55 protein-coding genes (2 of these 55 running past the window's edge) are annotated in these 57131 nt (G+C 67.6%); 10 read left to right on the top strand and 45 right to left on the bottom strand.

Annotated elements, in window-relative coordinates; translation table 11 throughout:
• The 8 genes from ACI2JZ_RS00540 to ACI2JZ_RS00505 form a co-directional block, all read right to left on the bottom strand.
• Positions 1-285, bottom strand: partial view of a phosphoglycerate kinase gene (locus ACI2JZ_RS00540; RefSeq protein ID WP_247622130.1) — the 5' end (the start) only. Its footprint begins 930 nt before the window's first position; 285 of the gene's 1215 nt are visible here — the first part of the coding sequence; it begins with the start codon at positions 283-285; the stop codon falls past the left edge of the window.
• A gap of 10 nt (positions 286-295) precedes the next feature.
• Positions 296-1300: a type I glyceraldehyde-3-phosphate dehydrogenase gene (gap, locus tag ACI2JZ_RS00535; RefSeq protein WP_247622129.1), complete on the bottom strand. Its 1005-nt coding sequence runs from the start codon at positions 1298-1300 to the stop codon at positions 296-298.
• A gap of 103 nt (positions 1301-1403) precedes the next feature.
• A complete protein-coding gene (locus ACI2JZ_RS00530) occupies positions 1404-2030 on the bottom strand; it encodes a superoxide dismutase (RefSeq protein ID WP_247622128.1) in 627 nt (208 codons plus the stop codon).
• A gap of 185 nt (positions 2031-2215) precedes the next feature.
• On the bottom strand, positions 2216-3193 hold the full coding sequence (gene whiA, locus ACI2JZ_RS00525; protein WP_247622127.1) for a DNA-binding protein WhiA: 978 nt from the start codon (positions 3191-3193) through the stop codon (positions 2216-2218).
• Positions 3194-3260: 67 nt separating this feature from the next.
• Positions 3261-4133 carry an RNase adapter RapZ gene (gene rapZ / locus ACI2JZ_RS00520; protein WP_247622126.1) on the bottom strand — a complete coding sequence of 291 codons (873 nt, stop codon included), beginning with the start codon at positions 4131-4133 and terminating at the stop codon, positions 3261-3263.
• Positions 4134-4166: 33 nt separating this feature from the next.
• Complete coding sequence (uvrC, locus tag ACI2JZ_RS00515; protein ID WP_336640129.1) at positions 4167-6068, bottom strand: excinuclease ABC subunit UvrC; 1902 nt, start codon at positions 6066-6068, stop codon at positions 4167-4169.
• Positions 6068-8956 (bottom strand): excinuclease ABC subunit UvrA, encoded by a 2889-nt coding sequence (gene uvrA / locus ACI2JZ_RS00510; RefSeq protein ID WP_336640128.1) that lies wholly within the window; start codon positions 8954-8956, stop codon positions 6068-6070. Before uvrA ends, uvrC begins: the two co-directional genes overlap by 1 nt.
• Positions 8957-9007: 51 nt before the next feature.
• Entirely contained in the window at positions 9008-9451 is a 444-nt protein-coding gene (locus ACI2JZ_RS00505) for a MarR family transcriptional regulator (RefSeq protein ID WP_336640127.1), read from the bottom strand.
• A gap of 45 nt (positions 9452-9496) precedes the next feature.
• Between ACI2JZ_RS00505 and ACI2JZ_RS00500 the strand changes: the two genes are divergently transcribed.
• Entirely contained in the window at positions 9497-9739 is a 243-nt protein-coding gene (locus ACI2JZ_RS00500) for a hypothetical protein (RefSeq protein WP_247622122.1), read from the top strand.
• A gap of 42 nt (positions 9740-9781) precedes the next feature.
• Here ACI2JZ_RS00500 and ACI2JZ_RS00495 read toward each other — a convergent pair whose 3' ends face one another.
• The 5 genes from ACI2JZ_RS00495 to rpsA form a co-directional block, all read right to left on the bottom strand.
• Complete coding sequence (locus ACI2JZ_RS00495; RefSeq protein WP_247622121.1) at positions 9782-10105, bottom strand: TfoX/Sxy family protein; 324 nt, start codon at positions 10103-10105, stop codon at positions 9782-9784.
• A 28-nt stretch (positions 10106-10133) separates the two neighbouring features.
• Positions 10134-12206 carry an excinuclease ABC subunit UvrB gene (uvrB, locus tag ACI2JZ_RS00490; protein ID WP_247622120.1) on the bottom strand — a complete coding sequence of 691 codons (2073 nt, stop codon included), beginning with the start codon at positions 12204-12206 and terminating at the stop codon, positions 10134-10136.
• A gap of 61 nt (positions 12207-12267) precedes the next feature.
• Positions 12268-13479: an MFS transporter gene (locus ACI2JZ_RS00485; protein WP_404596198.1), complete on the bottom strand. Its 1212-nt coding sequence runs from the start codon at positions 13477-13479 to the stop codon at positions 12268-12270.
• Positions 13476-14075 carry a dephospho-CoA kinase gene (gene coaE / locus ACI2JZ_RS00480; protein WP_404596197.1) on the bottom strand — a complete coding sequence of 200 codons (600 nt, stop codon included), beginning with the start codon at positions 14073-14075 and terminating at the stop codon, positions 13476-13478. Before coaE ends, ACI2JZ_RS00485 begins: the two co-directional genes overlap by 4 nt.
• A 79-nt stretch (positions 14076-14154) precedes the next feature.
• A complete protein-coding gene (gene rpsA / locus ACI2JZ_RS00475) occupies positions 14155-15609 on the bottom strand; it encodes a 30S ribosomal protein S1 (RefSeq protein WP_247622117.1) in 1455 nt (484 codons plus the stop codon).
• A 198-nt stretch (positions 15610-15807) separates the two neighbouring features.
• On the opposite strand from rpsA, the gene ACI2JZ_RS00470 reads away from it, so the two are divergent.
• A complete protein-coding gene (locus tag ACI2JZ_RS00470; protein WP_404596196.1) occupies positions 15808-16743 on the top strand; it encodes a 5'-3' exonuclease H3TH domain-containing protein in 936 nt (311 codons plus the stop codon).
• Between the two features lie 3 nt (positions 16744-16746).
• Here ACI2JZ_RS00470 and ACI2JZ_RS00465 read toward each other — a convergent pair whose 3' ends face one another.
• Both ACI2JZ_RS00465 and trpD read right to left on the bottom strand, forming a co-directional pair.
• Positions 16747-17733, bottom strand: a complete 987-nt coding sequence (locus ACI2JZ_RS00465; protein WP_247622115.1) for a PHP domain-containing protein — start codon at positions 17731-17733, stop codon at positions 16747-16749.
• Between the two features lie 8 nt (positions 17734-17741).
• Positions 17742-18806, bottom strand: a complete 1065-nt coding sequence (gene trpD, locus ACI2JZ_RS00460; RefSeq protein ID WP_247622114.1) for an anthranilate phosphoribosyltransferase — start codon at positions 18804-18806, stop codon at positions 17742-17744.
• A gap of 288 nt (positions 18807-19094) precedes the next feature.
• Between trpD and ACI2JZ_RS00455 the strand changes: the two genes are divergently transcribed.
• From ACI2JZ_RS00455 to ACI2JZ_RS00425, 7 genes are all read left to right on the top strand, one after another.
• Positions 19095-19652 carry a heme-copper oxidase subunit III gene (locus tag ACI2JZ_RS00455; RefSeq protein ID WP_247624676.1) on the top strand — a complete coding sequence of 186 codons (558 nt, stop codon included), beginning with the start codon at positions 19095-19097 and terminating at the stop codon, positions 19650-19652.
• Between the two features lie 20 nt (positions 19653-19672).
• Positions 19673-20473 (top strand): c-type cytochrome, encoded by an 801-nt coding sequence (locus tag ACI2JZ_RS00450; protein WP_247622113.1) that lies wholly within the window; start codon positions 19673-19675, stop codon positions 20471-20473.
• Positions 20474-20509: 36 nt separating this feature from the next.
• On the top strand, positions 20510-21586 hold the full coding sequence (locus ACI2JZ_RS00445; RefSeq protein ID WP_247631967.1) for a ubiquinol-cytochrome c reductase iron-sulfur subunit: 1077 nt from the start codon (positions 20510-20512) through the stop codon (positions 21584-21586).
• Positions 21583-23397, top strand: coding sequence for a cytochrome bc complex cytochrome b subunit (locus ACI2JZ_RS00440; protein ID WP_247631966.1), 1815 nt, complete (start codon positions 21583-21585; stop codon positions 23395-23397). Before ACI2JZ_RS00445 ends, ACI2JZ_RS00440 begins: the two co-directional genes overlap by 4 nt.
• Before the next feature lie 78 nt (positions 23398-23475).
• Positions 23476-23883 carry a Rid family hydrolase gene (locus ACI2JZ_RS00435; RefSeq protein WP_336640120.1) on the top strand — a complete coding sequence of 136 codons (408 nt, stop codon included), beginning with the start codon at positions 23476-23478 and terminating at the stop codon, positions 23881-23883.
• Between the two features lie 2 nt (positions 23884-23885).
• Positions 23886-24434, top strand: coding sequence for a GNAT family N-acetyltransferase (locus ACI2JZ_RS00430; RefSeq protein ID WP_404596195.1), 549 nt, complete (start codon positions 23886-23888; stop codon positions 24432-24434).
• A 40-nt stretch (positions 24435-24474) separates the two neighbouring features.
• On the top strand, positions 24475-24894 hold the full coding sequence (locus ACI2JZ_RS00425) for a rhodanese-like domain-containing protein (protein WP_404596194.1): 420 nt from the start codon (positions 24475-24477) through the stop codon (positions 24892-24894).
• Positions 24895-24945: 51 nt separating this feature from the next.
• On the opposite strand, the gene ACI2JZ_RS00420 is transcribed toward ACI2JZ_RS00425, so the two are convergent.
• The 5 genes from ACI2JZ_RS00420 to ACI2JZ_RS00400 form a co-directional block, all read right to left on the bottom strand.
• Positions 24946-25380, bottom strand: a complete 435-nt coding sequence (locus tag ACI2JZ_RS00420; protein ID WP_404596193.1) for a cytochrome c oxidase subunit 4 — start codon at positions 25378-25380, stop codon at positions 24946-24948.
• A gap of 3 nt (positions 25381-25383) precedes the next feature.
• On the bottom strand, positions 25384-27117 hold the full coding sequence (ctaD, locus tag ACI2JZ_RS00415) for a cytochrome c oxidase subunit I (RefSeq protein ID WP_247622106.1): 1734 nt from the start codon (positions 27115-27117) through the stop codon (positions 25384-25386).
• A gap of 3 nt (positions 27118-27120) precedes the next feature.
• The gene (gene coxB, locus ACI2JZ_RS00410) at positions 27121-28020 is read right to left on the bottom strand and encodes a cytochrome c oxidase subunit II (RefSeq protein WP_247622105.1); all 900 of its coding nucleotides are present in this window, start codon (positions 28018-28020) and stop codon (positions 27121-27123) included.
• Between the two features lie 96 nt (positions 28021-28116).
• A complete protein-coding gene (gene erpA, locus ACI2JZ_RS00405; protein WP_247622104.1) occupies positions 28117-28479 on the bottom strand; it encodes an iron-sulfur cluster insertion protein ErpA in 363 nt (120 codons plus the stop codon).
• Positions 28480-28581: 102 nt separating this feature from the next.
• The gene (locus tag ACI2JZ_RS00400; protein ID WP_404596192.1) at positions 28582-29991 is read right to left on the bottom strand and encodes a dipeptidase; all 1410 of its coding nucleotides are present in this window, start codon (positions 29989-29991) and stop codon (positions 28582-28584) included.
• A gap of 46 nt (positions 29992-30037) precedes the next feature.
• Between ACI2JZ_RS00400 and ACI2JZ_RS00395 the strand changes: the two genes are divergently transcribed.
• Positions 30038-30610 (top strand): DUF3043 domain-containing protein, encoded by a 573-nt coding sequence (locus ACI2JZ_RS00395; protein WP_247622102.1) that lies wholly within the window; start codon positions 30038-30040, stop codon positions 30608-30610.
• A gap of 65 nt (positions 30611-30675) precedes the next feature.
• Here the strand turns inward: ACI2JZ_RS00395 and ACI2JZ_RS00390 are convergent, their stop codons facing one another.
• The 25 genes from ACI2JZ_RS00390 to ACI2JZ_RS00270 form a co-directional block, all read right to left on the bottom strand.
• A complete protein-coding gene (locus ACI2JZ_RS00390; RefSeq protein ID WP_404596191.1) occupies positions 30676-31716 on the bottom strand; it encodes a quinone-dependent dihydroorotate dehydrogenase in 1041 nt (346 codons plus the stop codon).
• 10 nt (positions 31717-31726) lie between these two features.
• A complete protein-coding gene (gene nrdR / locus ACI2JZ_RS00385) occupies positions 31727-32197 on the bottom strand; it encodes a transcriptional regulator NrdR (RefSeq protein WP_247622100.1) in 471 nt (156 codons plus the stop codon).
• A gap of 9 nt (positions 32198-32206) precedes the next feature.
• Positions 32207-33511, bottom strand: a complete 1305-nt coding sequence (hisD, locus tag ACI2JZ_RS00380; protein ID WP_404596190.1) for a histidinol dehydrogenase — start codon at positions 33509-33511, stop codon at positions 32207-32209.
• A 1-nt stretch (position 33512) separates the two neighbouring features.
• The gene (locus tag ACI2JZ_RS00375; protein WP_404596189.1) at positions 33513-34796 is read right to left on the bottom strand and encodes a hypothetical protein; all 1284 of its coding nucleotides are present in this window, start codon (positions 34794-34796) and stop codon (positions 33513-33515) included.
• Positions 34797-34862: 66 nt separating this feature from the next.
• Positions 34863-38381 (bottom strand): DNA polymerase III subunit alpha, encoded by a 3519-nt coding sequence (gene dnaE / locus ACI2JZ_RS00370; RefSeq protein ID WP_404596188.1) that lies wholly within the window; start codon positions 38379-38381, stop codon positions 34863-34865.
• A gap of 56 nt (positions 38382-38437) precedes the next feature.
• The gene (locus ACI2JZ_RS00365) at positions 38438-39013 is read right to left on the bottom strand and encodes a GNAT family N-acetyltransferase (RefSeq protein WP_404596187.1); all 576 of its coding nucleotides are present in this window, start codon (positions 39011-39013) and stop codon (positions 38438-38440) included.
• Positions 39014-39061: 48 nt separating this feature from the next.
• Positions 39062-39982, bottom strand: coding sequence for an RluA family pseudouridine synthase (locus ACI2JZ_RS00360; RefSeq protein WP_404596186.1), 921 nt, complete (start codon positions 39980-39982; stop codon positions 39062-39064).
• Between the two features lie 2 nt (positions 39983-39984).
• Positions 39985-40521 carry a signal peptidase II gene (gene lspA / locus ACI2JZ_RS00355; protein WP_247622094.1) on the bottom strand — a complete coding sequence of 179 codons (537 nt, stop codon included), beginning with the start codon at positions 40519-40521 and terminating at the stop codon, positions 39985-39987.
• A 97-nt stretch (positions 40522-40618) separates the two neighbouring features.
• The gene (locus ACI2JZ_RS00350; RefSeq protein ID WP_247631954.1) at positions 40619-41230 is read right to left on the bottom strand and encodes a DivIVA domain-containing protein; all 612 of its coding nucleotides are present in this window, start codon (positions 41228-41230) and stop codon (positions 40619-40621) included.
• Between the two features lie 152 nt (positions 41231-41382).
• Positions 41383-41679: a YggT family protein gene (locus ACI2JZ_RS00345; protein WP_247622092.1), complete on the bottom strand. Its 297-nt coding sequence runs from the start codon at positions 41677-41679 to the stop codon at positions 41383-41385.
• Between the two features lie 6 nt (positions 41680-41685).
• Complete coding sequence (locus tag ACI2JZ_RS00340) at positions 41686-42168, bottom strand: cell division protein SepF (protein ID WP_402784515.1); 483 nt, start codon at positions 42166-42168, stop codon at positions 41686-41688.
• A gap of 43 nt (positions 42169-42211) precedes the next feature.
• Positions 42212-42892: a YggS family pyridoxal phosphate-dependent enzyme gene (locus tag ACI2JZ_RS00335; protein ID WP_404596185.1), complete on the bottom strand. Its 681-nt coding sequence runs from the start codon at positions 42890-42892 to the stop codon at positions 42212-42214.
• Entirely contained in the window at positions 42889-44043 is a 1155-nt protein-coding gene (gene ftsZ / locus ACI2JZ_RS00330) for a cell division protein FtsZ (protein WP_404596184.1), read from the bottom strand. The genes ACI2JZ_RS00335 and ftsZ overlap by 4 nt, the downstream gene beginning before the upstream one ends.
• 164 nt (positions 44044-44207) lie before the next feature.
• Entirely contained in the window at positions 44208-45161 is a 954-nt protein-coding gene (locus ACI2JZ_RS00325) for an FtsQ-type POTRA domain-containing protein (RefSeq protein WP_404596183.1), read from the bottom strand.
• Positions 45162-45164: 3 nt separating this feature from the next.
• A complete protein-coding gene (murC, locus tag ACI2JZ_RS00320; protein ID WP_404596182.1) occupies positions 45165-46565 on the bottom strand; it encodes a UDP-N-acetylmuramate--L-alanine ligase in 1401 nt (466 codons plus the stop codon).
• 12 nt (positions 46566-46577) lie between these two features.
• Positions 46578-47657, bottom strand: a complete 1080-nt coding sequence (locus ACI2JZ_RS00315) for a UDP-N-acetylglucosamine--N-acetylmuramyl-(pentapeptide) pyrophosphoryl-undecaprenol N-acetylglucosamine transferase (RefSeq protein ID WP_404596181.1) — start codon at positions 47655-47657, stop codon at positions 46578-46580.
• Positions 47654-48895: a putative lipid II flippase FtsW gene (gene ftsW, locus ACI2JZ_RS00310; protein WP_404596180.1), complete on the bottom strand. Its 1242-nt coding sequence runs from the start codon at positions 48893-48895 to the stop codon at positions 47654-47656. Before ftsW ends, ACI2JZ_RS00315 begins: the two co-directional genes overlap by 4 nt.
• The gene (murD, locus tag ACI2JZ_RS00305; protein WP_404596179.1) at positions 48864-50402 is read right to left on the bottom strand and encodes a UDP-N-acetylmuramoyl-L-alanine--D-glutamate ligase; all 1539 of its coding nucleotides are present in this window, start codon (positions 50400-50402) and stop codon (positions 48864-48866) included. The genes ftsW and murD overlap by 32 nt, the downstream gene beginning before the upstream one ends.
• Positions 50392-51504 carry a phospho-N-acetylmuramoyl-pentapeptide-transferase gene (gene mraY / locus ACI2JZ_RS00300; RefSeq protein WP_247622084.1) on the bottom strand — a complete coding sequence of 371 codons (1113 nt, stop codon included), beginning with the start codon at positions 51502-51504 and terminating at the stop codon, positions 50392-50394. Before mraY ends, murD begins: the two co-directional genes overlap by 11 nt.
• Entirely contained in the window at positions 51501-52913 is a 1413-nt protein-coding gene (gene murF / locus ACI2JZ_RS00295; protein ID WP_404596178.1) for a UDP-N-acetylmuramoyl-tripeptide--D-alanyl-D-alanine ligase, read from the bottom strand. Before murF ends, mraY begins: the two co-directional genes overlap by 4 nt.
• 27 nt (positions 52914-52940) lie before the next feature.
• Positions 52941-54707 (bottom strand): peptidoglycan D,D-transpeptidase FtsI family protein, encoded by a 1767-nt coding sequence (locus ACI2JZ_RS00290; RefSeq protein ID WP_404596177.1) that lies wholly within the window; start codon positions 54705-54707, stop codon positions 52941-52943.
• Positions 54708-54730: 23 nt separating this feature from the next.
• The gene (locus ACI2JZ_RS00285) at positions 54731-55297 is read right to left on the bottom strand and encodes a hypothetical protein (protein WP_247622081.1); all 567 of its coding nucleotides are present in this window, start codon (positions 55295-55297) and stop codon (positions 54731-54733) included.
• Positions 55294-56232: a 16S rRNA (cytosine(1402)-N(4))-methyltransferase RsmH gene (gene rsmH / locus ACI2JZ_RS00280; protein ID WP_247622080.1), complete on the bottom strand. Its 939-nt coding sequence runs from the start codon at positions 56230-56232 to the stop codon at positions 55294-55296. Before rsmH ends, ACI2JZ_RS00285 begins: the two co-directional genes overlap by 4 nt.
• 101 nt (positions 56233-56333) lie before the next feature.
• Positions 56334-56765, bottom strand: coding sequence for a division/cell wall cluster transcriptional repressor MraZ (gene mraZ, locus ACI2JZ_RS00275; RefSeq protein WP_247622079.1), 432 nt, complete (start codon positions 56763-56765; stop codon positions 56334-56336).
• A 259-nt stretch (positions 56766-57024) separates the two neighbouring features.
• Positions 57025-57131, bottom strand: partial view of a DUF3040 domain-containing protein gene (locus tag ACI2JZ_RS00270; RefSeq protein ID WP_247631943.1) — the final stretch only. Its footprint extends 271 nt past the window's final position; only the last 107 of its 378 coding nucleotides appear in the window; the start codon falls outside the window, past its right edge — the gene reads right to left on this strand; the stop codon is at positions 57025-57027.

Here is a 57131-nt window from a genome sequence, read left to right as displayed (position 1 = left end):
CGTGTCACGCGCGAAGGCGACCGGCTTGCCGAGCAGCTCGGACAGTCGCTGAGCGACCGGCTCGAGGCTGTACTGGGGGTCGGGCGCGCCGTCGGGGCGTCCGAGGTGCGAGCACACGACGACGCGGGCGCCGGCGTTGATGAGGGCGTTGAGGGTCGGCAACGAGGCGCGTACACGGCCATCGTCCGTTATGACCCCGTCCCGCAGGGGGACGTTCAGGTCACAACGGACGATGACGCGCTTGCCCTCGAGCGAACCCAGTGAGTCCAGGGTGCGCAGAGTCATGGGGCGATGCTCAGAGACGCTCTGCCACGTACTCGGTCAGGTCGACGAGACGGTTGGAGTAGCCCCACTCGTTGTCGTACCAGCTGGAGAGCTTGACCTGGTTGCCGATGACGCGGAGCAGGCCGGCGTCGAAGATCGACGAGTGCGGGTCGGTGACGATGTCGCTCGAGACGATCTCGTCCTCCGTGTACTTCAGGATGCCCTTGAGGGGGCCCTCGGCGGCAGCCTTGTACGCGGCCTTGATCTCGTCGACCGTGACCGGGGTCTTGGTCGTGATCGTGAGGTCGGTGATCGAGCCGGTCGGCACCGGCACGCGCAGCGCGAAGCCGTCGAGCTTGCCCTTGAGCTCCGGGAGGACCAGGCCGATGGCCTTCGCCGCACCCGTGGAGGTCGGGACGATGTTGATCGCTGCCGCGCGAGCACGGCGCAGGTCGCTGTGCGGGCCGTCCTGCAGGTTCTGGTCGGCCGTGTAGGCGTGGACCGTCGTCATGAGGCCGGTCTCGATTCCGAACGCGTCGTTGAACACCTTGGCGAGCGGCGCGAGGCAGTTCGTGGTGCAGGAGGCGTTCGAGATGATGTGGTCGGTCGCCGGGTTGTAGGTGTCCTCGTTCACGCCCATCACGATGGTCGCGTCGTCGCCCGTGGCGGGAGCCGAGATGAGAACCTTCTTGGCGCCGGCGTCGATGTGCTTCTTCGCGAGCTCCGCCTTGGTGAAGAAGCCGGTCGACTCGATGACGATGTCGACACCCAGCTCGCCCCACGGGAGGTTGGCGGGGTCGCGCTCGGCGAAAGCCTTGATGACGTTGCCGTTGACGGTGATGCTGTTCTCGTCGTAGCTCACCTCGGCGTCGAGGCGACCGGTGATCGAGTCGTACTTCAGCAGGTGCGCCAGGGTCTTGTTGTCGGTGAGGTCGTTGACCGCGACGATTTCGATGTCTGCTCCCTGCGCGAGAGCCGCGCGGAAGTAGTTGCGTCCGATACGGCCGAAGCCGTTGATACCGATCTTGACAGACACTCAGGTCTCCTGATTTCTCGTGCGCTTGCGCGCGGTTTCTACTAGAGAAGCGTGGACAACGGCGTCCCGACGGGCGAATCGTCCGTCGGGACGCCCGTCTTGTTTACGACAGTACCAGCAGGCCAGCGGTCTTCTCGCGGGCCACCTCGAAGCGCTGGGCGACGTTCTCCCAGTTGGCGATGTTCCACGCGGCCTTGACGTAGTCGGCCTTCACGTTGAGGTAGTCGAGGTAGAAGGCGTGCTCCCACATGTCGAGCTGGAACAGCGGCACGGTGCCCTGCGCGGTGTTCGCCTGCTGGTCGAACAGCTGCTGGATGATCAGGCGGGCGCCGATCGGGTCCCAGCTCAGCACGGCCCAGCCGGAACCCTGGATGCCGGTGGCCGCCGCCGTGAAGTGAGCCTGGAACTTCTCGAACGAACCGAAGTACTCGTCGATCGCAGCCTTCAGCTCGCCCTCGGGCTGGCCGCCACCGTTCGGCGAGAGGTTGGTCCAGAAGATCGAGTGGTTGACGTGCCCACCGAGGTTGAACGCGAGGTCCTTCTCGAGCTTGTTGACGTTAGCGAGGTTTCCGCTGTCGCGCGCCTCGGCGAGCTGCTCGAGAGCGGTGTTCGCACCGGTCACGTACGCCTGGTGGTGCTTGTCATGGTGCAGCTCCATGATCTTTCCACTGATGTGCGGCTCGAGAGCTGCGAAGTCGTAGGGGAGGTCGGGGAGCGTGTAGGTCGCCATATCGCTTTCATCCAATCCGCGCCGCGCCGCGGCGCTTGCCGATCCTCCGCGCCGCCGAGATGCGGCGAGGAGCGGACGTAACTCATCCTACTGACGCCAACGCCCGACGGCATCGGATCCTTCCGCTGAATGACGAAGAGAGCCGACCCTTGACAGGGCCGGCTCTCTTGTGTGCGAGGAACGGGTCAGACGTCGAGCCCGGCGGGCACCGCCGCCTCGGTCCCGGGGATCCCGTCGTGCTGCGCCTTCTTGTCGGCCATCGCCAGAAGACGACGGATGCGACCGGCGACGGCATCCTTCGTCAGCGGCGGATCGGCATGGTGTCCGAGTTCGTCGAGACTCGCATCGCGGTGTGCGAGACGCAGCTCCCCCGCCACGCGGAGGTGGTCGGGGACCTCGTCGGCGAGGATCTGGAGCGCGCGCTCGACGCGCGCGCAGGCGGCGACGGCGGCCTGCGCCGAACGACGCAGGTTCGCGTCGTCGAAGTTGACGAGACGGTTGACGCCGGCGCGCACCTCGCGGCGCTGGCGCAGTTCCTCCCAGGCCACGGCGGTGCGGTGGGCACCCATCTCGCTGAGGATGGCACGGATCGCTTCACCCTCGCGCACGACCACGCGCGGCATTCCGCGGACTTCACGGGCCTTCGCGGCGACGCCCAGGCGATGCGCGGCACCGACGAGCGCCATCGCGGCCTCCGACGACGGGCAGACGACTTCGAGCATGGCGGAGCGACCGGGTTCGCTGAGCGAGCCGGCGGCGAGGAACGCCCCGCGCCAGAGACCGGCGAGCTCCGAGCGCGAACCGGTGGTCAGGCGGTTCGGGAGTCCACGCACCGGACGACGACGCTGGTCCAGGAGACCGGTCTGACGGGCGAGGGTCTCCCCCGAGTCGATGACGCGCACGGCCCATCGAGCGCCCTCATTGGCGGTGCTGGACTGCACCTGGGCGATCTCGGGACGAACACCGTAGATCTCAGCGAGATCCCGGGCCACGCGACGCGCGAGGGTCTCGGCATCCACTTCCGCTTCGACGGCCACCCGGCCGGCGATCGAGTGCAGGCCGCCGGCGAACCGCAGGATGGCGGTCACCTCCGCGACTCGCACCGTCGGGGGTGCATTTCGGATGCTGACCAGCTCGGCCTTGACGTCGGTGGTGAGTGCCACGGGGCTCCTTCTACGTTCACGCGTCGGGTCGCGACGCAAACGTCCAGCTTACCGGCTGGGCGCTCCCCTACTCGCGCCCGAGGTCGCGATGACGGACGTTGACGGCCACCCCGGGGATCGCCGCGAGACGCCGAGCGAGCTCCTCCGACATGGCGACGGAGCGGTGCTTGCCTCCGGTGCAGCCGATCGCGATGGTGGAGTGGCTCTTGTTCTCACGCTGATACCCCTCGAGCACCGGAGTGAGAGCCGCAGCGTAGGCCTCGAGGAACTCCCCCGCCCCCTCGCGAGACAGCACGTACTCGCGCACGGGCTCGTCCTGCCCGGTGAGACCGCGCAACTCCTCGTTCCAGAACGGGTTCGGCAGGAATCGCATATCGGCCACGAGATCGACGTCGGTCGGCAGGCCGTACTTGAACCCGAAACTGAGCAGCGTCACGCGATGACGAGCCTGCCCCTCTTCGGAGAACAGCTCCGAGACCTGTGTCGCCAACTGGTGGATGTTCAGTGTCGAGGTATCGATCACCATGTCGGCGGACTCGTGGATCGGCGCGAGTCGGGCGCGTTCGCGCCGGATGCCGTCGAGGAGCGTGCCGTCGTTCTGGAGCGGGTGCGGCCGGCGGACGGCTTCGAAGCGCCGGACGAGCACGTCATCGGACGCTTCGAGGAACAGCACCCGCACGGAGCCGCGCGAGCGGAGCAAGCGCGCGACCTCCGGGAAGTCGTCGAAGAGGCTGCGTCCGCGCACGTCGACGACGGCTGCGACCTTGGGTAGGGCATCCCCGCCCATGTCGGTGAGGTCGATCAGCGGTCGGAGGATCTGCGGCGGGAGATTGTCGACGACATACCAGCCGAGGTCTTCGAGGGCGTTCGCCACCGTCGTCCGGCCTGCACCGGACATACCTGTGACGATGAGGAACTCGCCCTTCTCGGACTCGGTCATCTCTCGCTCATCCCTTTCGCCTGGGACACCAGCCTATCGAGTGGCGAGGTGCGTGTGGATGTTCTGCGCCAGCACCGGTCCGATGCCCTGCACCTCCTCGATCTGTCCCGGCTCGGCCGCCCGCAGGGCCGTCACGGATCCGAAGTGCTTGAGCAGCACCTTGATGCGGGCGGCGCCGAGCCCGGGGACCTCGGCGAGCACCGTGGTGATGTCGTTGCGGCGCTTCTTGCGCTGATGGACGATCGCGAACCGATGCGCCTCGTCGCGCAGGCGCTGGAGCAGGTAGAGCGCCTCGCTCGTGCGCGGGAGGATCACGGGGAAATCCTCGCCGGGAAGCCAGACCTCCTCGAGGCGCTTCGCGATGCCGCACACGCTGATCTCCGGGTGCCCCGCGTCGCGCAGGGCACGCGCGGCCGCTTCGACCTGGGGTTTGCCGCCGTCGACGAGGAGCAACTGCGGCCGATAGGCGAAGCGCGGCTTCTTGCGACCGGGCTCGCCCTCGACCTCTCCCTCGACGCCGTCGAGCAGCGGGTCGCTCACGACGACCGGGTCCGGGCGGTCGAGATACGCCAGCCGACGGCGCAGGACCTGGTACATCGAGTCGGTGTCATCCGTGGTCTCGGCGATGCCGAAGGAGCGGTACTGGTCCTTGCGCGGGAGGCCGTCTTCGAAGACCACCATCGAAGCGACGACGTTCGTCCCGCCCAGATGCGAGATGTCGAAGCACTCGATGCGCAGCGGAGCCTCGTCCATGCCGAGAGCTTCCTGCAGGTCGGTGAGCGCCTGCGTTCGAGCCACGTAGTCGCTGGTGCGCCGCGTCTTGTAACGGATGAGCGCTTGCTGCGCGTTCAGCGTGGCGGTGCGCATGAGATCCGCGCGCTGGCCACGCTGGGCGACGGCGATCTCGACCTTCTTGCCGCGACGCTCGCGGAGCCACTCCTCCATCTCGGGAGCGTCGTCCGGCAGCGAGGGCACTAGGATCCGCCGTGGCACGTCGGCGGCATCGCCGTAGGCACGCTGGAGCACCTGATCGACCAACTCGGCACCCGAGATGTCGATCTCCTTCTCGATCGTCATCGCCCGGACGCCGCGCACACGACCCCCACGGATCACGAAGTGCTGAACCGCCGCGGCGAGCTCGTCCTCGGCGATGCCGAAGAGGTCGGCGTCCTCATCGGATGCCAGCACGAGGGCGCTCTTCCCGAGCACCGCCTCGATCGCGGAGAGCTTGTCGCGGTACTTGGCCGCCGCTTCGTAGTCCATGGCCGCGGAGGCATCGAGCATCCGCTTGCGGAGGTCGCGAGTGAATCGCTCGTCGCCTCCGGCCATGAACGCCACGAAGTCGTTCACCATCGCGCGGTGCTCCTCGATGGTCACCGTCATCGAGCACGGCCCGCCGCACTTGCCGATCTGCCCGGGGAAACAGGGGCGTCCCGTCTGCATGGCGCGCTTGTAACTCGCGTCGCTGCAGGTTCGGATCGGAAACGCCTTGATCATCAGGTCGATCGTCTCGTGCACCGCCCAGACCTTCGGGTACGGGCCGAAGTACCGCGCCCCCGGAATCCTGCGATTTCGGGTGACGAGCACGCGTGGCGCCTCGTCGCCGAGGGTCACCGCCATGAACGGGTAGGACTTGTCGTCCTTGTAGCGGACGTTGAACGGCGGATCGAACTCCTTGATCCACATGTACTCGAGCTGCAGTGAGTCCACATCGGTCGAGACGACCGTCCATTCGACCGAGGAGGCGGTCGTGACCATGCGCCGTGTGCGCTCATGGAGCGTGCGCAACGGCGCGAAGTAGTTCGAGAGCCGCTGGCGGAGGTTCTTCGCCTTCCCGACGTAGAGCACCCGCCCATCGGCGTCACGAAAACGGTACACACCGGGATCGGTCGGGATCTCTCCCGGCCGCGGCTTGTACGGAAGCACATCGGCCATCAGCTGGCCTTGCGCGCGGCGCGCCCATCCCCGAGGATCTCGGCGAGGAACTGCCCGGTGTGACTCTCCTCCACCCGGGCGATCTGCTCCGGGGTGCCCGTCGCCAGGATCTCGCCACCGCCGGAACCACCCTCGGGACCGAGGTCGATGACCCAGTCGGCGGACTTGATGACGTCGAGGTTGTGCTCGATGACGATCACGGTGTTGCCCTTGTCGACGAGTCCGTTCAGCACCTCGAGGAGCTTGCGCACGTCTTCGAAGTGCAGACCGGTGGTCGGCTCGTCGAGCACGTAGATGCTTCGACCGTTGCTGCGGCGCTGGAGCTCGGTGGCGAGTTTCACGCGCTGCGCCTCTCCGCCCGAGAGCGTCGTGGCCGACTGGCCCAGGCGCACGTATCCGAGTCCCACGTCGACCAAGGTCTTCATGTAGCGGTGGATCGCCTGGATGGGCTCGAAGAACTCCGCGGCCTCTTCGATCGGCATCTCGAGGACCTCGGCGATGTTCTTCCCCTTGTAGTGCACGGCGAGCGTGTCGCGGTTGTACCGCTTGCCGTGGCACACCTCGCAGTCCACGTACACGTCGGGGAGGAAGTTCATCTCGATCTTGATCGTGCCGTCACCCGAGCACGCCTCGCAGCGGCCGCCCTTGACGTTGAAGCTGAAGCGACCCGGCTGGTAACCGCGCACCTTGGCCTCGGGGGTCTCGCTGAAGAGCGAACGGATGCGGTCGAACACACCGGTGTAGGTCGCCGGGTTCGAGCGCGGCGTGCGTCCGATCGGTGCCTGATCGACATGCACCACCTTGTCGAGATTGTCGAGACCGGTCACGCGGGTGTGCTTGCCGGGCACGGTGCGGGCACCGTTCAGCCGGGACGCGAGCACCTGGTAGAGGATGTCGTTGACCAGCGACGACTTGCCCGAGCCGCTGACGCCGGTGACAGCCGTGAGTACACCCAGCGGGAAGCTCGCATCGACGTTCTTGAGGTTGTTCTCGCGAGCCCCGATCACGTTGAGCATGCGCTTGCGGTCGAGTTTGCGCCGCTTGGTCGGTGTCGGGATCTCACGACGACCGGAGAGGTACTCCCCCGTCATCGACGACCGGTCGTCGAGCAGAGCCTCATAGGGACCCGAGTGCACGACCTCGCCACCGTTGACACCGGCCCCCGGGCCGATGTCGACCACCCAGTCGGCCGCCTCGATCGTCTCCTCATCGTGCTCCACCACGATGAGCGTGTTGCCCAGGTCGCGCAGCTTGAGCAGGGTGTTGATCAGACGCCGGTTGTCGCGCTGATGGAGGCCGATGGACGGCTCGTCGAGGACGTAGAGCACACCGGTCAGACCCGATCCGATCTGCGTCGCCAGCCGGATGCGCTGCGCCTCACCGCCGGAGAGAGAGCCGGCGGACCTGCTCAGGTTGAGGTAGGAAAGCCCCACCTGGAGCAGGAAATCGAGTCGCAGACGGATCTCGCGCAGGACCTGAGCGGCGATCTTCGCCTCTCGCTCCGTGAGGGTCAGCGTCTGCATGAAGGACTGCGCATCGCTCAGGCTGAGGTGCGAGACCTCGGCGATGGAGTGGCCCTGCACCTGGACCGCGAGGACCTCCGGCTTCAAGCGATCGCCGTCGCAGACGGGGCACGGCACCTCGCGGAGGTACTCGCCCCACCGACCGCGCTGCGTGTCGGACTCGGCCTGCAGGTACTGCCGCTCGATGTAAGGGACGACGCCCTCGAACCCGGAGGCGTACCGCATCTCGCGCCCGTACCGGTTCTTCCACTTGACGGTGACCTTGTAGTTCTCGCCGCGCAGCACCGCGTCCTGGATGTCGGAGTGGAGCTCGCGCCAGGGGGTGTCGAGCGAGAAGTCGAGATCGCGGGACAGACCTTCGAGCAGGCGCTCGTAGTACTGGAAGAGACCCTTGCCCTGCGTCGTCCAGGGGATGATGACGCCTTCGCGGATCGAGAGATCCTCGTCGCCGAGCATCAGGTCGACATCGACCGACATGCGCGTGCCCAGCCCGGAGCACGCGGGGCAGGCGCCGAACGGTGCGTTGAACGAGAAGGTGCGGGGCTCGATCTCGGTCAGGCTGAGCGGGTGCCCGTTCGGGCAGGCGAGTTTCTCGGAGAAGGACTGCCACGCGTCGTCGCCCTCTTCGTCGACGAAATTGACCTGGACGACGCCTCCGGCAAGGCCCAGAGCCGTCTCGACGGAATCCGTCACGCGCCCGAGGATGTCATCCGACGCGACGAGGCGGTCGACGACCACGGCGATGTCGTGCTTGTAGCTCTTCTTGAGGGTGGGCGGCTCGGCGAGCTGGATGAGATCGCCGTCGACGATCGCACGGGAGTATCCCTTGGCGCCGAGCTCGCGGAAGAGGTCGACGAACTCGCCCTTCTTCTGCGACACGATCGGAGCGACGATCTGGTAGCGGGTACGCTCGGGCAGCTCCATGAGCTGATCGGCGATCTGCTGCACGGTCTGCCGCTGGATCTTCTCGCCGCACTCGGGGCAGTGAGGAATGCCGATGCGCGCCCAGAGCAGTCGCATGTAGTCGTAGATCTCGGTGATCGTGCCGACCGTCGAGCGCGGGTTCCGGTTGGTCGACTTCTGGTCGATCGACACCGCCGGACTCAGCCCCTCGATGAAATCGACGTCGGGCCTGTCCACCTGACCGAGGAACTGGCGCGCGTAGGCGCTCAACGACTCGACATAACGGCGCTGCCCCTCTGCGAAGATCGTGTCGAACGCGAGACTGGACTTGCCGGACCCGGACAGGCCGGTGAACACGACGAGCGAGTCACGGGGAATGTCGATGTCGACGTTCTTGAGATTGTGCACGCGGGAACCGCGAACACTGAGTTTTCCGGGGGTGGCGACGGGGACGATAGGCACCGGACAAGTCTACGAGGGGCCACCGACATTGGCTCCGCAGGGCCTGGATGCTCAGGCGCCTCCGAGGCGCCGCCCCGCGAACGGCCCGAGCCCGTCACGGAGCGCCGACACTTCGTGCACGTCCATCCCGACCGCGGACATCACCTGCGCCGGCACCTCCAGCGCCCGCTCGCGCAGAGCGCGTCCCGCATCGGTGAGGGTGATGTCGAGACGCCGCTCGTCCTCTGCGCTGCGCTCCCGCGCGACGAGCCCGTCGGACTCCAGTCGCTTGACCAGCGGCGACGCCGTGGCCGGCTCCATCGCGAGATCGGCGGCGAGATCGTTCAGGGTGCGAGGCGATCGTTCCCAGAGCGCCAGCATCACCAGGTACTGCGGGTGGGTCAGCCCCAGCGGCTCGAGGATCGGTCGGTAGATCGCCACGACGTTGCGCGCCGCGGTCACCAGCGCGAAGCACAGCTGGTTCTCGAGCCGGAGGAGTTCGTCGGATGCGTTCATCGGGCCAACTATACAACTGCCCTAATCGTTAGTACACTAATCAACATGGCACATGATCCGGAACGGGCTCCCCTGCGCACGCGCATTCGCGAGGCGGGAGGGCTGTACGCCTGGGTGAACACCAACCTCATCCGCTTCGCCGGGCCGGCGTCCGTCGGCCCCTACGAGAAGACGCCTCCGCCGAGCGCCGCAGAGCGCGCGGAGCGCGCGTGCCCCCTGTGCGGAGCGCCGATGACGGCGCACGAGATCGACCGGTCTGGACCCAAGCCCCTCATCCACTGCCCCTGAGGCAAGGAAGCGCCTGCGGCCGGCGCGAACGGTCGACGCGCCTCAATCGGCTCCGGCCCGCGCCGCATCGATCCAGAACAGGAGTCCGTCATCGTCGGCGATCGCGGATGGGGCGACGTCGATCCATCGCGCGCTCATGGTCCGGGGGCCCATCACGGCGCGCTCGGCTCCCTCGCGCAGGAGTAGCACTGCCTCGTCTTCGGCTGCGACCTTGATCAGCAGCACACCTCCCGGTCGGGCCCCCGCGAGAATCCGGCCATCGAGCAGGAATGCTCGGGTCCCGAACATCCTCCGCTCCTCGATGCCGGATGCGGGCGCGACGATCGCGCGAATCCGGTCGGCGAGTTCTTCGCCCGCAGCATCCATCCGCGCCGCCTTCACCTTCCGAACGCGCTCAGGCGTGACCGGCCCGCTCCATGGCGCGCAGTTCCTTCTTGAGGTCCTGCACCTCGTCGCGGAGTCGCCCTGCCAGCTCGAACTTGAGCTCGGCGGCAGCCGCCAGCATCTGATCCGAGAGGTCTTGGATCGTCGCCTCCAGCTGCTGTGCTCCCTCCGCGGCGATCCCCGTACGTCGGAGGTTCGGCGTGGGCGATTTGCCCTTGCCCGTCGCACGCCCCCTCCCCGACATCAGCTCGGCGGTGTCCGCCCCCTCGCGTGCCAGAACGGCGGTGATGTCGGCGATCTTCTTCCGCAGCGGCTGCGGGTCGATCCCGTGCTCCTTGTTGTACGCGACCTGCTTCTCGCGACGACGATCGGTCTCCTCGATCGCCTTCGCCATCGAGTCGGTCATCTTGTCGGCGTACATGTGGACCTCGCCCGACACGTTTCGCGCCGCACGCCCGATCGTCTGGATGAGCGACGTCCCGGAGCGCAGAAAGCCCTCCTTGTCGGCATCGAGGATCGCGACGAGCGAGACCTCGGGGAGATCGAGGCCCTCACGCAGGAGGTTGATTCCGACCAGCACGTCGTACACCCCGGAACGCAGCTCGCTCAGCAGCTCGACACGACGCAGGGTATCGACATCGGAGTGCAGGTAGCGGACGCGAACTCCGTGCTCGCCGAGGAAGTCGGTCAGTTCCTCGGCCATCTTCTTCGTGAGGGTCGTGACGAGGATGCGCTCATCGCGCTCCACGCGCAGACGGATCTCTTCGAGCAGGTCGTCGATCTGCCCCTTCGAGGGCTTCACGATGATCTCGGGATCGACCAGGCCCGTCGGGCGGATGATCTGCTCGACGATCCCGTCGGCGATCCCCATCTCGTACTTGCCGGGCGTCGCGGAGAGGTAGACGGTCTGCCCGATGCGGTTCTTGAACTCGTCCCATCGGAGCGGACGGTTGTCCATGGCACTCGGCAGACGGAATCCGTGGTCGACGAGCGTGCGCTTGCGCGAGGCGTCACCCTCGTACATCGCACCGATCTGGGGCACGGTGACGTGCGACTCGTCGATGACGAGGAGGAAGTCGTCCGGGAAGAAGTCGAGCAGCGTGTGCGGCGGCTCCCCCGGAGCGCGACCGTCCATGTGGCGCGAGTAGTTCTCGATGCCCGAGCAGAATCCGAGCTGCTGCAGCATCTCGAGATCGAAGGTGGTGCGCATGCGCAACCGCTGCGCCTCGAGCAGCTTCCCCTGCTTCTCGAACTCGGCGAGGCGCTCTTCCAGCTCTGTCTCGATCGTGCCGATCGAGCGCTGGATCACATCGGTTCCCGCGACGTAGTGCGACGCGGGGAAGATCGGCACGGCGTCGAGCTTCTCGATCACCTCGCCGGTGAGCGGGTGGAGGGAGTACAACGCTTCGATCTCGTCACCGAAGAGTTCGATGCGGATCGCGTGCTCCTCGTAGACGGGGATGATCTCGATCGTGTCGCCCCGCACGCGGAAGTTGCCCCGCGAGAAGTCGACGTCGTTGCGGTTGTACTGCATCGCGATGAACTGGCGGATGAGCGCGTCCCGGTCGTACCGCTCCCCCACCTGCAGGGCGACCATCGCACGGAGGTACTCCTCGGGAGCACCGAGTCCGTAGATGCAGGAAACGGTCGACACCACCACGACGTCGCGGCGGCTGAGCAACGAGTTCGTCGTCGAGTGCCGCAGCCGTTCGACCTCGGCGTTGATGGACGAGTCCTTCTCGATGAAGGTGTCGGTCTGCGGGACGTACGCTTCGGGCTGGTAGTAGTCGTAGTAGGAGACGAAGTACTCGACCGCGTTGTTCGGCATGAGCTCGCGGAACTCGTTCGCGAGCTGAGCCGCGAGCGTCTTGTTGTGCGCGAGGACGAGAGTGGGGCGCTGCACCTGCTCGACGAGCCATGCGGTCGTCGCCGATTTTCCCGTACCCGTCGCCCCCAGCAGCACGACGTCCGTCTCCCCGGCGTTGATGCGCGCGGCGAGCTCGGCGATGGCCTGGGGCTGATCACCGGCGGGCGCGTATTCGCTGATGACCTCGAACGGGCGAACGCTACGGGTGGGTTCCATACGTCCAGCGTAGGCGGGGCCACCGACATCGGGGCCCGCTTCCCCTTCGGGCGAACGGCTCTCACACTCTTCCGGAAGGAGACGCGCGCAGAGCGAGCGCCGCGATCGCCGCGGATGCGGCGCACATCGTGAGGATGCCGGCGATGAACCACTCCCATCCCATCCCTCCGAAGACGAGACCGAGGATCCATCCGAACAGGCTCGATCCGGCGTAGTAGCCGAAATAGTAGAGCGACGACGCCTGCGCGCGCACCGCCGGATCAGCGTCCGTCGGCACCCACCCGGAGGCGATCGCATGGGCACCGAAGAACCCGGCGGTGAACAGCACGAGTCCGGTGAGCACCAATCCCGTGCTCGGCATCGCCAGGAGTACCGCGCCCGACGCGGTGACGCCGATCGAGACCAGCAGCACGGGGTAGCGGCCGAACCTGCTGGCGAGCGATCCCGCCCAGGGCGAGGAGACCGTGCCGGCGAGGTAGGCCACGAACAGCAGGGTCACCAGCCAGGCCGGGAGCAGGAACGGTGGAGCCGCGAGATGGAAGCCGAGATAGTTGTAGACCGCGACGAAGGCACCCATCAGAAGGAAACCCTGCGCGTAGAGGGCGAGCTGTGGCGCGGAACGCAGCGGACGCAGAAGGCGCGCGAGGATCCCCGGGCCGCCGCCTCGCGCCGAAGGAAGGAAGCCGCGGGCGCGCGGCGTGAGCCAGAGGAACAGCACGGCGCAGACGATGCAGACTGCGGCGACACCCCAGACCCCCGCACGCCATCCGCCCGCCTCTCCGATGCCGCCGGCCACGAGGCGCCCCGTCAGCCCGCCGAGCGTGGTGCCCGCGATATAGCTGCCCGCGGCCGCCGCCGCGTGCGAGGAGCGGACCTCTTCACTCAGATAGGCGAGGGCGACGGCGGGCACGGCGCCCAGCGCGATGCCCTCCCCCAGCCGCAGGACGAGGAGCGGGAGGATGCCGTCGCTCAGCGGCGCGCAGATGCCGAGCACGGTGGCGATGATCACCCCCGTCGCCATCGCGGGGATCCGTCCGATCCGATCGGCGACCATCGACCAGGGGACGACGGCCGCCGCCAGCCCGAGCGTTGCGGCGGACACGCTCAGGGCCGCCGACGCCGGTCCGATCCGGAGGTCGGAGGCGATCTGCGGAAGGACGGCCTGGGTGGCGTAGAGCTGGGCGAATGTCGCGACGCCGGCGAAGAAGAGCCCGATGATCAGTCGGCGATACTCCCGTGATCCCGGAGCATGGCCGGTGAACGGTTCGCTCACCGCGCGCGGATCCGCTCCCACAGGGCGTCGGTGCGGGCTTCGGTCTCGTCGAGTGATCCGGACGTGTCGACCACCGCGTCGGCGATCGCGAGACGCTGATCGTCGGACACCTGGGCGTCGATGCGCTCCTTCGCCGACTTCGGGTCCATTCCGCGGATCTCGACGAGGCGACGCAGCCTCTCCGTCTCGGGAGCGTGCGCCACGACGATGAGATCCCAGGGGTCGTCGACGCGCGCCTCCACCAGGAGCGGGACGTCGTAGACGACGACGGCGTCCTCGTCGGCCGCGAAGGCCTCCTCGAAGCGACGCTGGGACTCGGCGCGAACGGCCGGGTGCACGATCGCGTTCAGGGCGAGGAGCCGCTCGGGGTCTCCGAAGACCTGCGCACCCAACGCCGGGCGGTCCAGCGAACCGTCGTCGGCGATGACGCCGTCACCGAACTCCTCAGCGATCCGACGGAGCACGGGACTCCCCGGCGCCTGGACGTCACGCACGATCTGATCCGCATCGACGAGGATCGCACCGTGCGAGGCGAGTCGTCGGGCGATGGTCGACTTCCCGGACGCGATGCCGCCGGTGAGCGCGATGAGGGGCATGGTCTCCATCCTGTCACGCGGGAGAACGCGGAACGGGCCGCCACCCGAAGGTGACGACCCGTTCCTGACGTGATGCTGCTTAGGCGTTGCCACCCGAGAGCTTCTCGCGGAGAGCCGCGAGAGCCTCGTCGTCGGCAAGCGTGCCCGCACCAGCGGTCTCGCTCGAGAACGACTGTCCGCCGAAGTCCTCGCCGGCCGCCGCCTCGGCCTCGGCCGCCTTGGTGACCTGAGCCTTGTGCGCCTCCCAGCGAGCCTGGGCAGCAGCGTACTCCTGCTCCCATGCCTCGCGCTGGGCGTCGAAGCCTTCCTTCCACGCACCGGTCTCGGCGTCGAAGCCCTCCGGGTACTTGTACTCGCCGTTCTCGTCGTACTCGGCGACCATTCCGTAGAGGGCCGGGTCGAACTCGGTGCCGTTGGGGTCGACCGATTCGTTGGCCTGCTTCAGCGACAGCGAGATGCGACGACGCTCGAGGTCGATGTCGATGACCTTGACGAACACCTCTTCGCCGACGGAGACGACCTGCTCGGCCAGCTCGACGTGCTTGCTGGAGAGCTCGGAGATGTGGACGAGGCCCTCGATGCCGTCTGCGACGCGCACGAACGCACCGAACGGAACGAGCTTCGTGACCTTACCCGGGGTGACCTGACCGATCGCGTGGGTACGGGCGAAGACCTGCCACGGGTCCTCCTGCGTCGCCTTCAGCGACAGGGAGACGCGCTCGCGGTCGAGGTCGACCTCGAGGATCTCGACGGTGACCTCCTGGCCGACCTCGACGACCTCGGAGGCGTGCTCGATGTGCTTCCAGGACAGCTCGGAGACGTGCACGAGGCCGTCCACGCCGCCCAGGTCGACGAACGCACCGAAGTTGACGATCGACGAGACGACACCCTTGCGGACCTGGCCCTTGTGGAGGTTGTTCAGGAACGTGGTGCGCGACTCCGACTGCGTCTGCTCGAGCAGCGCGCGGCGGCTGAGCACGACGTTGTTGCGGTTCTTGTCGAGCTCGAGGATCTTGGCCTCGATCTCCTGGCCGAGGTACGGCGTGAGGTCGCGGACGCGGCGGAGCTCGATGAGCGAAGCCGGGAGGAAGCCACGGAGGCCGATGTCGACGATGAGGCCACCCTTGACGACCTCGATGACGGTGCCGGTGACGACGCCGTCGTTCTCCTTGATCTTCTCGACGTCTCCCCAGGCGCGCTCGTACTGCGCACGCTTCTTGGAGAGGATCAGACGGCCTTCCTTGTCCTCCTTCTGGAGGACGAGGGCCTCGACCAGGTCGCCGACGGCGACGACCTCGTTGGGGTCGACGTCATGCTTGATGGAGAGCTCGCGCGAGGGGATGACACCCTCGGTCTTGTAGCCCACATCGAGGAGGACCTCGTCGCGGTCGATCTTGACGATCGTGCCCTCGATGATGTCGCCATCGTTGAAGAACTTCAGGGTCTTCTCGACCGCGGCCAGGAAGTCCTCAGCAGATCCGATGTCGTTGATGGCGACCTGCTTGGTGGCCGGGGCGGTCGTTGCGGTAGTCATGTAGTGGGTTGTCCTTGTGAATGGGAACTCAGGCCGTGAACAGCGACCGCGCACGGCCGATATCCTGCTTCACAGCGATTGGATTGGATTGATCGTCACGAGAGCATGCGTATGCACGCCACGAGTGACGCTTCAGATTACCAGATCTCGGGATGCTGCGGAGGCTCGGGTGCGGGATGCCCGTGCGAGACTGTCCCCGTGACCGATCGCCTGATGCTGCTCGATACCGCCAGCCTCTACTTCCGCGCGTTCTACGGGGTGCCCGACAAGGTCACCGCACCGGACGGCTCCCCCATCAACGCCGCCCGTGGGTTGCTCGACATCGTCGCGAAGCTCGTCACGCTCTACGAGCCCACCCAGGTCATCGCCTGCTGGGACGACGACTGGCGTCCGCAGTGGCGCGTCGACCTCATTCCCAGCTACAAGGGTCACCGCGTCGTCGAGGTCGTCGCGGACGCCCCGGACGTCGAAGAGGTGCCCGATCCGCTCGAGGCGCAGATCCCTCTCATCCGTCAGACGCTCGCGGCTCTCGACATCCCCATCATCGGCGCCGCGGCGCACGAGGCCGATGACGTGATCGGCACGCTCGCCACGGCATCCGCTCTTCCCGTCGACATCGTCACCGGGGATCGCGACCTCTTCCAACTCGTCGACGACGCGAGCGACGTCCGCGTGATCTACACCGCCCGCGGCATGAGCAACCTCGAGATCGTGACCGACGCGACCGTCGTCGCCAAGTACGGAGTACTCCCGCGCCAGTACGCCGACTTCGCGACGATGCGCGGCGACGCCTCGGACGGCCTTCCCGGCGTCGCCGGCGTCGGCGAGAAGACCGCGGCGACGCTCCTCCAGACCCATGCCGATCTCGACGGCATCCGTGCGGAGGCCGCCGCGGGCGAGGGGATGAGCGCCGGCGTCCGTGCGAAGATCCTCGCCGCCAGCGACTACCTCGATGTCGCCCCCACGGTCGTCGCGGTGGCCACCGGACTCGACATCTCCGCGCCGGGCACGCCGCTGCACCCGCTCGACGACGTCGCCCGCGACGCGGCCGATTCTCTCGCCGCGAAGTGGAATCTGACCTCCTCGATGAACCGCGCGATCGCCGCGATCGAGAAGGTCACCGGTTCCGCCTGACCCTCATTCCGCCCACGCGAGCAGACGCTCGAGCCCCCAGGTCGTCACGATCCGCGATGCCGGCACCCCCGCGCGCTCCGCTCGCTCGGCGCCGTGGTCGAGAAGCGACAGCTGACCGGGGGCATGCGCATCCGAGTCGATCGAGAAGAGGCATCCGGCTTCGAGAGCGAGCGCGATCAGCTCGTCCGGAGGATCCTGACGCTCCGGGCGGGAGTTGATCTCGACGGCGACGCCGTTCTCGGCGCAGGCCGCGAACACGGCGGCCGCGTCGAACTCCGACGGCGGGCGGGTGCCGCGCTCACCCTGCACGAGGCGTCCCGTGCAGTGGCCGAGCACGTTCACCCGCGGGTGCGCCACCGCTGCGAGCATCCGACGGGTCATGGAGCGGGCATCCATCCGCAACTTCGAGTGCACGGACGCGACGACGATGTCCAGATCGCCGAGAAGCCCGTCCTCCTGGTCGAGCACGCCGTCGTCGAGGATGTCGACCTCGATTCCGGCCAGGAGCGTGAAGCCGTCGCCGGACTCGGCCCGGACGAGAGGGATCTGCTCGCGCAATCGCTCCGCCGAGAGCCCGCGTGCCACTCGCAGGCGCGGCGAATGATCGGTGATCGCCTGATACTCGTGGCCCTGTGCGCGCGCTGCGGCCGCCATCACCGCGATCGACGTCGTCCCGTCCGACCAGTCGGTGTGCGCGTGGAGATCGCCGCGCAGCTTCCGCCGCAGGTCGGAGATGCGCTCCGGCTCCACGTCGCCACGGAGCTCGACCAGATAGTCGGGGACCATGCCCTCCTGCGCCTGACGGATCACCGAGAAGGTCGACGCACCGATCCCCGGGGCCGCACGGAGACGGTTCGGATCTGTGCGCACGTCCGCGGGCAACGACTCGAAGACCGCGGCCGCCTGTCGGAAGGCCTTGGCCCGATATCTCGACGCCCGCTCGCGCTCGAGCAGCGAAGCGATCTCGAGCAGTGCGGCGACCGGTTCCATGATGCGCCTCAGCCTGCGGCGAGCTCCCGGCTCACGCCGATCCACTCGTCGAGCTTCGACAGCGCCCGCCCGTCGTCGATCGCGGCGGCCGCACGCTCGTACGCGCTGCGCAGGCGTTCGAGGATCGGACGCTGCACCTGAGCCGCGTCCTGGGAGAGCTCGAAGGCGACGATGCCCGCTGCAGCGTTCAGCAGCACGATGTCGCGCACCGCTCCCCGCTCCCCCTCGAGCGTGCGACGCAGGATGGTCGCGTTGTGCTCCGGCGCCCCTCCGAGAAGGTCCGAGAGTTCGGCGAGCGGGATGCCGAGGTCCCGCGGATCCAGATCGTGCTCGTGCACATCTCCTCGGGTGACCTCCCAGATCCGGCTGTGGCCGGTGGTGGTGAGTTCGTCGAGTCCGTCATCGCCGCGGAAGACCAGCGCGGTGGCGCCGCGCGTGCGGAACACTCCGGTGATCAGGGGCACGCGCTCGAGCTGCGCCACGCCCACGGCGTTCGCCTCGGCGCGAGCCGGATTGCAGAGAGGGCCGAGCATGTTGAACACGGTGGGTACGCCGAGCTGCGATCGCACGGCTCCCGCGTGCTTGAAACCGGGGTGGAACGCACCCGCCCAGGCGAAGGTGATCCCCGTGCGGTCGAGGATGGACGCCACGGCGGCCGGATCGAGCGTGAGCTCGAGCCCGAGAGCGCCGAGCACATCCGAGGAGCCGGACGCCGAACTCGCCGCCCTGTTGCCGTGCTTCACGACCGGGATGCCCATCGCACCGATGATGATGGCCGCGGTCGTCGAGACGTTCACGGTGCCGACACGGTCCCCACCCGTGCCGACGATGTCGAGGACGTCCGGCGACACCGGGAGCGGGACGGCCGCTTCGAGGATCGCATCGCGGAAACCGACGATCTCGTCGATCGTCTCGCCCTTCGCACGCAACGCGATCAGGAATCCCGCCAATTGGGCCTCGCTGACATCGCCCCGCATGATCTGACGCATGGCCCACGTCGACTCCCAGACGCTGAGGTCGCGACGCTCCAGGAGAGTGGTGAGCACATCGGACCAGGTCAGGGATTCAGCCATGTGTGCGATCCTATCGGCGCCGAGAAAACGTGCATCTCGTCTGTCACGGATGCCGACGGCCGGAGCACCCGCGATTTCCCGCGGATTCACCGACGATTCGCAGTGTTTTCTTAGGGTTACCTAAGTGAAAAGCTGGCGAAACGAGGTGTCCGGGTGCAAGAATCACCCCCGGGAATCGGCCATAATGGAACGGTGACGACCTCAGCGACGTATGCCCCGGCGGCGAGAACCATCAAGCGGCCCAACCCGGTAGCTGTCGGCACCATTGTGTGGCTCGGCAGTGAAGTGATGTTCTTCGCGGGACTCTTCGCGATCTACTTCACCCTCCGAAGCACCTCCCCCGAACTCTGGGCCGACCGGACCGAACTGCTGAACGTGCCGTTCGCATTCGTGAACACCGCGATCCTCGTGCTCTCGTCGTTCACCTGCCAGATGGGCGTCTTCGCAGCCGAGGACCTCCAGGCCTACAAGATCGGCAAGGGCCAGAAGAACGGTGCCGGCCGTCGCCGCCTGTTCGGCTGGGGCATGGTCGAGTGGTTCTTCCTCACCTTCGCCCTCGGCGCGGTCTTCGTCTCGGGTCAGGTCTGGGAGTACGCCCAGCTCGTCGCCGAGGGAATGCCCATCAGCGCCGACTCGTACGCTTCCGCGTTCTACCTGACCACCGGCTTCCACGCACTGCACGTGACGGGCGGGCTCGTCGCGTTCCTGCTCGTCATCGGACGCGCGTTCGCCGTCAAGAACTTCCGGCACAAGGAGGCGACCTCCTCGATCGTGGTGTCCTACTACTGGCACTTCGTCGACGTCGTCTGGATCGTGCTGTTCGTCGTAATTTACTTCCTGAAATAAGAGCGGAGCTGATCCCCGAGATGGCACGAGAGAAGAAGCGCCGTTCTGGCGGTCGCCGCAGCCCCCTGGCTGCCGCGGCCCTCATCGGAGCAGGCCTGATGATCACCGGCGCCGTGTACGCCGGCGCATCCGCGGCCTTCGCCGCGACCGACACGCAGACCGCGGCGACCACGCTGACCGTCGAGGACGGCGAGAAGCTGTTCCAGGCGAACTGCGCCACCTGCCACGGCCTCGACCTGCAGGGCACGCCCAACGGGCCGAGCCTCTACGGTGTCGGCGAGCTCGCCACCGAGTTCCAGCTCTCCACGGGCCGTATGCCCCTGCAGATGCAGGGACCGCAGGCTCCCCAGAAGGAGCCGCAGTTCACCGAGGACCAGATCCTCGCGATCTCGTCGTTCGTGCAGTCCACGGCCCCCGGCCCGACCTTCCCCGAGGAGCGCATCCTCGACGGTGAGGGCGACGTGGCTCACGGAGCCGAGCTCTTCCGCGTCAACTGCGCGATGTGCCACAACGTGGCCGCCGCCGGTGGAGCGCTCACCGAGGGCAAGTACGCCCCGGCCCTGACCGAGACCAGCGCGCTGCACATGTACGCGGCCATGGTGACGGGCCCCCAGAACATGCCCGTCTTCGGCGACATGAACCTGTCGGACGAAGACAAGCGCGACATCATCTCGGCTCTCCTGTACCAGCAGCAGTCCGTGCAGATCGGCGGGTTCTCCCTCGGATCGCTCGGACCGGTCTCGGAGGGCCTGTTCGTCTGGATCTTCGGCATCGGCGCACTCGTCGCCATCACCGTGTGGATCACGGCGAAGTCCAACTGACGCTTAATCATCGAAGAGGAACGTACGAGGAGCACCATGGCACACGACGACGACTCGCAGGCTCTTGACAGGGCCTACCAGCCCTCTCCGGGGCTGGGCGTCGCAGTCAGCGACCCTGTGCAGAACCCGGGCCTGCCGCCGCACCGCGAGCGGATGACCGACAAGGACCCGCGCGCGGAGAAGGCAGCGGTCCGCACTGTCTACACGCTGTTCTACCTGTCTCTCGCGGGCAGCATCTGGGCGGTCGCCGCCTACATGCTGTTCCCGATCGAGAGCGGCGCTCTCATCGACATCCGTCAGAACAACCTCTTCATCGGACTCGGCATCGCCCTGGCGCTGCTGTCCCTCGGCCTCGGAGCGATCCACTGGTCGAAGGCGCTCATGTCCGACAAGGAGCACATCGAGCACCGTCACCCGACGCGCGGCAAGGACTCGACCCGCGAGGCCGCGATCAAGGCGTTCTCCGACGCCAACGAGGAGTCCGGCTTCGGACGCCGCACGATGATCCGCAACTCGCTGTTCGCAGCGCTCGTCGCGTCGATCATCCCCGGCGTGACGCTGTTCCGCGGCCTGGCCCCGCATGCCACCCCGGAGGACCCCTACGCGGGCGACCCGGTGCACCTGCTCAAGCACACCATGTGGGAAGAGGGAATGCGCCTCGTCCGCGACCCGGACGGCACGCCGATCCGCGCCGCCGACGTCACGCTCGGTTCCGCCTTCCACGTGATCCCGGCCGACCTGGCCGAGCTGAGTCACCACGACGGCTACCTCGAGGAGAAGGCGAAGGCCATCGTGCTGATGATGCGTCTGCGCCCCGAGCAGCTGATCGAGGCCGAGGACCGCAAGGACTGGTCGTACGACGGCATCGTCGCTTACTCCAAGGTGTGCACCCACGTCGGATGCCCGGTCGCGCTCTACGAGCAGCAGACCCATCACCTCCTCTGCCCCTGCCACCAGTCGCAGTTCGATGTGACGGATCACGCCAAGGTCATCTTCGGACCGGCCGCGCGCCCGCTGCCTCAGCTGCCCATCACCGTCGACGACGAGGGCTACCTCGTCGCGCGCAGTGACTTCACCGAGCCCGTCGGCCCGAGCTTCTGGGAGCGCCATTGAGCACCGCAACGCTGTCCAAAGAGGACAAGGACACCAAGGCGCCTCTCGGCGGCCGATTCGTCGGCGCCGCGTCGAACTACATCGATGAGCGCACCAGCCTCTCCGGCTTCGTCAAGGAGCTGGGACGCAAGATCTTCCCCGACCACTGGTCGTTCATGCTGGGTGAGATCGCCCTGTGGAGCTTCGTCGTCGTGTTCCTGTCCGGAACCTTCCTGACGTTCTTCTTCCAGGCGTCGATGGTCGAGACCCACTACACCGGTGCGTACGCTCCGATGCGCGGCATCGAGATGTCCGCGGCCCTCGAGTCGTCGCTCCACATCTCGTTCGACCTCCGTGGCGGTCTGCTCGTCCGTCAGATCCACCACTGGGCCGCCCTGGTCTTCGTGGCCGGTATCGGCGTGCACATGCTCCGCGTGTTCTTCACCGGCGCGTTCCGCAAGCCGCGCGAGCTCAACTGGGTGATCGGCTTCGTGCTGTTCATCCTCGCTCTCGCCGAGGGCTTCACGGGATACTCCCTCCCCGACGACCTGCTCTCGGGTAACGGTCTCCGCATCATCGACGGCATGGTCAAGGGCCTCCCGCTCATCGGCACCTGGACCTCGTTCCTCCTCTTCGGCGGCGAGTTCCCCGGTACCGACATCGTCGGGCGCCTGTACTCGCTGCACATCCTGCTGCTGCCGATGCTGGTGATCGCCCTGATCGTCGTGCACCTCATGCTCATGATCATCAACAAGCACACGCAGTTCGCCGGCCCCGGCCGCACGAACGACAACGTCGTGGGCTACCCGATGATGCCGGTGTACATGTCGAAGATGGGCGGATACCTGTTCATCGTCTTCGGCACCATCGTGCTGATCGCGACCTTCTTCCAGATCAACCCGATCTGGAACTACGGTCCCTACGACCCCTCCCCCGTGTCCGCCGGAACCCAGCCCGACTGGTACATCGGCTTCGCGGACGGCGCGCTGCGTCTGGCGCCCTCGAACTGGGACGTCGTCTTCCTCGACCACACCTGGTCGTTCGGCATCCTCGTTCCGGTCGCCGTGCTCGGACTCTTCATCGTCGCCGTCGCGATCTACCCCTTCATCGAAGCGTGGATCACCGGTGACAAGCGCGAGCACCACATCGCGCAGCGTCCGCGCAACGCGGCGACCCGCACCGCCATCGGCGTGGCCGGCGTCATCTTCTACGCCGTGCTCTGGGCTGCAGCCTCCTCGGACCTCATCGCGACGCACTTCATGCTCACGATGGAGGGTGTCATCCACACGCTCCAGGCACTGCTGTTCCTCGGGCCGATCCTCGGTTACTTCGTGACCAAGCGCATCTGCATCGCGCTGCAGAAGAAGGATCGTGAGATCGTTCTCCACGGCTTCGAGTCGGGACGCATCGTCCGCCTTCCCGGTGGCGAGTTCATCGAGGTGCACCAGCCGGTCGATCAGTACGACCGGTGGAAGCTCATCGACGTCGACGGCTACGAGCCGCTCGTCGTGCGCCCCAACGCCAAGGGCCGCATCCCGTGGACGGAGAACCTCCGGTCGTCGATGTCGCGCTGGTTCTTCGAGGACCGTCTCGCGCCGCTCACTCAGGCCGAGGTCGCAGCCGCGGATGCACACCAGCACCACGTCACGGCTCACAACGAGGAGACCGAGGTCGCCGAGATCCAGGGAGCTCACGAGCGCGCCGGATTCCCGGATGCCCCGCTCGAGGCGACCGAGGACCACGTCGACGAGACGCCGAACACCCCGAGCACGGTCATCGCGACCGAGCCCGTGAAGAAGCCTCGCAAGAAGAAGTCGGAGGACGGCGAGTAACGTCCCGCCGCTCCCCCTCTCGAAGGGCCCTGTCCACGCGGACAGGGCCCTTCGATGTTCCCATGGGAGGATCGAAGCATGACGTCCGTAGTCCGACTCATCCGTTCCGACTCCCTCGCCGACACCCCGTACGCCTATGCCGCGACGGCTCCCGCCGGCTCGCGCCTCATCTTCCTGGCCGGCGCCTGCCCGCTCGAAGACGATGGCTCCACGACCGCCCCGGGCGACTACGCTGCACAGGCAGCGCGCTGCGTGGAGACCCTGCGGGGCGCTCTCGCCGCGTCGGGCGCCGCACTGACAGACGTCATCAGCACGCGCGTGCTGGTGGCCTCCACACGCCAGGCCGACCTCGTCACCGCCTGGAACGTCGTAGAAGCGGCATTCGGATCCCACGATGTTCCGAGCACCCTTCTCGGTGTCACGGTGCTCGGGTACGACGACCAGCTGGTCGAGATCGAGGCGATCGCCGCGGTGCAGGGAGACTGACGGTGAGCGGCACAATCCGCCCTGCGCTCTCGACCGATGCCGAACACCTGCAGGCGATCGAGTCGGCAGCGGATGCCCTCCTCATCGACGCTCTCGGCGCCTGGGAGTGGCCCGACGCAGAGGACGGCGCAGCCCGCCTCGCGGCTCCCGGGTTCACCCTGCTCCGCGAAGACGAGGACACGCGCTCCCCCGTCGGATTCGTGCATGTGCTCGACGCGGACGGACACGCGCACCTCGAACAGCTTTCGGTGATTCCCTCGGCGGGACGGCAGGGGCACGGGCGCGCTCTGGTACGCGCCGCCCTGCGTGAAGCGCACGAGCGTGGCTACTCCCGTGTCACACTGCGCACGTACGCCGAGGTGCCCTGGAACGCACCGTTCTACGCCACCTGCGGATTCCTGGAGAGCCTCCCCGAGACGGCTTTCCAGCGAGCTCTGATCGACACCGAAGCAGAGCTCGGGATCGATCGCTACGGTCGCCGGGTGCAGATGACGGCCGAGGTCGACGACCGGACGCACCTGGCCGGAAAAGACCCACGAGCGACCGATTGATGAGCGCGGACCGACCTGTGCCTCTCCTACTCTGAGAGACATGATCGATCGCGCCGACTACTTCGCCGCCAAGCTCGCCTACGAGACCGACGCCAGTGACGTCCACGCCGACCTTAGATCGGGGAAGCCGCTGGTCGTGATCGACGTGCGCTCCGCCGAAGCCTGGGCCCAGGGACGCGTCGCCGGCGCGACGCACATGCACTACAGCGAGATCGAGACCCGGGCGCATGCAGAGATCCCTGCCGACAGCGAGGTCGTCGTCTACTGCTGGAGTCCCGGATGCAACGCCGGCGCGAAGGCGGCCCTCGCCTTCGCCCGCCTCGGCTACGCGGTGCGCGAGATGATCGGCGGATTCGAGTACTGGGCTCGGGAAGGTTATCCGGTGGAGGACGCGGATGGCGTGCACCACCGGTCCGTCGACCCACTCACCGCAATCCCTCGGATACGCAGCCGTTCGTGACGCAGAAGAGGCCCCCGGGAATCCCGGGGGCCTCTTCGTTCGTTCGCCCGATCAGCGAGCGAAGTTACCGCGGTAGTACTCGTACACCCAGCCGACGATCGCGACGACGAAGATCGCCAGGCCGATCGGCAGAAGGAAGTGTCCGACGGCCAGACCGACCACGAAGACACCGGCGGAGGCCGCCAGGACCAGCGGCCACCACGACCACGGGCTGAACTCGCCGAGCTCGGGGTCGCCGTCGTCGATGTCCGACGTCAGGATGTCTTCCGGCAGCTCACCACCCTGCGCATTGTGCGTGCGGTCGAGGTAGAACGCGATCATCGCGCCCATGAAGGCGGCGAAGAACAGTGCGGTCGTGCCCACCCACTCGATCCGCATGGCGAAGTTTTCGTCCGGCGTCGCGAGGATGTGCCAGCCGGTGTAGATCACTCCGACCAGGGCGAAGAAAGCGGTGAGAATCCACCAGAGAATGACGTTGTCGCGCATGGCTCAGTGGACCTCTCGCTCGCCCGGAGCCGTGGTGGCGAACTCCGCTGCTTCGGGGTGATTCAGGTCGAAGGCCGGGCGCTCGCTGCGGATGCGCGGGATCGACGTGAAGTTGTGACGCGGCGGCGGGCAGGAGGTCGCCCACTCGAGCGATGCTCCGTAGCCCCACGGGTCGTTGACGGTGACCTTCGGCGCCTTGCGGGCCGTGATCCAGACGTTCAGGAAGAACGGCAGCATGGACGCGCCGAGGATCATGGCACCGATCGTCGACACCTGGTTCTGCCAGGTCCAGCCATCGGCCGCGGAGTAGTCCGCGTAACGACGCACCATGCCGTCGACGCCCAGCCAGTGCTGGATGAGGAAGGTCATGTGGAAGCCGATGAACAGCATCCAGAAGTGGACGTAGCCGAGACGCTCGTTGAGCATGCGTCCGGTCCACTTCGGCCACCAGAAGTAGAAGCCGGCGAACATCGCGAACACGACGGTTCCGAAGACGACGTAGTGGAAGTGCGCCACGACGAAGTAGGAGTCCGACAGAGCGAAGTCGAGCGGCGGGGCCGCCAGGATGACACCCGTCAGACCGCCGAAGACGAACGAGACGAGGAAGCCGAGCGAGAAGACCATCGGAGTCTCGAAGGTCACGGACCCTCGCCACATCGTCCCGATCCAGTTGAAGATCTTCACACCCGTCGGCACGGCGATGAGCATCGTCATCAGCGCGAAGAACGGGAGAAGCACGGATCCGGTGACGTACATGTGGTGAGCCCACACGGCCACGGAGAGCGCGGCGATCGCGATCGTCGCGTAGACGAGCGTCTTGTAACCGAAGATCGGCTTGCGGCTGAAGACCGGGAAGATCTCCGAGACGATGCCGAAGAACGGCAGCGCGATGATGTAGACCTCGGGGTGCCCGAAGAACCAGAACAGGTGCTGCCAGAGCAGGACGCCGCCGTTGGCCGGGTCGTAGATGTGGGCACCGAGCACGCGGTCGGCGCCGGCGGCGAAGATCGCGGCCGCGAGGACCGGGAATGCCATCAGGATCAGGAGGCTCGTGACGAGCGTGTTCCAGGAGAAGATCGGCATGCGCCACATCGTCATGCCCGGTGCACGCATCGTGATGATCGTGGTGATGAAGTTCACCGCGCCGAGGATGGTGCCGAATCCCGAGATTCCGAGTCCGAGCATCCACAGGTTTCCACCCGCTCCCGGCGAGAACGAGGCGCTCGCGAGGGGCTGGTAGGCGAACCATCCGAAGGATGCCGCGCCCTGAGGGGTGAGGAAGCCGGCGACGGCGATCGTCGATCCGAACAGGAAGAGCCAGAAGGCGAAGGCGTTCAGACGCGGGAACGCGACGTCGGGGGCGCCGATCTGCAGGGGCAGGATCGCGTTGGCGAAACCCGCGAACAGCGGCGTCGCGAACATCAGCAGCATGATGGTTCCGTGCATCGTGAACAGCTGGTTGTACTGCTCCTTCGTCGGGATGATCTGCATACCCGGAGCGAAGAGCTCGGCGCGGATGACGAGGGCCATCACTCCTCCGAGGAGGAAGAACAGCACCGAGGCGATGAGGTACATGTACCCGATCGTCTTGTGGTCGGTGGAGGTGATCCACTTGACGACGATGTTGCCCTTCTGCTCGACGCGCGAAGAGCTCATGAGCGAGGCCTGGCGCGGGGGCAGAGTCGTGGGACGGGAGCGGTTCGCCTCGTCGGTGCGGGGTGCTTCAGTCGTCGACATGGCTTACTCCTCTCCTTCTTCGGAGTCGTTCTTCGGGGTCGTTCCGGGGTAGTTCGACAGACGGTCGTAAGCGTCCGTGATGTCTCCCGTGTTGCCCTTGTCCTTGAGGGTCTCGAGGTACGCGTCGTACTCGTCCTGCTCGACGACCTTCACGTTGAAGAGCATCATCGAGTGGTACTCGCCGCAGAGCTCGGCACACTTCCCGGCGTACTCCCCCACGCGGGTGGGGATGAACGACCAGGAGTTGTCCTTGCCGATGTACATGTCCTTCTTGTAGAGGAAGTCGATGATCCAGAAGGAGTGGATGACGTCGCGGGACTGCAGCTTGATCGTGACCTTCTGGTCGACCGGGAGCACCAGGGTCGGCAGCTGCGACTGGTCGATGTTGCCCTCGGCGTCGGGCTGGGCCTGAATACCCATCGTCCAGACGGTGTCGTCCTCGGAGTCGGCGTCGTACTGGAAGTCCCACGCCCACTGCTTCGCGATCGCGGTGATCTCGACGTCGGGGTCGTCCCACTGCGTCTCGATCGCGGCCTGGTCGCGGGCGGTGAAGAAGAACATCCCGAGCACGAGGATCAGCGGCACGATCGTGTAGAAGATCTCGATCGGCATGTTGTAGCGCATCTGGACGGGAAGACCCGTCTGGCCCTTGCGACGGCGGTATGCGATCGCGGCCCAGGCCATGAGGCCCCAGGTGATGACACCGACGGCGAGAAGGACGATCCAGGAGTTCACCCAGAGCGACGACACGCGCTCGGTCTGGTTGGTGGCAGCGGGGCCATCATCGACGAAGCCGGGGAGATAGCCGTTCAGCTCGGCGGTGGTACATCCCGCCAGGGCCACAGCTGCCGCGACTCCCAGAGGGAGTGCGGCCCAACGAAGGCGGCGGCGTTTCGAGGGCACGATGCACCTTTCAGATTGCGGATAGGGCACACCCAAGTCTAGAGCAACCTCACACCCGATTCATGCCAACCACGCAGGTTGACGGGGTGGTTCCGCTCAGTGGAAGCTGTCGCCGCAGGCGCAGCTGCCGGCCGCGTTGGGGTTGTCGATCGTGAAGCCCTGCTCCGAGATCGAATCCTTGAAATCGATGGATGCACCATCGAGGTACGGCACGCTCATGTTGTCGACGATGACCTCGACGCCGTCGAAGTCGACGGTCTCGTCGCCCTCGAGGTAGCGCTCGTCGAAGTAGAGCTGGTAGATCAGGCCGGAGCATCCGCCGGGCTGGACGGCGACGCGCAGGCGAAGGTCGTCGCGACCCTCCTGCTCGAGCAGGTTCTTCACCTTGGTCGCGGCCGCGTCGGTGAGGCTGATGCCGTGGGCCTTGGTGGTCTCTGAGGTCAGGGTGGTGTCGCTCATGTCGCTCCTTGTGACGGGCCGCAGTCGCACGGCTTTCCCCGCAATTCTACCGCCGCCCTCGGCGAAGTCGGCGAGATCCGGAGAGAACCGTGCGACTGAGGGTCACTGCGGGAGCGTGAGAGTGTTCATCCGAGCCAGCAGGAGCGCCTCGGTCGCGACCGCGTTGCGGAAGGTATCGAGATGCAGCGACTCGTTCGGGCTGTGGGCGCGGGAGTGCGGATCCTCCACGCCGGTGACGAGGATCTGCGCCTCGGGGAACTCCCGCACCAGGTCGGCGATGAACGGGATAGAGCCGCCGACGCCCAGATCGACGGGAGCGACGCCGTACCCGTCTCGCATGGCGTCGCGTGTGAGCGCGACCGCCCATCCGGAGGTGTCGACGAGGAAACCGTTACCCAGGTCGACGTCCGAGAACGTCAGCTCCGCGCCGAATGGGGCGTGCGCACGCAGGTGACGCTCCAGAGCCTCGTACGCTTCCTGCCCGGTCTGGCCAGGCGCGACGCGGGCGCTGATGACGACCGTCACTTCGGGGAGGAGCGTGTTGGATGCCGCGGCCACGCTCGTGGCGTCGATGCCGATCACGGTGACCGACGGCTTGTTCCAGATGCGGCTGAGGATCGTGCCCCCGCCGATGGGCGTCGTGCCGGGCAGGAGCCCGGCCTCATCGCGCAACGTCTCCTCGGTGTACTCCGGTGTCGCCGCTTCCCGTTCCGTCATCCCGTCCACGGCCACCGAGCCGTCGGCGTTCCACAGCGTCGAGAGGAGCGTGACGGTCGCCATCATCGCGTCGGGCACCGCCCCACCGAACATCCCCGAGTGCGAGGCGTGGTCGAGGGTGCGGACGCGCATCGTGAACCGCGCGTTGCCCCGCAGCGACACGGTGAGTCCGGGCGTCGTCGAATCCCAGTTGCCCGAATCGGCGACGACGATCGCGTCGGCACGCAGAGCTTCCTTGTTGTCGGAGAGGAACTGCGCGAACGAGCGCGAGCCGTACTCCTCCTCGCCTTCGATGAACATCGCGATCCCGAGATCGAGGTCGTCGCCGATCACCTCCGCCGCGGCGCGGATGGAGGCGATGTGCGCCATGATCCCCGCCTTGTCGTCGGCCGCTCCCCGCCCGTACAGGCGTCCGTCGCGCACGGTCGGCTCGAACGGCGGTGTCTCCCAGAGCGCGTCATCCCCGGGAGGCTGCACGTCGTGGTGCGCGTAGAGCAGGATCGTGGGACGCCCGTTCCGGGCCGCACGGGTCGCCAGGACGGCGGGCTGTCCCTGCTCGTCCGTTCCGGGGATGTCGGCACGGAGGATGCGCACCTCGTCGAAGACGCCGGTGTCCGTCGCGAGCGCCGCCACGGCCTCGGCACTGCGCTCGAGCTGGGTCTGATCGAACGCCGGCCAGGCCATTCCCGGGATGCGGACGAGGTGCCCGAGGTCCGACAGCGCGGCCGGGTTCCCGGTCGCCACCGCCTCGAGGATGTCCGTTTCGGAGACAGGGGGAATCTCAGCAGAGGTCATGCGAGTAATCTTAAGGTGATCCCCCGTCAGCGAACCGAGGAACCTCGTGGCCACTACTCCTGCATCCCCTTCGACGAACGACGACGCCGCCGAGACGCCCGCCGTCGGAAAGGGCCGGGCGACGCCGAGCCGCGCCGAGCAGGAGGCCGCCCGCCGTCGCCCCCTCGTGGCCAACACCAAAGAGGCCAAGGCCGCGGCCCGCGCCGAGCTCAACGAGCGACGAGCCCGCGCACAGGCCGGTATGGCCGCGGGTGAGGAGAAGTACCTCCCGGCCCGCGACAAGGGCCCGCAGCGCCGCTGGGTGCGCGACTACGTGGATGCCGGCTGGCACCCCGCCGAATTCGTGATGGCTGTGATGGTGCTCGTGATCCTCGCGACGCTCGTGCCGTTCAGCACTCTGGTCTCCTACTACGCCTACCTCGTGATGATGGCGTACCTCGTCATCGCGATCGGCGGAATGATCCTCCTCGGCATCCGCGTCAAGCGCAAAGTCGCCGCGAAGTTCGGACAGGAGCGCATGGAACGCGGCCTCGGCTGGTACGCCGCGATGCGTTCGCTGCAGATGCGCTTCATGCGCCTGCCGAAGCCGCAGGTCAAGCGCGGCCAGTACCCCGACTGATCCGGTCCCGTTCACGAAGGAACGCCTCGTCTCCCTGCGGAGACGAGGCGTTCCTCGTACGGGCGTCAGCCCTGCGACAGAGGTAGGCGATTCCGGAGTCCGCGATTGATCTGACGGGCCCAGAGCGGACCGCGGTAGAGGAACGCCGTGTATCCCTGCACCAGCGTCGCGCCGGCCGCCAGGCGCTCCTCGACGTCGGAGGCCGTCTCCACTCCCCCGACCGCGATGACGCAGAAGTCCGCGGGCACCGCGGCGCGTACGACGCGCAGCACCTGGAGCGACCGTTCCTTCAGCGGCGCCCCCGACAGTCCGCCCGCACCGGCCGCCGCGACGATCGCGGGGTCGGTGCGCAATCCGTCCCGACTGATCGTGGTGTTGTGGGCGATGATCCCCGCGAGTCCCTCGGCGACGGCCATCTGAGCGATCGCGGTGATCTCCTCGTCGGGGAGATCGGGGGCGATCTTCACCAGCAGCGGCGTCGCACCCGAGGCGTCGCGCACCGCGCGCAGCAGCGGGGCCAGTGTCTCGACCGCCTGCAGACCGCGGAGTCCCGGCGTGTTCGGCGACGAGACGTTCACGGCGAGGTAATCGGCGAGCGGCGCGAGCCGGGTGGCCGAGGCGACGTAGTCCGCGGTCGCGTCCTCGACGTCGACGACACGGCTCTTGCCGATGTTCACGCCGATGACGGTGTTCGGGGCACCGCGCCGCAGCCTCGAGAGCCGCCGTGCGGCGGCATCCGCTCCCTTGTTGTTGAAGCCCATCCGGTTGATCACCGCACGGTCGGGCACGAGCCGGAAAAGCCGTGGCTTCGGGTTCCCGTCCTGCGGGATCGCCGTGATCGTCCCGACCTCGACGTGACCGAATCCGAGTGCAGCGAATCCGCGCACGCCGACCGCGTTCTTGTCGAAGCCCGCAGCGATGCCGAACGGCGACGGGAAGGTCAGCCCGAGGGCCTTCACCTGCAGCGACGGATCGGGATGCGTGAGCGAGCGGATGACGGTCGAGAACGGCGGCACACCGAGCACACGGATCACCGCCATGCCGGCGTGGTGGGCGAACTCGGGATCGAAGCGCGAGAGGACAGCGCGGAAGAGCAGCGGATACATCACTGCCAGATTACCGGTCGGCGGACTCCGCCTTCGCGTGGTCGGCTCGGAGATCGGTGATCGCGGATTCGAAGTCCTCGAGCGAGTCGAAGGCCTGATACACGCTCGCGAAGCGGAGGAACGCCACCTCGTCGAGATCGCGGAGCGGGCCGAGGATGGCGAGTCCGATCTCGTTCGTGTCGAGCTGCGAGACACCCGTCTGTCGAACGGCCTCTTCGACGCGCTGCGCCAGGATCGCGAGGTCCGCTTCGGTGACCGGTCGGCCCTGGCAGGCCTTGCGGACACCGGAGATGACCTTCTCCCGGCTGAACGGCTCCATCACGCCCGAGCGCTTGATCACGTTCAGGCTGGCGGTCTCGGTGGTCGTGAACCGTCCACCGCACTCGGGGCACTGTCGGCGTCGGCGGATCGAGAGGCCGTCATCGCTCGTGCGCGAGTCGATCACACGCGAATCGGGATGACGGCAGAAGGGGCAATGCATCCGTACAACCTACTCCGTGAATCGTGCTTCGATCGCCTCGCCGTGCGCGGGGAGGATCTCGCTGTTCGCCAGCGCGACCACGCCGTCGCGCACCTCGGCGAGAGCGGTCCGGTCGTAGGAGATCACCTGCTGCGGGCGCAGGAACGTGTAGGCGCCGAGGCCCGGCGCGTACCGCGCCTGTCCCCCCGTCGGCAGCACGTGGTTGCTGCCGGCCATGTAGTCGCCCAGGCTGACCGGCGTCTGGTCGCCGACGAAAACGGCGCCCGCGCTGGTGAAGGCGGATGCCGCGGCCTCGGCGTCGGTGAGGTGCAGTTCGAGGTGCTCGGGTGCGTACGCGTTGCTGAAAGCCGCCGCCATCGCACGATCGTCGACGAGCACGATCGCGGACTGCGGTCCGTCGAGAGCGGCGGACACCCGGTCACTGTGCCGGGTGGCAGCTCCCTGCGCCGCGACGTCGTGCGCCACTCGAGCGGCGAGGTCTTCGGAATCGGTGACGAGCACCGCGGAGGCCTGCTCGTCGTGCTCGGCCTGGCTGACGAGGTCGGCGGCGACGAGACGGGCGTCGGCGGAGGCATCGGCGACGACGAGGATCTCGGTCGCTCCCGCCTCGGCATCCGTCCCGACCACACCCGCGACCGCCCGCTTCGCGGAGGCCACGTAGTTGTTGCCCGGACCGGACACCACGTCGACGGGATCGAGCCCGACGCCGGGGACGCCCCACGCGAACGCACCGATCGCACCGGCGCCTCCCATCGCGTAGACCTCGCTGATGCCGAGCAGCGCGGCCGCTCCGAGGATCGTGGGGTGGATGCGCCCGCCCTGGTCGGCCTGAGGAGGCGAGGCGAGGGCGATCTGCGTGACGCCGGCGACCTGCGCCGGAACCACGTTCATGATGACGCTCGACGGATACACCGCCTTGCCCCCGGGGATGTACACACCCACGCGGCCGACGGGCTGCCACCGCTGCACGATGCGCGCACCCGGACCGAGAAGGGTCGTCTGATCCGCGGGCACCTGGGCAGCGGAGGCGAGACGCACGCGGCGGATCGCTTCTTCGAGTGCGGCCCGCACCTCGGGCGCGAGCGCGTCGAGCGCTTCCGAGATGTGCTCGGCCGGAACGCGGATCGCGTGCTCGGTGACGCGGTCGAAGCGCTCCGCCTGATCACGCAGTGCGGACTCACCCTGCGTGCGCACGTCGTCGACGAGCCGCGCGGCCGTGTCGAGCGCCTCGGCGCGTGCCTGGGTCGCGCGCGGCACGGCCGCGAGCATGTCTGCCGGCGAGAGCTCGCGCCCTCGCAGATCGATGATTCGCACTTCAGCCCTTCGTGATGCCGGAGATGTCGTGGAGGTATCCGATGCGGCCGTCATCGTGCCGGACGACGAAGGCGCCACCGCGGTCCTCGATCACGAGCGCCCAGGCCTGGGGACCGATGCGGAAGATCGCCTCGCCGCGCTCGTCGTGCACGTCGCGCTCGGACGGAGCGAGGATCCAGAAGGGCTGCGCGGCCTGCGCGGAATCGCGGGGACGGGTCGCCTCGGGATCCGTGACGACGGACTCGTCGCCGAACACGTCGGTCGGATGCTCCGCTGCCGCGCTGGCCGGAGCCGGCACCGGTTCGGCGACCTCTTCGAGGAAGGACTCGATCTCACCGGTGTCGGAGATGATCTCAGGGGTACGGGAGCGACGCGAGTACGACGGGGTGTATTCCTCCTCGGCGACCGCTTCCTCGGTACCGGTTCCTCCACCCGAGGCGTGCGCGGCCAGCGGCACCTGCTGCGGCAGATCGAAGCGCGCGATCTCGTCGGTCGCGTAGCCGTCGGGGGTGTCGGCGTCGAGAGCGGCACGTCGCGTGGTCGGCGGCTCTGCACCGTCCCAGGATCCGTCGTGGGCCGAAACGGAATCGGGCGCGGCCTGCTCGTTCGTGTCCGGCTCGTGAGAGTCCGACTCGGGCGCGAATGTCTCGGGCGCGAATGTCTCGGGTGCCGCGGCGCCCTCCGCATCGGCGGGGGCGGCGCGCTCGGCCCGCGGGCGGGCGATCACCGGGCGCACCGGGTTCGCGTTGCGATGCGCGAGAGTGACGAGGCGGCCGTGGAAGTCCTCTTTCAGGCCCGGGATGATCGGAGCGAAGACCGTCAGCGCGACCAGCGCGAGGGAAGCGAGGAGCTGCACGATGCCGACCCAGTTGAGGGTCCAGACACCGAACTCGATCGCCGCGGCGATCGATGACCACAGCGCGCTGATCCACGTCACCGCCGAGACGGTGAAGGCGACCGATGCGAACTGATCGATCCCGAGGGAGCCGACTCGGCGGATGCCGTCGGGCGAGAACCGCCGCAGCACGAGCAGGAACACGGCTGCCGTCGGCACGCCGATCGGCAGGATCCACTGGATACCCGCTCCCCAGATGGAGGTGCCACCGGTCAGCGGGAAGAAGGAGATGACGAAGGCGATGAGCCAGACGCCGACGATCGAGAGCTCCCGGAGGGTGAACCCGAGGATGCCGAACTCCGGCGTGACCTCTTCGTCGTACAGGACACCGTCATCATCGAGGAACGCCTCGTTCTCGGCATCCGCGTTGTCGGGGATATCGGTACTCATGGGTCTTCCTTTCGTCACGACGCGCAGAGGGGGAGGCGCGTTCCGACGCGTCCTGATCCTACCCGCTCAGCCCAGGCAGCCCGGCCCGAGGAGCGACTTGAGGTCACCGAACAGATCGGCGGAGACCTTCACGGGCATGGGGACTTCGAACACCTTCGCGGTGCCGCCGCGATGCACGCGCAGGACGACCTCGGTCTCACCCGAGTGGCGCCGGAGCACGTCGGCGAGCTCGTGCATCACGCGCTCCGTGGCACGCTGCTCGGCGAGCACCAGGGCGAGCGGCCCCGCGGCGTCGAACGACCCGACGTCCGGAGCGAATGCGGACTGCGCGTGCAGGTTGAGCCCGTCGTCGCGTCGCGAGACGCGCCCGCGCACGGCGAGGATCGAATCCTGCTGGAGGACGTGCTGGAACTCGGTGTACGTCTTTCCCATGAACATCACGGTGACCTCGCCATTGAAGTCCTCGACCGTGATCATGCCGTACGGGTTCCCGCTCGCCTTCGCCACGCGATGCTGGACACTCGTCACAAGTCCCGCGACGGTGACCTGGTCGCCGTCCTGGAGGTCCTCGGAGTTGTTGAGGTCGTGGATCGAGATGGAGGCGTGCTTCGCGAGCGGAACCTCGAGTCCGGCCAGCGGGTGATCGGAGACGTAGAGCCCCAGCATCTCCCGCTCGAACGCGAGCTTGTCCTTCTTGATCCATTCCGGGCGCGCCGGCACCTTCGCCGGCGCAGCCTCCTCCATACCGTCGTACAGGCTGTCGAAGTCGAATCCGATCGCGCCCTGGGCTTCGTTCCGCTTGCGGTCGACGGCGGCCTCGACGGCGTCCTCGTGGATCTCGACGAGCGCGCGACGGGAGTCGCCCATCGTGTCGAAGGCACCGGCCTTGATGAGGGACTCGACCGTGCGCTTGTTCGCGACGTGCAGCGGAACCTTGTCGAGGAAGTGGTGGAAGGAGGTGAAACGCTCGTCCTTCCGCGCCTGCACGATGCCCTCGACGACGTTGCTTCCGACGTTGCGCACCGCGCCGAGCCCGAAGCGGATGTCGTCGCCGACGGCCGCGAAGTAGTTGATCGACTCCGACACATCGGGCGGCAGCACCTTGATACCCATGCGGCGGCACTCGTTGAGATAGAGAGCCATCTTGTCCTTGGAGTCGCCGACGCTGGTGAGCAGCGCAGCCATGTACTCGGCCGGGTAATGCGCCTTCAGGTAGGCGGTCCAGTACGAGACGACTCCGTAGGCGGCGGAGTGCGCTTTGTTGAAGGCGTAGTCGGAGAAGGGAAGCAGGATCTCCCAGAGCGCATTGACCGCCCCGTCGGAGTATCCGTTGGCGTGCATTCCCGCCTGGAAGCCCGCGAACTGCTTGTCGAGCTCGGACTTCTTCTTCTTGCCCATCGCACGCCGGAGGATGTCTGCCTGACCGAGCGAGAACCCGGCGACGCGCTGGGCGATCGCCATCACCTGCTCCTGGTAGATGATCAGACCGTAGGACTCCTCGAGGATGTCTGCGAGTGAATCGGTGAACTCCGGGTGGATCGGCGTGATGGGCTGCTGGCCGTTCTTGCGCAGCGCGTAGTTCGTGTGAGAGTTCGCCCCCATGGGACCCGGGCGGTAGAGCGCGATGAGCGCCGAGATGTCACCGAAGTTGTCGGGCTTCATCAGTCGCATGAGCGACCGCATCGGGCCGCCGTCGAGCTGGAACACGCCGAGCGACTCTCCTCGCGCGAGCAGGTCGTACGCGCCCTGATCATCGAGAGCGAGGTGCTCGAGGTCGAGCTCCTCTCCCCTGTTCATGCGGATGTTGTCGAGCGCGTCGGAGATGATCGTGAGGTTGCGCAGCCCCAGGAAGTCCATCTTGATCAGGCCGAGCGACTCGCACGACGGGTAGTCGAACTGCGTGACGATCTGTCCGTCCTGTTCGCGGCGCATGATCGGGATGATGTCGAGCAGCGGGTCGGACGACATGATGACGCCGGCCGCGTGCACGCCCCACTGGCGCTTGAGGCCCTCGAGACCGAGCGCACGGTCGAAGACCGTCTTCGCCTCGGGATCCGTGTCGATCAGTGCACGGAACTCGCTCGCCTCTTTGTAGCGGGGGTGGGCGGAATCGAACATTCCGTCGAGGGGCATGTCCTTGCCCATCACGGGGGGCGGCATCGCCTTGGTCAGACGCTCGCCCATGCTGAACGGGAACCCGAGCACGCGCCCCGCGTCCTTGAGAGCCTGCTTGGACTTGATCGTGCCGTAGGTGACGATCTGCGCGACGCGCTCCGAGCCGTACTTCTTGGTCACGTACTCGATGACCTCGCCGCGGCGACGGTCATCGAAGTCGACGTCGAAGTCGGGCATCGAGACACGATCCGGGTTGAGGAAGCGCTCGAAGATGAGGCCGTGCTCGAGAGGGTCGAGATCCGTGATCCTCATCGCGTACGCGACCATCGATCCCGCACCGGAACCACGACCCGGACCGACCCGGATGCCGTTGTCCTTCGCCCAGTTGATGAAGTCGGCGACGACGAGGAAGTATCCGGGGAAGCCCATCTGGAGGATGATGCCGGTCTCGTACTCGGCCTGCTTGCGCACCTTGTCGGGGATGCCGCCCGGGTAGCGGTAGTGAAGACCGGCCTCGACCTCTTTGACGAGCCAGCTGTCCTCGGTCTCGCCGTCGGGCACGGGGAAGCGCGGCATGTAGTTCGCCGCGGTGTTGAACTCCACCTCGCAGCGCTCGGCGATCAGGAGCGTGTTGTCGCACGCCTCGGGGTGATCGCGGAACAACTGACGCATCTCGGCCGCGGTCTTGATGTAGTAGCCGTCGCCGTCGAACTTGAAGCGATTGGGATCGTCGAGCGTCGATCCCGACTGCACGCACAGCAGGGCCTCGTGGGCGTCGGCCTCGTGCTGGTGGGTGTAGTGCGAGTCGTTCGTCGCGACCAGCGGGATGTGGAGGTCTTTCGCCAGACGCAGCAGGTCGGTCATCACGCGGCGCTCGATGGAGAGCCCGTGATCCATGATCTCGGCGAAGTAGTTCTCCTTGCCGAAGATGTCCTGGAACTCGGCGGCCGCCGCGCGCGCCGCGTCGTACTGCCCGAGGCGCAGTCGCGTCTGCACCTCGCCCGACGGGCATCCGGTCGTCGCGATCAGCCCCTTGCCGTACGTCTGCAGCAGTTCTCGGTCCATGCGGGGCTTGAAGTAGTACCCCTCCATGCTCGACCGCGAGCTGATGCGGAAGAGGTTGTGCATGCCCTCGGTGCTCTGGCTCCACATCGTCATGTGGGTGTAGGCGCCCGAACCCGACACGTCATCGCTCTTCTGGTCGGGCGATCCCCACTGCACGCGCGTCTTGTCGCTGCGGTGGGTGCCCGGCGTCATGTACGCCTCGAGCCCGATGATGGGCTTGACCCCCGCGTTGCGCGCCGCGTTGTAGAACTCGAAGGCCGCGAAGGTGTTGCCGTGATCGGTGACGGCGATCGCCGGCATGCCGTATTCCGCGGCCGCCTGGGTCATCGCGTTGATCTTCGCCGCCCCGTCGAGCATCGAGTACTCGCTGTGCACGTGCAGGTGGACGAAGGAGTCGGATGCCATGGTTCGAGTCTACTTTCGGCGTCCGACATCGGGTCGCCGATCGGGGTCCGCGGGTGTCAGTCCGACAGGTCGAGCCGCATCAGCACGCGCGGGAATCCGTTCAGACGCGAAGTCGTCTCGGCCGACTTCTCGAAGCCCGCCCGCTCGAACAGCGCGCGCGTGCCGACGTAGGCCATCGTCAGGTCGACCCGCTCCCCCGCGTTGTCGACCGGATACGCCTCGATCGCGGGCGCCCCCTGTGCGCGTGCGAAAGCGACCGCCCCGTCGACCAGGGCGTGCGAGATGCCCTGCTTGCGATGCCCCGGACGCACCCGGATGCACCACAACGACCAGACGTCGACGTCGTCGATGTGCGGGATCCTGCGATTGGTGGCGAAACTCGTGTCGCGTCGAGGATGCACCGCCGCCCAGCCGACCGGCTCGTCGTCGAGATAGGCGATCACCCCGGGAGGCGGGTCTTCCGCGCAGAGACCGCGCACACGCTCGGCGCGTTCCTCGCCGCGGAGCTCCTGGTTCTCGGCGTTGCCGATCCGATAGCTCAGGCAGAAGCAGACGTTCGATGTCGGTTTCTTCGGGCCGACCAGGGTCGCGACGTCGGCGAAGACCGTGGCGGGCCGAACCTCGATGTCCATGACCTCAGTATCGCCCCGGCATCCGACATCCGCCGGAGCGACGAGTGATCACTCGCCGCGGAGGACCGCCAGGGCGTGCTGGAAATCGGCCGGATACGGTGACTCGAACTGCACCCGGTCGCCGGTAGCCGGATGCGAGAACGCGAGCTGATGCGCATGCAACCACTGCCGCGTGAGACCGAGGCGGGCAGACAGCGTGGGGTCGGCCCCGTAGAGAGGATCACCGACGCACGGATGCCGGTGCGCGGCCATGTGCACGCGGATCTGGTGAGTGCGTCCGGTCTCGAGATGGATCTCGAGAAGCGACGCGCCGGGGAACGCCTCGAGCGTCTCGTAGTGGGTGACCGAGGGCTTGCCGTCGGGGGTGACCGCGAACTTCCAGGAGTGGTTCGGGTGCCGACCGATTGGCGCATCGATCGTGCCCGCGAGCGGGTCGGGATGCCCCTGAACCACCGCGTGATAGATCTTCTCGACCGTGCGCTCCTTGAAGGCGCGCTTGAGGTGCGTGTAGGCGGTCTCGGTCTTGGCGACGACCATCAGGCCGCTCGTGCCGACGTCGAGCCGGTGCACCACGCCCTGACGCTCGGGCGCACCGCTGGTCGCGACCCGGAAGCCGGCGGCCGCCAGCGCACCCACCACCGTCGGCCCCTCCCAACCGAGGGAGGGATGGGCCGCGACACCGGTCGGCTTGTCGACCACGACGATGTCGTCATCATCGAAGACGATCCCGAGTTCGGGCACCGCGATCGGAACGATCTTCGGACCTTCCTTGGGCTGCCATTCGACCTCGAGCCAGCCCCCACCGCGCAACCTGTCGGACTTGTCGAGGGTCACGCCGTCGAGGCGCACGCCGCCCGACGCCGCGACCTCCGCAGCGAAGGTTCGCGAGAAACCGAGCATCTTCGCGAGAGCGGCGTCGACGCGCGCGCCCTCGAGGCCGTCGGGCACCGGCAGTGAACGCGACTCCACGATCAGCGCTCGTCTTCGACCGGCGCCGCCGGTCGTTCGACGACGTCGCGTGCCGCGAGTTCCTGCTCCGCTGCCGCGGCCTCGGCCTCTTCCTCCGTCTCGACGGGCGCGTGGTCGCGCTCGCGGGAGCCATCGAAGCGCAGCCCGAAGACGACGAGCAGTGCGACCGAGATCATGCCGCACACGATGAAGATATCGGCGATGTTGAAGATCGCGGGCATCATCCAGGGCATCGAGATCATGTCGACCACGTGTCCCACCGGGAAGCCGGGGTCGCGGAAGAGGCGATCTCCGAGGTTGCCGAGTACACCGCCGAGCAGCGCGCCGAGCACGACTGCCCAGAGCCGCGAGCGCAGACCGAACGCCTTCCAGACGATGACGCCGGCGACGACCGCGAGGGCGATCGTGAAGATCCAGGTGACGTCCGACCCGAGCGAGAACGCCGCTCCGGGATTGCGGACGTAGTACAGCTGAAGGAACTCACCGAGGACGGGAACCGGCTCCTGGTAGGGAAGGTTCTCGGTGGTGAGGTACTTCACAAACTGATCGGCGGCCAGCACGAGCGCTGCGAGAATCGCAACGATCGCACCGGCCGCCGACCGACGAAGGGGAAGGCGTGGGCTCAAGACCTACGACCTACAGTCCGATCGCGGAGACGGGCGTCGAGTCTGTGGAGGCCGACTTCTCGTCGAGGTCGCGGAGCTGACCCTCGATGTAGCCGCGCAGCTGCGAACGGTAGTCGCGCTCGAAGTTGCGGAGCTCGGTGATCCGGGCCTCGAGCGTGTTGCGCTCGCGCTCGAGTCGAGCCGACTCCTCGCGCTGCTTCGCCTCCGCCTCGGTGCGGATACGGGCCACCTCGGTCTCAGCGTCGGCGATGAGCTGGTTGCGCTTCGCCTCACCCTCGGCGACGTGCTCGTCGTGCAGACGCTGCGCGAGCTCGATGATCCCGGCGGTCGCCGTGGCGGAGCCGGAGGGAGCGGACTCCGCAGGAGCCTCGGCGACGGGTGCCGGAGCCGCAGGCGCGGGGGCCTCGGCGACCGGAGCGGCCTCGGCCGACTCTGCGGCGGGCGTAGCGCCCGACTCGTAAGCGGCCAGCTTGGCCTTGAGCTCGACGTTCTCCTCGAGGGCCTTGCGCCACTCGATGACGATCTCGTCGAGGAAGTCGTCCACCTCGTCCGGGTCGAAGCCGTCCTTGAAGCGAACGTGCTGGAACTGCTTGGTGACGACGTCATCCGGGGTAAGTGCCATGATGGCTCCTCTTTCGGTGAGTTCGGTTGCCAGTGTCGATATGGCGTGGTCGTGATGTGGCGCGAACCCGGGGCGCGCACCTGGGAGCCAGCATAGCCCCCGCACCTTGGCGCCGCGATGTCACGACACCCAGGAGTGAGAACTGGCAGGGGTCAGATGAAGAGCCGGACGATGTTCATCAGGATCAGCACGATGAGCATCGTCAGGGCGAAACCGAAGTCCAACGACAGCGTGCCGATCCGCAGGGGCGGGATGATCCGCCGGAAGAACCGGATGGGCGGATCGGTCACCGTGTAGGCGGCTTCGGCGACGACCAGGCCGAAGCCCTTCGGTCGCCACTCCCTGTTGAACAGCGGGATGTAGTCGAGGATCAGCCTCGCGAAGAGGACGAAGATGTACAGCAGCAGCACCAGATGGATGATGCTCGCGGCGATCGAGACCAGCTGCACGGCTTACTACTGATCGAAGCCCGCGGACTCCGCGTCCGCGTGCGCGATACCCCCCTGGCCCGAGACAGCGATGTTCTCCGGCGAGAGCAGGAAGACCTTCGAGGTCACGCGCTCGATACGACCGTAGAGGCCGAGGGAGAGACCGCTGGCGAAGTCGATGAGACGGCGGGCGTCTGCATCGCTCATCTGGGACAGGTTGATGATGACCGGAACGCCCTCGCGGAAGCTCTCGGCGATCAGCTGAGCGTCACGGTACTGCTTGGGGTGGACCGTCAGGATCTCGTTCACGGCACCCACCGAGGGCTGACGGACGGCGACGGGGCGGCGCAACGGGGTGACGGGGGCCGGTGCCGGCTCTTCACGGTCACGGTCACGGTCACGGTCGCGCTCGCGGTGAGCGCGAGCGGGTGCCTGCTGCTCTTCTTCATAGGCTTCTTCCTCATCGGCGAGGCCCAGGTACACCATGGTCTTCTTCAGCGGGTTACCCATCGTGTCCTCCGGTTCGAACGATACGGGTTGGTCTTTGTAGAGGTTAACCCCGGTCGGGGCGGGGGCCGGTGATTGCCGACCCGATCCGAAGGTGTGTCGCGCCTGCGGCAATGGCCTCGGCGAAGTCGCCGGTCATCCCCGCGGAGATCCACGTGGCGTCGGGAGCGACGTCGCGCACCTCCTCGGCGACGCGGCGCAGACGCGCGAAAGCGGATGCCGGTTCCTCGTCGAGAGGGGCGACGGCCATGACCCCGCGCAGTCGGAGCGACGGGAGCGCGAGGACGTGCTCGGCGAGAGCTGCGGCCTCGGCGGGCTGGACGCCACCCCGCCCGGCGTCGGGCGTGAGATTGATCTGGACGAGCACGTCGAGGACGCTGTCGTCCTCGGCGGCACGATGCAGCGCGTCGGCGAGGCGCACCCGATCCACGGAGTGGACGATGTCAGCGCTGCGACGGATCGCCGCCGCCTTGTTCGTCTGCGCCTGACCGATGAAATGCCAGGTGAGGTCCAGCGCCTCGAGCTCGTCGCGCTTCGCGGACAGCTCCTGCTGCCGGTTCTCCCCGACCTCCCGCACCCCGAGAGATGCGAGCTCACGCACCAGCTCTGCGGGATGGAACTTCGTCACGACGATGCGGGTGATCTCGGTCGCATCTCGCCCGGCCCGGCGCGCGGCGTCGGCGATCTGCTCGTCGATCGCCGACAGCCGCGCTCCCAGGTCGGTCACTTCAGGAATTCGGGGATGTCGATGTCGTCGTCGGCGAACGCCGGCTCGATGCTGGTCGTGTGCGTGCGCTGAGGAGCCGCGGAGGGCTCGGTCTCGGTGATCTCGTCCTCCGCCACGGCATCCTTCTCATCCGAGAGCGCGACCTCCGGCAGCGTCGCGGTCGCCGGACGCGATACGACCATCGGGTCGAGGCGCAGGGACGGTTCGCCGCCGTCGAAGCCGGCGGCGATGACCGTCACACGCACCTCGTCGCCGAGGGTGTCGTCGATGACGGTACCGAAGATGATGTTCGCCTCGGGGTGCGCCGCTTCCTTGACGAGATCCGCGGCATCGTGGATCTCGAAGATGCCCAGGTTGGAGCCACCCTGGATCGACAGCAGCACACCGTGGGCGCCCTCGATGGATGCCTCCAGCAGCGGCGACTCGACGGCGAGCTCGGCAGCCTTGATCGCGCGATCGGCGCCTCGAGCGGAGCCGATGCCCATGAGCGCGGAGCCCGCGCCCTGCATGACGGACTTCACGTCGGCGAAGTCGAGGTTGATGAGACCCGGCGTGGTGATGAGGTCGGTGATGCCCTGCACACCGGCGAGGAGCACCTGATCGGCCGTCGCGAACGCCTCGATCATCGAGATCCCGCGGTCGCTGATCTCGAGGAGACGGTCGTTCGGCACCACGATGAGGGTGTCGACCTCTTCCTTGAGCTTCGCGACACCGGCCTCGGCCTGGCTCTGGCGGCGGCGGCCCTCGAAAGAGAACGGCTTGGTGACGACACCGATGGTGAGAGCGCCGATCGACTTGGCGATGCGTGCGACGACAGGGGCGCCACCCGTTCCGGTACCGCCTCCCTCGCCCGCGGTGACGAAGACCATGTCGGCACCGGTGAGGGCCTGCTCGATCTCCTCCGCGTGATCCTCGGCGGCACGACGACCGACCTCCGGGTCGGCTCCGGCACCGAGCCCGCGGGTGAGCTCGCGTCCGACGTCGAGCTTGACGTCGGCGTCGCTCATGAGCAGCGCCTGCGCGTCGGTGTTCACCGCGATGAACTCGACTCCGCGGAGACCGAGGTCGATCATGCGGTTGACGGCGTTGACGCCGCCACCGCCGACGCCGACGACCTTGATCACGGCGAGGTAGTTCTGGTTCTGGCTCATGGCCGGCCTCCGAGTTTTTCGAGCCTGGATCGGGCCAAACCTTAAACCTCAAGTAGAGGTGTAAAGTATTTCCCGGTATTGCGTTCTCTTGATCGAAGGTATGCGCCGCATCGGCATGCGCGCGCACCGGGATGGGCGTGTCGCGCGTTTCCTCGCGAAAGTCGTCAGCCGACGACGGCGGCGTTCGGGGACGAGACGTCGATCGTCCCGGCGCCGGGGTTCGCGGCGAGGGCCCTCGCGAGCACGATGCCCTTCGTCGCCGACTCGTCTTCGCTTCCCCACACCACCGTCAGACCGCTGCTCAGCGTCAACGTCACGTCATCGGCGGTGGTCGCACGCACACCCGTCAACTGCGCGCGGACGTCCGCCGGGAGCGAGCGCACGACGAGGCCGGCACTCTCGAAAGCGCTCGAGTCGGTACCGCCTGCGATGTCGAGGAGGGGCTGCCCTGCCGGCTGGTCCGTCGTGGTCGCGAGTGCCACGCCCGCCGCGTCGACGAGCGTGTACCCGGCATCGGAGCGGAGCACGCCCACCGGGGTGCGCTCGACGATGCGCACCGTCAGGTCGTGCGGCGGGCGCGCCTCGAGCGCGTATGTCTCGATGAGGGGGAAGCCGATGAGCGCCGCTTTGATCTCACTGCTGTCGACGAGCGCGAGCGGCGTGCCGATCTGATCGCCGAGCGCCGCCTCGATGGCGGCGGGGTCCAGGGTGGTGGCACCGACGATCGTGATCTTCTCGACGGCGAAGAGCGGGCTGTAAGCGGCGGCGACGCTGCCCCCCACCAACAGGAGGAGGGCACCGACGATGCTCCAGCCGACGATGCGTCGCCGACGGGAACGCTGAGTGAAGCGGCGGATCTCCGCCCGCAGCGCCTTGCGACGAGCGCGGGCCGCGCGCCAGACGTCGCGCGTGGACGTCGGCGCATCGCCCGACGCGTCGGTGGGCGCATCGATCGGCGTATCCGCTCCCGCTTCGATACCGAGGTCGGCGCTCTCTGGCGTCGTCTCCGCACCGACCGGTTCGACCTCGCGCGGCGCGCGGGGCCGTGACCGGGACGTCGACGGACTCGCGCCCGATTCCTTCGGCCGATCGGTCGGAAGCGGAGCTGGACGTCGCACCTGCTACGCCCCGTCGGTCCGGCTCAGCGCCTCCAGCACCTGCGGGATCATCTGGTAGACGTTCCCGCAGCCGAGGGTCACCACGACGTCGCCGTCGCGCGCGACCGTCGCGGTGTAATCCGAGGCCTGCTGCCAATCGGCGACGAAGTGCACGTGCGAGGGATCACGGAACGCGCCGCTCACGAGTTCGCCCGTGACTCCGGGAACCGGATCCTCCCGCGCGCCGTAGACGTCGAGCATCACCGTGTGGTCGGCGTACGCCTCGAGGACGTCGGCGAACTCCTGGTACATGTGCTGGGTGCGCGAGTACGTGTGGGGCTGCTGGATCGCGATCAGGCGGCCGGATCCGGCGATGCCGCGCATCGCCTCGAGCGCCGCTCGGACCTCCGTCGGGTGATGCGCGTAGTCGTCGTAGACGCTCACGCCCCGGGCGATGCCGTGCAGCTCGAGGCGCCGAACGGTACCGGCGAAACCCTCCACCGCACGCACGGCGTCCGCGAGCGGGTAGCCGAGCGCGCCGAGCACGGCGACCGCGCCGGCCGCGTTGATCGCGTTGTGCACGCCGGGGACGGCGAGCTGCATGCGCACGCTCTCACCATCGCGCGTGAGCGTGGCGGCGACCCCGCCGGCGGTCTCGATCTCGGTCACACGCAGGTCGGCGTCCTCGGCCTGGCCGAAGGTGATCACCCGGGGGTGCGAGAGGTCCGCACCGACGCGCAGCGCTCCCGCGTCGTCGCTGGAGATCACGACCGCCTCGGACGCGCCGTCCGCGAACCGGACGAACGCCTCGTGGAACGCCTCCTCCGAGCCGAAGTGGTCGAGGTGGTCGGGGTCGACGTTCGTGATGAGCGCGACCGCCGTGTCATAGAGCAGGAACGTGCCGTCGGACTCGTCTGCCTCGATCACGAAGAGGTCGCCGGATCCGGTGGCGCTCGACGCGCCGAGCTGCTCGATCACTCCGCCGTTGACGAAGTGCGGGTCCGCGCCGAGATCGCGCAGCGCCGTGACGATCATCCCGGTGGAGCTCGTCTTGCCGTGGGCCCCCGCGACCGAGACCAGTCGACGGTCGCCGATCAGCCAGTGCAACGCCTGGGATCGATGGATCACGTGGAGTCCCCGCTCCTTCGCGGTGACGAACTCCGGGTTCTCGGGCCAGATCGCTCCGGTGTGCACGACGGTGTCGGCATCTCCGAGGTGGGCCGCGTCGTGCCCGATGTGCACCGTCGCACCGGCCGCCGCCAGGGCCCGCAGGTTGTCGCTGTCGGCCCGGTCGGATCCCGAGACGCGGATACCCGCATCGAGGAACATCCGAGCGAGGCCGCTCATCCCCGAGCCGCCGATGCCGATGAAGTGCGCGGCGGTGATCGAGTCGGGAATCGGCAGGGAGAGGTCAGGTCTGATCATGTCGTTCTCAGTCTACTTCCGGGCGCTCAGCGAGCGATCGACCAGTGCGATGACGTTCTCGGTGCCGCTGCGGGTTCCCGCCTTCTCGGCGGCATCGGCCATCTGCGCCAGGCGCGCGCGATCCGCCAGCAGGGGCACGACCTCCCGGCGCACGGCGTCACCGTCGAAGGTCCCGTCATCGAGCAGCCGGGCGGCCCCCGCGGCGACGGCGGACGCCGCATTCAGCCGCTGCTCGCCGTTGCCGACGGAATACGGGACGTACAGTGCCGGGATCCCGAGCGCACTGATCTCGCTGACCGTCGCAGCTCCGGAGCGCGAGACGATGAGATCGGCGAGGGCGAAGGCGAGGTCCATGCGATCGACATAGCGCCGCATCGCGTAGCCGGGAACCCCCGGATCGGCGAGGTCGCTGCGCTCGCCCGTGACGTGGAGCAGCTGCCACCCGGCCGCGAGCACGTCACCCCACGAGTCCGCGAACGCCTCGTTGAGACGCTCGGCCCCGAGCGAGCCACCGAACACGAGCAGCACGGGCGCATCGGAATCGAGATCGAAGTGCCGCGCCGCCTCGGCACGGGTCGCCGCACGGTCCAGTTCGATGATCTCGCGACGCAGCGGCATGCCGACGACCTCGCTGCCGCGCAGCGGTGTGCCCGCGAAAGCGACGCCGACCGCGGCCGCCCCGCGCGCTCCGAGCACGTTCGCGAGTCCCGGCTTGGCGTTCGCCTCGTGAACCACGAACGGGATGCCCTCGCGGCGCGCGGCCACATAGGCCGGCGCCGAGGCGTACCCGCCGAAGCCGACGACCACGTCGACGGCGTGCGTGCGGATGTGCTGCCGCACCTGCGCGATCGCGCGGCGGAAGCGCTGCGGGAACCCCAGCGCCTGACGGTTCGGACGGCGCGGGAACGGCACCTTGTCGACGATGAGAAGCTCGTAGCCGCGTTCGGGCACCAGACGGGCCTCGAGCCCCTCGGCCGTTCCGAGAACGAGGACGGTGGCGTCGGCGTCACGCGCGACCAGTCCATCGGCGACGGCGAGCAGGGGGTTCACATGGCCGGCGGTACCACCGCCGGCGAGAAGGTACGAGGTCACTCCGAGACCCTACCCCGCCGCGCTGCGCGCACCCCGCGAGCTCGGGTGCGTGAAGCGGACTCCTGCTTCTCACCGCTCGGGAGCGTGCGTGCGAAGGCGAGGAGCACCCCGCATGCCAGGAGCACGGCGAGGAGAGCGGTGCCACCCTGCGACATGAACGGGAGCGGAACGCCCATCACCGGGAAGAGCCCGACGACGACGCCGACGTTGAGGACGGCCTGTCCGGCGATCCAGACCGTGATCCCGCCCGCGGCGACCCGGATGAACGGATCGTCGGTCTTGCGGATGATGTGGAACGCGCCGACGGTGAAGAACGTGAAGAGGGCGAGCACGACGATGCATCCGATCAGGCCGAGCTCCTCCCCGACGATCGCGAAGATGAAGTCGTTGCCGGGAGCGGGGAGCCACCCGTACTTCTCCTGGGAGTTGCCGAGCCCGAGGCCGAAGATGCCGCCGTTGGCCATCCCCCAGATGCCGTGGATCGACTGATAGCAGTCCGTGTTGTAGAGGGCCATGTCATCGCAATTGGCGGTGATGCGCCGCATGCGGTCGGTGCTCGAGAGCGCGTACGCGAGCACCGCGGCGACGCCTATGATCACCGGGATGATGAACAGCCGCAGCTTGACCCCGGAGAAGAACAGGCACCCCAGGAGGATGAGGACCAGCACCATCGCGGTGCCGAGGTCCTTACCCGCGAGCACCGTGCCGATCGCGAGCGCGCCGACCGGCACCACCGGGATGAAGACGTGATGCCACGTTCCGAGCATCGCGTGCTTGCGCAGCAGCACGTAGGCGATCCAGAGCGACAGCGCGAGCTTCAGGAACTCGGAGGGCTGCATCTGGAAGCCGACGACCTGTATCCAGTTGCGGTTTCCGCCGTCGGCGACGCCGAGCGGGGTGAAGACCAGGAGCTGGAGCGCGACCGCTCCGAACAGAGCCGGCCAGGCCAGCTTCTTGAGGAAGCGCACCGGCAATCGGCTGATCAGGAACATGAGCGGGATGCCGAGGATCGCGAAGATCCCCTGGCGCAGTGCGCCGCTCATCGGGTTGGAGCCGTTCGCGACGGCGGTCGCGCTCGTCGCCGAGAGCACCATGACGAGCCCGAAGAGGGTGAGGAGCAGCGCGGTCGAGGCGATCAACAGGAACTCGGTCGACACCGGCGTGAACCGGCGCCCGAGCGAGACCCGAGCGGCGAGACCGCCGGACTCAGAACGCGGAGGGCGAGCCACCTGCGTCATCGGCACTCCCCCGGTCGATCCACGTGCGCACCGCCTCGGCGAAGCGATGGCCACGATCCGCGTAACTGGTGAACTGGTCGAAGGATGCCGCCGCCGGGGCCAGCAGAACCGTGCCCTCGTCGTCGACGATCCCCGCCGCGATCTCCACGACACGATTCATGACATCTCCAGTGTCGCCAGCATCCACCTCGAACACCGGCACCGTCGGCGCGTGTCGTTCGAATGCCGCGACGACGGAGGCTCGCTCGACTCCGATCACGACCGCGGCGCGTGCCGTTCCGCCGGAGCTCGCGACGAGATCGGCGATGTCGACGCCCTTCAGATCTCCCCCCACGACCCACACCGAACCGGGGTACGCGCGCAGCGAGGATGCCGCGGCGTGCGGGTTCGTCGCCTTCGAGTCGTCGATCCACGTGATGCCCGCGTGCGTGGCGATGACCTGGATGCGGTGGGCGTCGAGCCGGAACGATTCGAGTGCCGAGTGGATCGCCTCGGGTTCGACGCCGAGCGAGCGCGCGAGCGCGCTGGCGGCGAGGATGTTCTGCACGATGTGCGGAGCCGCGAGGCCGACCCGCTGCAGGTCGGCGACCGTGGTGATCTCGAGTGCGCTGCGGGCCCGGTCGTCCAGGAAGGCCCGGTCGACGAGCAGGCCCTCGACGACTCCCAGATCGCTGGGTCCGGGTGTTCCCAGGTCGAACCCGATCGCGCGGGCCCCGTCGACGACCTCTGCCTCCTCGACCATGCGCCGGGTGGCCTCATCGGCCTTGTTGTAGACGCACGCGACACGGGTGTTGCGGTAGACCAGGGCCTTCGCGTCGCGATACGCCTCGGCGCTGCCGTGCCACACGAGGTGGTCGTCGGCGAGGTTGAGGCAGACGGAGGCATGCGGGAAGATTTCCCCCTCCGGCTGCGAGAGCCCGAGGTACCAGAGCTGATGGCTGGAGAGCTCGACCACGAAGACGTCGAATCCGGCGGGGTCGCGCACGGCATCGAGCACCGGCACGCCGATGTTGCCGCAGGGCGCGGCGCGCAGCCCGCCCTCGACGAGCAGTGCTGCGGTGAGCTGGGTCGTGGTCGTCTTGCCATTGGTCCCCGTGATGAGCACCCACTCGGCCGGAGTGCCGTCGACGCGCACGACCTTGTCGCGCACGCGCCAGGCGAGTTCGATGTCGCCCCACAGCGCGATCCCGGCTTCCTGCGTCCACCGGATGATCGGATGCGCGGGCGCGAAGCCGGGCGACGCGATCACCACCTCGGGGTCGAAGTCGGTGAGGGCCGCGGGCACCGTCGCGAGCGACCCGATCTCGAGACGGGCGCCGATCACGGGGACCAGGCGCTCGTATTCCTCGTCGGCGGACTCGCTGAGCACGAGGACGTCGGCACCGAGCTCGGTGAGGGTGTCGGCGACCGAGAACCCGGTCATCGAGAGTCCGAGGACCGCGACCCTCAGACCCTTCCAGTCGGCGTTCCAACTGGTGAGGGTGCGCAGGCGCTCGTCAACCGACACGGGTGAGCCATTCGACGTAGAAGAGCCCCACGGCCGAGACCGCCAGGAGACCCGCGATGATCCACAGTCGGACGACGATGGTCACCTCGGCCCAGCCGCGCATCTCGAGGTGGTGATGGAAGGGACTCATGAGGAACAGGCGCTTGCCGCGCGTGAGCTTGAAGTACGCGCGCTGCAGGATCACCGATCCGGAGGAGAGCACGAACACGCCCGCGATCACGAAGAGCAGCAGCTCGGTGCGGGTCAGGATCGCGAGGGCGGTGATGACACCACCGATAGCCATGGAACCCACGTCGCCCATGAACACCTTGGCCTTGGGGGCGTTCCACCAGAGGAACCCGATGAGGGCACCGGCGAAGGATGCGGCGATGATGGCGAGATTGAACGGGTCGCGCACCTCGTAGCAGCCGGCGAGGGCCCCCATGTCGACGCCTTCACCGACGCAGGGCTGCTTGTACTGCCAGAACGCCATGAGGCTGTACGCACCGACGACGATGACTCCGGCGCCTGCCGCGAGGCCGTCGAGCCCGTCCGTGAGGTTCACGCTGTTCGAGGTCGCGACCCCGATCACGGCGATCCAGATGAGGTAGAGGGCCCAGCCGATGATCACGCCGAAGGCGAAGAGGTTGAGCCAGGTGATGTCGCGGAACAGCGAGATCGACTCGCTCGCGGGCGTCTGCCCGAACTTGTTGGGGAAGTTCAGCGCCACGATCCCGAAGGGGACGATCACGAGGAGCTGGCCGATCACCTTCCGCCAGCCCGAGAGACCCAGGCTGCGCTGACTGCGCACCTTCATGTAGTCGTCGATGAAGCCGACCGCGCCGAAGCCGATCATGAGCCAGATCACGAGGAGGGCCGAGAGCGCGGGCACCGCGCCGCCGACGTACACGCCGGTGAAGTATCCGACGATGGTGCCGATGATGAAGATCACACCGCCCATCGTCGGTGTGCCGCGTTTCGCCTCGTGACTCGGGTTCTCGAGCGCTTCGGGGGTGCGGATGACCTGCCCCCAGCCCCACTTGCGGAAGAGCCGCAGGAAGACGGGAGTCAGGAAAAGGGTGAAGGCGAGCGAGATCGCCGCCGCCATGATGAGTGACCTCACGAGAACAATTCTCCCAGACGATCGCCGAGATGCCGGAGGCCCACGGAGTTTGATGACTTGACGAGAACGCGATCGCCGTCGCGCAGCTCGGAACGCAGGTACTCGAAGGCGGCATCCTGATCGGGCAGGTGCACGGCTTCGCTGTCCCACGACCCCTCGCCCACGGCGGAGAGGTAGAGGCGGCGGGCCTCGGGGCCGACGACCACGATGCGGCGGATGTTGAGGCGCACGGCGAGCAGACCGATACGGTCGTGCTCCTCCCCCGCGCTCTCACCGAGCTCGCTCATGGCTCCGAGGACGGCGACGGTGCGCTCGTCGGGACCGGTGATCTGCGCGAGGGTGCGCAGGGCGGCCGCCATCGAGTCAGGGCTCGCGTTGTAGGCGTCGTTGATGATGCGCACACGCTCGCTGCCGAGGGGCTGCATGCGCCAGCGCTCCGCGATCTCGACGGTCTCGAGGCGAGCGACGGCGTCGTCCGCGGACACGCCGAGGACTCCTGCGGCGGCGATCGCGGCGAGGGCGTTGGTGATGTGGTGCGCGCCGAGCACCCGGAGATCGAGAGGGATGCTCCGTCCCGCGGTCTCGATGACGCACCGGGTTCCCGAGGCGGACACCTCGATGTCGTGCGCACGCACCTCGGCCACTGGGCTCTGTCCGAAGCCGACCACGCGCATGCCGCGGGATTCGGCGAGGTCACGCATCGCCGCGACGCGCGCGTCGTCGACGTTGAGAACGGCGGTGCCGGTCGCCCTGGCGGCGGCGACGAGCTCGGACTTGGCCTTCGCCGTCTCCTCGATGCCGCCGAAGCCGCCGGCATGCGCCATCCCGACCATGAGCACGACCGCGACGTCCGGCTCGACGAGTCCTGCCAGATGCGCGATGCTGCCGGGCGCGGCCGCGCCGAACTCGCTGACGAGGAAACGCGTGGTCTCGGTCACGCGCAGCATCGTGACGGGGGCACCCACCTCGTTGTTGAACGATTTGACGGGGGCGACGGTCTCGCCCTCGTCCGACAGGATGCGCGCGAGGAAGTTCTTGGTGGTCGTCTTGCCGTTCGAGCCGGTGATCCCGACGATCTTGAGGTCGCCATTCTCCCGCACGAGGCGCACGACCTCCCGTGCGAGTGCGCCGAGCGCGACGACGGCATCCGCCACCACGATCTGGCTCACCTCGACGTCGACCGCGTGCTCGACGATCGCGAGCGCGGCCCCCGCATCGACGGCGGCTCCGACGAAGCGATGGCCGTCGGTCTCGGCACCGGGCTTCGCGACGAAGATCGAACGCGGACCCATGGTACGGGAATCGGTGTCGACGGTGCCGTCGACGACGGTGCCGGCCGTATCGGTTCCGGCAAGGCGCAGCTCACCGCCGATGGCTTCGGCGATCTCAGCGAGCGACAGGGCGATCATGACATCTCCAGGCGCGGCTCTCGCCGGCTATTCGAACTTGGGCAGCAACTCGTCCATGGGAGTCGAGGACGGCATCACGCGATAGGTCTTCATCACCTGCGTCATCGCCTTTTGGAAGGCGGATGCGGTTGCCGCGGACGATACAACCTTAGTCGGCTCGTCGAGGGTGACCACGACGACGTACTGCGGGTCGTCGACCGGGGCGAACCCGACCATGCTGGTGAAGTAGACGCCGGCCTTGTAGCCGCCCTTGCCGTCGGGAACCTGCGCGGTACCGGTCTTGCTCGTCACGCGATACCCCGGAACCTGGATGCGATCGGCATTGCCACCCTGCACCGCCACGTTCTCGAGCATCCGGGTGAGGTCGGATGCGGTCTGCTCGGTGATGATCTGGTCGTGCTGCGGCTCGTCGGCCGCGACGACCGTGCCGTCGGGCTGGGTGCACGACTCCACCAGCGAGAGGTCGATCTTCTCGCCTCCGTTCGCGATCGCCTGGTAGGCGCCCGCCACCTGCGCGGCCGTGACCGTGAAGTACTGACCGAAGGTCGTCGTGTACAGCGACTGGCTGTCCCACTCGCTGACGGGATGGAGGATGCCGGAGACCTCGGTGGGGAATCCGACGGTGTCCTCCCCGACGCCGAATCGCTGCAGGTAGTCGTAGCGCACCTCGGGGCTCACCATGGTTCCGAACTTCGACAGCGCGACGTTGGAGGAGTCGATGAGGCCGCCGGCGAGCGTGTAGTTGTACGCGGGGTGGGTGAAGGCGTCGTTGATCACGGCGCCGTTCGGGAAGGTCTCCTTCGATGCGGCGCTGACGGTGCTCAGCGGCGTGACGCCCGCGCCCTCCATCACGGCTGCGGCGGTGATGGCCTTGAACGTCGAGCCGGGCTCGAAGTCGCGGTGGAAGATCTGGCTCCCCCACGACGACGGGCTCGCGCCGTCGAGGTCGTTGGGGTCGAGCGAGGGCCACTCCGCTGCGGCGCGGATCTTGCCCGTCTTGACCTCGACGACCGTGACGGTGCCGCCCTTCGCACCCTGCGCCTGCGCCTCCTCGGCGATCATCTGCTGCAGGTACCAGTTGAGGTCGCTGTTGATCGTGAGCTGCACGGTCCCGCCGTCGACGGCATCCGTGATCTTCTCGCTGCCGGGGATGACGACGCCGTCCTTGCCCTGCCGGTAGGTCTTCGCACCGTCGGTCGGCGCGAGGCACGACTGGTCCATCTTCTCGATGCCCGCCTGCGCCTCGCCGCTGCCGTTGAGGAAGCCGACGATGTTTCCCGCCACCGCGCCGTTCGGATACACGCGCGTCTCGCGCGCGGTCTGGTGGAGGTACGCGAGCTTGAGGTCGCGCAGCTCGATGTGCTGCTCGGTGGTGAGGGACTTCTTGAGCTCGACGTACTGGCTCTTCGGATTCACAGCCAGGGCGTCGGCGACGAGCTTTCGCACCTCATCGCCGGTCTGGCCGGTGATCGCGGCGATCTTCTCGGATGCCTCGGCCCACGGCAGCTCGGGATCCTTCTCCTCGAGCTCGGTGATCACGAATGGGCTGAGCTCCGCGTCGTAGACCAGCACGCTCTCGGCGAGCGGGATGCCCGCGGAGTCGACGATCGTGCCGCGCTGGCCGGTGATCGTGTTGCTGCCGCCGATGTATCCCTGCGAGTCGGCGACGTGCGCGTCGGCGCTGACCACCTGGATGTCGACGAGCCGCACGACGAACGCCGCCAGCACCGAGAGGATCACCGCGAGCGCGACGACAGTGCGTCGCCGCGGTCCGCGTGTGGCGCGTGTCGTCATGGGATCTCTCCGTCAGTTCGTGGTCAGTGCGTTGTGGGGCTGGGGAGGCCGTCGGTGATGGCGGGCGGGAGATCCTGGCCCGAGGTGGGGGCGTCCGCATCTCCATCCGCAGCCGCCTCCTCCGCGGCGGGCGGCGGTGTGATCAGTGCGTTGCTCACGGCACCTGCCCCGTTCGGATCGACGGTCGAGGTCCAGTCGGCTCCGGCTCCGGTGCCGAACACCGCGCCGTCGCTGAGACGGAGGTACGACGGGGAGCCCGCGACGACCATCCCGAGCGCCGCGGCGTCGGTCGCCAGTTCCTGCGGAGAGCTGAGACCGAGGAGCTCCTCCTGGAGGGCGCTCGCCTGGAGGTCGAGTTCCCGCTGCTGCGAGCTGAGCCCGGCGAGCGTGAAAGAGTCCTGCGTGATCGCCAGGGAGAGCGCGATCTGGACACCGCCGATGAGCAGCGCACCGGCGAACGCGACGAGGGCGTAGGCGAGTTTCGGCTTGCGGCGGGTCGCGGGAGCGGTGACGGGCTGGAGCCGGCGCGGGGACGCGGTCTTGGGAGCGACCGGCTGCGCCGGACGACGGACGACGGCGGGCGCGCTCATGCGGTCTCCCGAAGTTTCTCGGCGGCCCGCAGACGCACCGGGATGGCTCTCGGATTGCGGGCGCGTTCCGCCTCGTCGGCGAGTTCAGCGCCCTTGGTGAGGACGCGGAATCGCGGGGCGTGCTCGGGCAGTTCCACGGGAAGCCCCTGCGGAGCCGTCGATGCGGATGCCGCGGCGAATGCCTGCTTGACCAGACGATCCTCGAGCGACTGGTACGACATGACGACGATGCGCCCACCGACGCCGAGTGCGTCCATGGCCGGCGGGATGGCGTCCGCGAGCACCGTCAGCTCGGCGTTGACCTCGATGCGCAGCGCCTGGAAGACCCGCTTGGCGGGGTGACCGGCTCGCTGGGCGGCCGCCGGCGTCGCCGCCTGCAGGATGTCGACGAGTTCGGCCGAACGCGTGATCGGCTTCTTCTGCCGTGCGTCGATGATGAACCGGGCATAGCGGCCGGCGAGCTTCTCCTCGCCGTAGCGCTCGAAGATGCGGCGGAGGTTGCCCTCGCTGTAGGTCGCGATGACGTCGGCGGCCGTGACGCCCTTGGTCTGGTCCATCCGCATGTCGAGCGGCGCGTCCTTGGAGTACGCGAAGCCGCGGTCGGCCTCGTCGAGCTGCAACGACGACACTCCCAGGTCGAACAGGATGCCCGAGGCGCCCTGCGCGTGCAGACCGATCTCGTCGTAGACCGTGTGGACGAGGGAGATGCGGTCGGCGAAGCGCTCGAGCCGCTGGCCGGCGATCCGCAGCGCGTCGGTGTCGCGATCCAGGCCGATGAGACGGATGTTGTCGAAGCGCTCGAGGAACGCCTCGGCGTGCCCTCCCATTCCCAGCGTGGCGTCGACGAGCACGGCTCCGTCGGCCTGGAGGGCGGGAGCCAGCAGCTCGACGCAGCGCTCGAGCAGGACAGGGGTGTGGATGTCTCGGAGGTTCATGATCTCTCTCGGGTGACCTTCGGCTCTGATCCCCCTCCGCTTCGCGACCCGGCACCGGGGAAGTGTGTCGGGGCGGGAGCGGCGGGGCATCACAGCCGTGGTCAGAACAGGCCCGGAATCACCTCCTGCTCCAGATCGGCGTAGGTCTCCTCGCCGGCGGCGAGGTAGGCGTTCCAGCTCTCGGCATCCCAGATCTCGGCGTGTGCGCCGACCCCGGTGACGATGAGCTCCTTCTGCAGGCCCGCGTACTGACGCAGGTGGGGCGGGATGGTGATGCGGTTCTGGCTGTCGGGCATCTCCGCGCTGGCACCGGAGAGGAACAGGCGCATGAAGTCACGCGCCTGCTTGTTCGCGAGTGGCGCCTGGCGGATCCGCTCGTGCATCGCCTCGAACTCGGCCGTGCTGAAGACGTAGAGGCAGCGCTCCTGACCACGGGTGACGACGATGCCGCCACCCAGATCTTCGCGGAACTTCGCGGGAAGGATGACCCTTCCCTTGTCGTCCAGCTTCGGAGAATGCGTCCCCAACAACATCAGCCATCACCCCCTCTCCGTCCGGCCAACTCGAGGTGCGCCCCACTTTACTCCACTTCCCTCCACATTCCTACGATTATTCCGAGTATTCTCCCACCGAGATCGGCACGGAGGGCGGAAGTTCCGCATGATTCCGCGGTGGAGGAGGGTGGAGGGCCAGTGGAGGGCCGGTGGAGGGAAGAAGGGACGCCGAGAAACGCGCAGAGCACGAAAAAGGCCCGGATGCTCAGAGCATCCGGGCCTTCAGAAGTGAGTGGGGTCAGTTCCCCTCGTGGCGGCGATCCCATCGATCGTTCATGCGGTCCATGAAGGACGCGGAGTCCTGCCGCTTGGCGGCCGGCTTCTCGGAGGGAGTCGCGGCGGGTG

The organism is Microbacterium sp. NPDC087868 (genome assembly GCF_044900755.1).
Lineage (GTDB): Bacteria > Actinomycetota > Actinomycetes > Actinomycetales > Microbacteriaceae > Microbacterium > Microbacterium galbinum.
This window is presented reverse-complemented; position numbering and strand designations above follow the sequence as displayed.

Excerpts from the sequence above, each read along its gene's own strand:
- ACI2JZ_RS00530 (WP_247622128.1), bottom strand. The coding sequence starts at position 2,030 with ATGGCGACCTACACGCTCCCCGACCTCCCCTACGACTTCGCAGCTCTC.
- rapZ (WP_247622126.1), bottom strand. The coding sequence starts at position 4,133 with ATGACCGAGTCCGAGAAGGGCGAGTTCCTCATCGTCACAGGTATGTCC.
- uvrC (WP_336640129.1), bottom strand. The coding sequence starts at position 6,068 with ATGGCCGATGTGCTTCCGTACAAGCCGCGGCCGGGAGAGATCCCGACC.
- ACI2JZ_RS00505 (WP_336640127.1), bottom strand. The coding sequence starts at position 9,451 with ATGAACGCATCCGACGAACTCCTCCGGCTCGAGAACCAGCTGTGCTTC.
- ACI2JZ_RS00500 (WP_247622122.1), top strand. The coding sequence starts at position 9,497 with ATGGCACATGATCCGGAACGGGCTCCCCTGCGCACGCGCATTCGCGAG.
- ACI2JZ_RS00495 (WP_247622121.1), bottom strand. The coding sequence starts at position 10,105 with ATGGATGCTGCGGGCGAAGAACTCGCCGACCGGATTCGCGCGATCGTC.
- uvrB (WP_247622120.1), bottom strand. The coding sequence starts at position 12,206 with ATGGAACCCACCCGTAGCGTTCGCCCGTTCGAGGTCATCAGCGAATAC.
- coaE (WP_404596197.1), bottom strand. The coding sequence starts at position 14,075 with ATGCCCCTCATCGCGCTCACCGGCGGCATCGCGTCCGGGAAGTCGACC.
- rpsA (WP_247622117.1), bottom strand. The coding sequence starts at position 15,609 with ATGACTACCGCAACGACCGCCCCGGCCACCAAGCAGGTCGCCATCAAC.
- ACI2JZ_RS00465 (WP_247622115.1), bottom strand. The coding sequence starts at position 17,733 with ATGGAACCGGTCGCCGCACTGCTCGAGATCGCTTCGCTGCTCGAGCGC.
- trpD (WP_247622114.1), bottom strand. The coding sequence starts at position 18,806 with ATGGCTGAATCCCTGACCTGGTCCGATGTGCTCACCACTCTCCTGGAG.
- ACI2JZ_RS00455 (WP_247624676.1), top strand. The coding sequence starts at position 19,095 with ATGTTCTTCGCGGGACTCTTCGCGATCTACTTCACCCTCCGAAGCACC.
- ACI2JZ_RS00450 (WP_247622113.1), top strand. The coding sequence starts at position 19,673 with ATGGCACGAGAGAAGAAGCGCCGTTCTGGCGGTCGCCGCAGCCCCCTG.
- ACI2JZ_RS00445 (WP_247631967.1), top strand. The coding sequence starts at position 20,510 with ATGGCACACGACGACGACTCGCAGGCTCTTGACAGGGCCTACCAGCCC.
- ACI2JZ_RS00435 (WP_336640120.1), top strand. The coding sequence starts at position 23,476 with ATGACGTCCGTAGTCCGACTCATCCGTTCCGACTCCCTCGCCGACACC.
- ACI2JZ_RS00425 (WP_404596194.1), top strand. The coding sequence starts at position 24,475 with ATGATCGATCGCGCCGACTACTTCGCCGCCAAGCTCGCCTACGAGACC.
- ACI2JZ_RS00420 (WP_404596193.1), bottom strand. The coding sequence starts at position 25,380 with ATGCGCGACAACGTCATTCTCTGGTGGATTCTCACCGCTTTCTTCGCC.
- ctaD (WP_247622106.1), bottom strand. The coding sequence starts at position 27,117 with ATGTCGACGACTGAAGCACCCCGCACCGACGAGGCGAACCGCTCCCGT.
- erpA (WP_247622104.1), bottom strand. The coding sequence starts at position 28,479 with ATGAGCGACACCACCCTGACCTCAGAGACCACCAAGGCCCACGGCATC.
- ACI2JZ_RS00400 (WP_404596192.1), bottom strand. The coding sequence starts at position 29,991 with ATGACCTCTGCTGAGATTCCCCCTGTCTCCGAAACGGACATCCTCGAG.
- ACI2JZ_RS00390 (WP_404596191.1), bottom strand. The coding sequence starts at position 31,716 with ATGTATCCGCTGCTCTTCCGCGCTGTCCTCTCGCGCTTCGATCCCGAG.
- nrdR (WP_247622100.1), bottom strand. The coding sequence starts at position 32,197 with ATGCATTGCCCCTTCTGCCGTCATCCCGATTCGCGTGTGATCGACTCG.
- ACI2JZ_RS00375 (WP_404596189.1), bottom strand. The coding sequence starts at position 34,796 with ATGAGTACCGATATCCCCGACAACGCGGATGCCGAGAACGAGGCGTTC.
- dnaE (WP_404596188.1), bottom strand. The coding sequence starts at position 38,381 with ATGGCATCCGACTCCTTCGTCCACCTGCACGTGCACAGCGAGTACTCG.
- ACI2JZ_RS00365 (WP_404596187.1), bottom strand. The coding sequence starts at position 39,013 with ATGGACATCGAGGTTCGGCCCGCCACGGTCTTCGCCGACGTCGCGACC.
- ACI2JZ_RS00350 (WP_247631954.1), bottom strand. The coding sequence starts at position 41,230 with ATGGCACTTACCCCGGATGACGTCGTCACCAAGCAGTTCCAGCACGTT.
- ACI2JZ_RS00340 (WP_402784515.1), bottom strand. The coding sequence starts at position 42,168 with ATGGGTAACCCGCTGAAGAAGACCATGGTGTACCTGGGCCTCGCCGAT.
- ftsZ (WP_404596184.1), bottom strand. The coding sequence starts at position 44,043 with ATGAGCCAGAACCAGAACTACCTCGCCGTGATCAAGGTCGTCGGCGTC.
- murC (WP_404596182.1), bottom strand. The coding sequence starts at position 46,565 with ATGATCAGACCTGACCTCTCCCTGCCGATTCCCGACTCGATCACCGCC.
- ftsW (WP_404596180.1), bottom strand. The coding sequence starts at position 48,895 with ATGACGCAGGTGGCTCGCCCTCCGCGTTCTGAGTCCGGCGGTCTCGCC.
- murF (WP_404596178.1), bottom strand. The coding sequence starts at position 52,913 with ATGATCGCCCTGTCGCTCGCTGAGATCGCCGAAGCCATCGGCGGTGAG.
- ACI2JZ_RS00290 (WP_404596177.1), bottom strand. The coding sequence starts at position 54,707 with ATGACGACACGCGCCACACGCGGACCGCGGCGACGCACTGTCGTCGCG.
- ACI2JZ_RS00285 (WP_247622081.1), bottom strand. The coding sequence starts at position 55,297 with ATGAGCGCGCCCGCCGTCGTCCGTCGTCCGGCGCAGCCGGTCGCTCCC.
- rsmH (WP_247622080.1), bottom strand. The coding sequence starts at position 56,232 with ATGAACCTCCGAGACATCCACACCCCTGTCCTGCTCGAGCGCTGCGTC.
- mraZ (WP_247622079.1), bottom strand. The coding sequence starts at position 56,765 with ATGTTGTTGGGGACGCATTCTCCGAAGCTGGACGACAAGGGAAGGGTC.